This window comes from Citromicrobium sp. JLT1363, assembly GCF_000186705.1.
Classification (GTDB): Bacteria; Pseudomonadota; Alphaproteobacteria; order Sphingomonadales; family Sphingomonadaceae; genus Alteriqipengyuania.
In genome coordinates, this window is the sequence record NZ_AEUE01000008.1 from 1 (window position 1) to 57,671 (window position 57,671).

Here is a 57,671-nt window from a genome sequence, read left to right on the forward strand (position 1 = left end):
GGCACGACCCGGAGCTACACGGTCGCTGTAACGCGCGCTGCCTCGAGCGATGCGCAGCTCGCTGCCCTGTCGGTGAGCGAGGGGTCGCTGAGTCCGGCGTTTGACCCCGCGCAGTCGAGCTACACGGTGTCGGTGGGCAACGACGTCGACGCGATCACGCTGACCCCGACGGCGAGCGATGCCGACGCCGCGGTCACGGTCGCTGGCAATGCGGTCGCCTCGGGCAGCGCGAGCGCTCCGTTGGCGCTGCCGGTTGGGACCACACGATAGAAGTGGTCGTGACCGCCGCCGACGGCACGACGCAGCAATATACCGTGGCGGTCACCCGCGCTGCCTCGAGCGATGCGGCGCTTGCTGCTCTGTCGGTGAGCGAGGGGACGCTGAGCCCGGCATTCGATCCTGCTCAGTCGAGCTACACTGTGTCGGTCGGCAACGAGGTCGACACGATCACGCTGACCCCGACCGCGAGCGATGCCGCCGCCACGATCACGGTCGCTGGCAACGCGGTCGCCTCGGGCGGCGCGAGCGCTCCGGTGGCACTGGCGGTCGGGACCACGACGATAGAAGTGGCCGTGACCGCGCCCGACGGCACGACCCAACAATACATCGTGGCGGTCACCCGCGCCGAGCTTGTCCGGCCGGATCCGTCTGCGGACGGTGAGGTCACCGGACTGATCAATGCGAGGGCTGATGCGGCCAGGCGGTTCGCCGAGAATCAGCAACGCAACTTCGGGCGTCGTCTCGAGCAATTGCACGACGAGGGCGAACGGCGCGCGTCCAGCATGGATGTGAGGATGGCCTATCAGCAATCGGCGCCGCGCGGTCGACCAGGGGATCTATTCGGCCAAGTGCGATCGGGTAACCTCGCCAGCGAAGTCGACTACGGACAGATGTTCCCTTCGTCCTTCGCTTTCGAGGATCGGCAGTCCTCGGTGGCCAGCGCCCATGCCCAAGGATCTGGTCCGTCAGCCTACGAGGGCTCACAGGCAAGTCCCTATGCCATCTGGTCGAACGGGTTCGTGAACTTCGCTGAAGACAGCGGCGGCATGGTTGACCTGGACTCCACCATGGTCGGCGTCAGCACCGGGATCGACTACCGGTTCTCGAACAGCTTTGTCGGCGGCGTGGGTGTCGGATATGGACGCGACCGAACCGAGGTCGGGGCGAACGGCAGCCTTAGCCGTGCAGATGCCTACAGCATGGCGCTTTATGGCAGCTATACGCCGGCGGCGGACCTCTTCATCGACGGTGTGCTGGGCGGCAGCATACTGGAATTCGATTCGGTTCGCTTCGTGAAGCCGACAGGGCTCATCGCGACCGGAGACGTGGGTGGTACTCAGATCTTCGGCTCGTTTACCTTTGCTTACGAGCGGCGTGACCATGGCTGGATGGTTTCTCCCTACGGACGGGTCGAATTCTCGCGTTCGCGCATCGAGGGTTTCAGAGAGTTCGATGCGGGTGTTTACAGCCTTGCCTATGGAGACCAGCGGGTGGACAGTCTTTCGGCGAGTTTGGGCCTGCGCGCGTACGAGACCATCGAACTCCCCAATGGCCTTCTGCGGCCCGAGCTGCGCGGGGAATACGGCTATGATTTCGCAGACCGGTCGAGCCTGATGCTCGGGTATGCGGATCTGAGTTCGCTGACCTATTCCACGGTGCCCGGCCGGAACGCGCGACATCATCTCGATCTCAGCTTGCTGCTCGACCTGCGAATGGCACAAGGCTGGGGCATCGGCACAGGATACCGCACCAGAATCGGGTCGGGTTCGCGGATGAGCCATACTGTGGACGTACGTATCGAAGTGCAGTTTTAGACCGAGATCAATGACCGTGCGGTAGACAGATGCCGCCGATGCTTATGGACTTGGGGCCACGACCAAGCGGAGCAGGCAGGGTAATCGGGGCGACCTTGCGGTGGCGAAGGTGCCGCAGAACCCAGCCTTTTCGGCTGGAGGAGGGCTCCCCATTCTTCTTAGGTCGCGGCGGCTTGCTTCGCTGGTGCGCGCAGATCGGCCCATACGGGCAGATGATCGGACGCGCGCGAGGCGAGGGGGCTGTGGTGGACGCCGAAGTCCACTGCCTCAAGCGAGGGACCGTGCATGATCCGGTCGAGCCGCCCGAGCGGGCGCTGGCTGTGAAAGCTGCGGCCGCAATCGAGCAGCGTGAAGTGGCGTGCGAACTCCTTCAGGCAGCCGCCATTGGGGCGCCATTCGTTGAGGTCGCCCGCCAGCAGGGTCGGCCTCTCCCGCTGCGCCGCCTGCGCCAGTTCGGCGATCGCCCGCGCCTGTCGCACGCGCCAGAGGCCGGAGAGGTCCAGATGCATACCGAACACCGAAAGTTCGGCTCCGCCAGGCAGTCGCAAGGTCGCGGTGACGACGCCGCGCGGTTCCAGGTACGGGATGTGGAGAACATCGTGATCGATGACGGAAATATCGCGCCTGACCATGATCGAGTTGCCGTGCCAGCCCATCGAATCGTGCTGCACGTCGAAGGGAACCGGCACATAGTCGCTATGCTGCTCCACCAGAAAATCGGGCAACGTGCGGTCGCGCGTGCCGAAGCGCCGGTCCGCTTCCTGCAGCACCACGATATCCGCATCGACCTCCGCCAGCACCTTCAGGATGCGCAGCGGATCGCGCTGCCGATCCGTGCCGACGGCCTTGTGGATGTTGTAGCTGGCAAGCTTGAAGGTGGGGGCTGGCGCGGAATCGTTCATCGGTTCAGATTAGGTCGCTCATCATGCGCGCTGCGTTTTCCAGCACCTTTTGCGTAAGGGACCGGCTCTCCCACTTCTCGCGCGAGAGGCTGGTGGAGCGTTCGAGGTACCCCTTTTCCAGATGTTCGAGCTTCTCGGTCAGTTCCCGGTCGTAGCATAGCAGATCGATCTCGGCGTTCAGTTCGAAAGAGCGCACGTCCATGTTGCTCGATCCCAGGATCGCGACCTCGTGGTCCACGCGGCAATGCTTGGCATGCAGGAACTCGGGGCCGAACAGGTGGATCTGCGCGCCGACCGAAAGCAGTTCTTCGTAATAGCTGCGCTGCGCCAGCCCGGCGAGAAACTGGTCGCTGTTGGCCGCCGTGATCAGGCTTACCCGCACCCCGCGCAGTACCGCGCCGCGAATGGCTGTCAGCAGTGAATCGTTCGGCACGAAATAAGGCGTGACGATCACGATCTCCGCCGCCGCGTTGTGCATTGCCTGGGTTACGATCAGGTCCATGCCGCCCACCGGATTGTCCGGCCCCGTGGCGATTATCTGCGCGGCCAGTCCAGGGCTCGCCTCCATGGGAGGAAACAGCGACGTATCGACCAGGTCCTCGAGCGTTTCGAGATACCAGTCGCACACGAAGATCGCCTGCAGCTGGACGACGATCGGCCCCGTGACCCGGACCGTCAGTTCGCGGTTCGCCGCCCGCCCGTGATCCGCTGGTTCCCAGACATTCTGCGAGCCGGTGTAGCCGATCCGCCCATCCACCACGACGATCTTGCGGTGATTGCGCAGGTCCACCCGCGAACTCGTAAGTCGGCGGCGCAGCGGGAGAATGTCGTGTACCTCCACGCCAGCCGCTTGCAGCCGCCGCTTGATCGCCGCCACAGAGCCGTAGGAGCCAAGCGCATCGATCAGCAGGCGGCAGGTCACGCCGCGCGCGCTCGCCCGTTCGAGCGCCGCCATCAGCCGTTCGCCCACCCGGTCGTTCCGGAAGATGTAGAATTCGACGCTTACGTGGTGCCGGGCGGCGTCGATATCCGCGATGATCCGGTCGTAGGTGGTGCCGTAGTCGCTCAAGGTCTCGATCCGGTTGCCGTCAACCGCCGGGAACTGTCCCAGTCCACTCGCCAGGTTTGCGACCGATAGATTGTCCTCGCACAGGCTGGGTGCGAATTCTGCCCTTTCGATCCCCGTTTCCGTCAGGATTCGCTCAAGAATTCGCGGCAGGTCCTCGTAACGCTGCTGGCGCAGCTTCGCATATTGCGGGCGGCCGATCATCCAGTAGATGAACACGGCCACCCAGGGCAGGGCGAAGAACAGCAGCAGCCAGTTGCGGGCCTCTGCCGGCGGACGGCGGAAGGGCACCACGACGAAGGCGATCAGGGCAATGATCCAGCCTGCGAGCGTCAGCTTGTTACCCCACAGCCAGGCAAGAGCGCCATCGATCACGCTGGCGTAATCGATCATCGCGCCTGGCTCGCTGGTTTCGCAGTCAATTCTGGCATCTGGCACCCGGTCATTAGCGCTAGTAGCCGCCAAGATCGCGCGCGATCAATGTTTCTCGGTTCCGTTGTGGCTTTCGCGGGTCTCCGGCGCCAGACACCGGACGTGCGCCCCGGCCCGAATGCCGGTTGGGGCTTCGTGCAGCGAGGCGAAGCCTCTGGCCCGTTCGTAACTAGTCCTCGATCAGGGCGAAGGGCCCCCAGACGGAGGGCTCGTCAGCGCCGGGAAGCCCGCTATCGGTCCGCAGGGCGATCAGCGCCTCGCGCAGGGCACGCGCCTTGTCCCCATGTTCGCGCCAGTTGCGCAGCGTCTCGCGCGATACGAAGGCGGCCACGTCGTCGCGCACCTGCCAGTGCGTCACCAGCAGGGCCCCCGCGCCGGCGGACCGGAAGGCCTGGGCGAGGCCCGAAAAGGCGGGCTGCCCGCCGCGCATCCCGGCAGCGCTGTCGCAGGCCGACAGGATGACCCATTCGGCTGCAAGATCCAGTTCGGCCACCTCGCTGGCGGTAAGCACGCCATCCTCGCCCCCGCCACCGGCAGGCGCGGCGAGCACCAGCGCGGGTTCGGCCACCCCCTCGATCTCGCCTGCAACCAGACCGTGGGTGGCGAACAGGATGACGTCCGCTTCGCGCACGCTGGCCTGTGCCAGCGCTTCCTCGCGAGCTTCCGCGCCCACCAGGATGGTCGAGCTTGCAGGGGCGAAGAACCGGGCAACATCGCGTACTTCTGCCAGCGTGGCTTCCAGTCGTGGCAGACGTGCCAGGACCGACGTATCCGGGCCATCGCGGTCGAAATAGCTCGATATGCCGCGCGTGGGCTCGGCAGGCTGGGGAGTGGTCGCGTCACCGAAGGGTGCCGGATCGGCAAACCCCACGAAGCGCGCCAGCCGCCTGTCCTTCGGCTCCGCCGGGCGAACCGCCTGGAAACCGCTGCGATTGGAGATGGCGAACCGGTCGACCAGCTTCTGCTGCGTTGCCCCGCGCTCCTCCGGCCAGTCGAGCAGCGAGAAGGGTAGCGACGCGAGCGCGCCACCGGCAATGATCCTGAGCGATGACTTGTCCGAAAGCCGGTCACGCACGTTCCGTGTGAAAATCGCCCGGGACAGGGCCTGTGCTGCCCGATCGACACCGTTTCCCGTCACCGCGTCGCCCCGAAGATCGCGCGCAAGCGAGAGAATCCCTGCCCTCCCGCCTGCGGTCGCGGAGACCAGAGCGCCGTCGCGATCGACCAGAAGCTGATAGGTCCCGGCATAGGCCGGCATCACGGCAAGAATGGCCTCGCCTTCGGCCAGCGAGGCGCGCAGGTCGTCGAGGCCCGGATTGCGTCTGTCGGCATCGGTGGACGACCATGCGGGAAATTCGGCGGCCAGGTGTGATCGCGCCGCCTCATGCCGTGCCATCGCCTCGGCATGGGCCGCGCGCGCCTCCTCGGTCTGCCGGCCTTTCAGCAGCGCTGCCAGAACCGCCCCGTCGGCACGCTCCACCGCATCGTTGGCGTCCTGCAGCGCGCGGATGGCATCGGCAAGCCGAGGGTCAGCTTCCTGCCTCCGGGCATCGCGCCGCAGCGTAGCGGCCGAGATCTCCGACCCGCCGAGCAATTGCATTGCCGACAGCATCAGATCCGCATCATCGGCGATCGCCGCGATTTCCATCGCCAGGTCGAGCGCACCGCGGATCTCTGCCGAGCTGCTGCCGTACATCCGTGCGGCCCCTCTGCGAGACAGCAGTTCGAGGATGGCATTCGCCTGCGCGACGGCTTCGTCCGTCGCATCCGCATCGTTCACAGCCCTCGATCTTGCGATGAGCGTGTTGGCGATCCGCAGAAACAGTGCGTCGGGCTGATCCGATTCAAGCAGGCGCGCCCGGAAAGAGGTGGCCACCGCCAGTGCGCGGTCGGGCGCGCCCGTGGCGATGAGTGCGCGGACATATTCCGGCGCGATCCGGCGCCGCAGGTCGATATCGGTGCTTTCTTCGCCGAGCCGCGCTTCCAGGGCTTCAAACCTGCCGACGGCCTCTTCCGGGCGCCCTTCCACGAAATCGATCTGCGCTGCATAGGCGAGCGAGCCCACCGCATATGGGCTGCCTTCGCCCTGCTTTTCGCGGAACAGGGCCTCTGCTTCCACGAACAGCGGCGCGGCCGCCGCGTAGTTTTCCCGCTGCAGCAGGATCGTGCCCAGGTTGTGTATGCCATAGGCGAAGATCAGGTTGTCCGGCCCTTCGTGCACCCGCTTGAGTTCCAGCGCGCGGATCAGATAGTCGGTCGCCTCCACCGGGCGCCCGCTGCGGGAAAGAACGATGCCCAGCATTTCCAGCGAACGCGCATAGGTGGGGTGCGAGGGTTCGATGTGTGCCACCGCCCTTTCCACCGCGGTCCGGGCCATTTTCTCGGCCTCGTCCATCCTGCCGGCACGGCGCAGGGAGCCGGCATAGCTGTAGTAGCTCGCAATCGTGTCCGGGTCGTCGGGGCCTAGCGCGTCTTCCCGCGTGTCGAGGCTGGCCTTCTGGTAGACGAGCGATTCCGCCGCGCGGCCCGTGCGCGAGGCAATCTCGGCAAGCGCGAACTCGAGGTTCGATTTCGCCATCGCCGGGCCGTTGAGGCTGTCCGGCGTAATTTCGACGGGGCCGATGGCCAGATATTGCTCGTACCCTTCGCGCACGAATTCCCATGCCGCGTCGGCATCGCCGTCCTGCGTCATCAGCACTCCGAGCAGCGCGAGCCCCTCGGCCCATTTCGCCGGATAATAGGCGCGATAGGGACGCAGACCTTCGATCGCGGTCTCCAGCTCGGCGCGGGCCTCGGCATTTTCGCCCAGCGTGTAGAGCTGCGAAGCGGCGGAGATTCCGGCAGCGTGCGTCAGGGGGTGCGGTACGCCGCCGTCGACCAGCGTGGTGCTCGCCGCATCCTGCAGGGCCCGCCAGGCCACGATGATTTCCGTGCGAGCCTCGGCATCCTTCTGCGGACGAGACATCAGGCCGACGGCGCGATCTTCCAGCTCGGCAAGCTCGGCGAATTCGGGGCGTTCGGTATCGTAGGGATTGCCCGGCTGCGCTGCCGCCGGAACGGTAATCGAGGCAAGCGCCAGGGCAGTGACATACCGCCCGGCCGATGCACCCATATCGCGCCTGAAGCCCATCCCGTGTGCCCTATTCGAAGCTTATGAAGTACCGGACGGCGGCACGCCTGGGATTGTCGATCCGGATGACGTGCCGCTGGGTGTAAGGCGGCGTCCAGCGGCACGCCATGCGCTCCCCGGACTTCGCGCAAAGCCGTTTTGCGCGCCCGTCGAAGACCTTCAGCGCCAGGGGGTGGCCGCCATGAGTGCGCAGGGCGATGCTGGCACCCTGCCCGGCGAGGAAGGTCTGTTCGAGCTCCACCATGCTTCCCGCGGCCAGCTCGCCGGAGCGAAAGGCCGGGCCGAGCGCCCGCCCGCGTGAAGGCGCAGGCGCGTCCGGCGCGGCGCTTTCCCACTTTTGGAGCAGGGTGGCGCTCGCCGGGTCATCCGGCTGCACCCCCAGGGCATCGAGTGCGTGCATGGCCCGGGCGAGACGGTCCGTATCGCCATTCGCAAAAGCCGCTTGCGCCGCAGCGAGAGCGTCCACCGTGCGCGACGCCGCATCCTCCTGCACCGGAGCGGCCCCGGCAGCGATCATATCGGGTGCGCCGGCGGGCGCCTGGCAGGCCGTGGCGAGAACTGCCGCAATCACGAGAACTGGCAAGGACTTCATGCCGACCCCCTCCCGACCCTGAAGCAGGCTCCCTTATCGGCAGGTTGAAGGGTGATCGTCAATCCATGACGCTCTGCAATGGCCTGTGCGAGCGCGAGGCCGAGGCCGCTTCCGGTCGGCCCGGCGCTGCTGCTTCCGCCGCGGTAGAAGCGTTCGAATATGCGCTCGGCCTGGTCGGGCGCGATCCCCGGGCCATCGTCGCTCACGGTCAGGGTGGGGCCGGGCTCCAGCGTCAGGGTGATGTCGCAGCCGGCCGGCACGTACTTGAACGCATTGTCCAGCAGGTTGGTCATCAGCCGGGTGAGCTGCGATTCCTCGCCGTCGATCCAGACGTCGGGCGCGATTTCCCACGAAAATCCGTGGTCCGATTCCTCGGCACTGTCGGCGTAGAGATTGCAGATGCGATCCGCGATCTCGCTCAGATTGACGGGGCTCAGGCCATGCAGATTGCCCCTGCGCGCCTTGCTCGACGCGATGTCGAGCAGGGATTCGAGCATGGCGACGAGCCGGCGGATTTCCATGCGCGCTTCGATCAGCTTCTCCGCGACGCTGTCGGGCAGGGGTTCGGCCAGAGCCTTCACCAGCCGCTGGTCCAGATGCATCAGGGGCGTGCGGATCTCGTGCGCGACCTGATCGGAGGCCTCGCGGTGAGCTTCCAGCAGGCGGCGCACACGCTCCAGCGCCCGCGCGCTATGATCGGCAAGTTCGTCGATCTCGTCGCCCCGCCGCGCGTGGCCGGGCGTGGCGACCGTGCGCACCGTATCGGGCGTGCGGAAGGCGGCGTTGATCTGCTCGATGCGCGATTGCAGGCCTCTGGCGGCATGGCGCCCGAACAGGCCGACCAGCAGGACGAACAGCGCGCCGCCGATCAGGAACACCAGTGCAACGCGCCGCAGGACAGGACCGGCCTGATCGCTCTCGTAAGCAACGACCAGTCGCAGGTCGGGCCCCAGCTGCGTCGCACGCGCCAGCACCGGCACGCCATCGAGCACGCTGACCGCGCCGCGTTCGGATACCTTCGGGTCCAGATCCGGCCAGCGATCCAGATCGCCCGTGATCGGGTTTCCGTCTCCATCGGTCAGCAGGTAGTGCGGCTGGCTCCGCCCGGCGGGCGTGATGGCGAGGCGATCCTCTATCCGCTGTTCCAGCTCCGGCTGGCCGCCGCTGGCGTAGATATCGACCAGACCTGCCAGATCGACATCCACCGCCTCTTCGGTAGAGGTGCGCGCCGCATCGCGGATGGTGCGATCGGTCGTCGCCCAGAGCGCGAAGATCAGGACGAGCGAAAGCGCGATCGCGAGCCAGACGATCCGGGAGAATATTGAGCTGCGTGCGATCGCCCTAGCTCCCGTCCAGGAGACGGTAGCCCGAACCCCAGATCGTCTCCAGCGCCGGACTGTCGAAGCCTTCTTCCAGCTTGCGGCGCAGGCGACCTATGTTCACGTCGACCACATTGGTTTGCGGATCGAAGGTCATCCCCCACACATCGCGCAGCAGCATGTCCCGCGTGACGGTTTCGCCCGCGTTTTCCATGAAATAGCGGAACAGCTCGAACTCGCGCGGGCTGAGCGCGAGGTGCCGGTTCTGGCGGAAGGCCGTGCGCGCCTTCACGTGGCATTCGAACGCGCCGTACAGGATCACCGCGCTGTGTTGCTGCCCCGCCGACCTGCGGTGCAGGGCCTTGATCCGTGCAAACAGCTCGCCCGCTTCGAACGGCTTGGCCAGATAATCGTCCGCCCCCGCATCCAGCCCTTCGGCCCGGTCGCTCGTCCGCCCGAGGGCGGAAAGCATCAGGATCGGCGTGCCGACCCCGCTTTCGCGCAGCCGCTGGATGATCGTGACACCGTCGATATCGCCGAGCATGCGATCGAGGATGATGACGTCGAACGCCTCCATTCCAGCGCGCAGCAGACCGGCGGAGCCGCTCTGCTCGCACACGATCCGCGCCCCGCGCGCCAGCGCCAGTTCCTGCACCTGTGCGATCGATCTCGCATCGTCCTCCACGTAGAGGAGGCGCAGATTTTCGAGTTCAGCGCCCATGCATCCTCCGGCAGCGCCCTGCGATGGCATCATGGGTGCCACCGCCGGGCCGTCCGGACAAGCGCCTGCTGCGTCAGCCAAGGTCTTCAACCGACACCCAGCCTTTGGTGCCGTAATTGTCCTCGACCTCGATAAACAGGCCGTCGCGGGTTCCGGTCGGCGTCAGTTCGGTGCCTGCGCGCAGCGAACGGACTTCCTGCGCGGTGGCGCTGGGGGCGGAGCGCAGGATCGTGTCGATCGCGGTGACGGCGGCGGGCTGTGCCGGCGCGGCGGCGACGGCGGGCTGCATCTTAGGCACCGACCGGATCGTCTCGCCCTGCGCGACGACCTCGTTGAAGGCGATGACGAAAGCCTCGACCAGCATCTGCCCCTTCTTGCTGTCGCCATAGCCCGCTGCGGCGGCACCTGCGGTCCAGCCGCCCGCTCCGCCGAAGCTGATCGAGGATTTCTTCACCTCGCCGCTGCCGGTCACGATGGTGAGGCCGGACGCGGGGCTGAGCAACTTGATGCCTGCGGCCACCCGCTTCTTCTTGCCGCCGAAGCCACCGAACATGCCCAGCACTGCGCCTGCGACCGGCACCTTGGACAGCACGGCGGACGCCGCGCCGGAGCGGACGAGGCCTTCCATCGCGGCGGACTTCGCCATCTCGATGGACTGGTCCACTTCCTCGCTGTTGCCCGCCACGACGTTCAGCAGAAAGTCGGCAGGGACGCCGCCAGCGGCGGTGTGCGGCGTGAAGCAGCCGGACTCCACGGCCAGCGAATTGATCAGTTCGCGCGGAGAGCCGAGGCCGTATTCCGACCAGCCCTGCGTATCGCCGTCGACCACCGCGATGGTGCCCATGCTTTCCGCGCAGGTCGCCAGCGTGAGGTCTTCCTGCTTCTTCTTCGCCATCGCCGGAGCAGGCGCGGCCATGGCAAGGGCCACCGCCGAGGCGGTCAGGATGGATGCGTTCTTCATTGCGAACTCCCTTGTTGCAATCGCGCCCGACCATGCGGCGTCCGCGTCTCGCAGCCCACTGACCAAGCCTGTGAGAGAGATGACAATGTCCGTTAGATCGGATCGGGATCGTGCCGTGAGCCTCTTCCGGCGGCGGATTGCCGGGCGCGGCACTGGCCGCATGCCTGCGGGCGATCTATCGACCAGCCACCGTCACGGATCGACCTACGGCAATGGACCTGTTTGACTGACCTGTTAGCTTCGGGCCCATCTTCAGGGGAATTCCAACAATGCTCGAACTGGCCAATGTCACCCATGTGTATCCCAACGGCGTACGCGCGCTGGATGACGTGAGTCTGTCGATTCCCAAGGGCATGTTCGGGCTTCTGGGACCCAATGGTGCGGGCAAGTCGACTCTGATGCGTACCGTGGCCACGCTGCAGACGCCCACTTCGGGCAGCATCCGGTTCGGCGAGATCGACGTGCTCGAAAATCCTGAGGAACTGCGCAAGCAGCTTGGCTACCTGCCGCAGGATTTCGGCGTCTATCCGCGCGTTTCCGCTTACGATATGCTCGATCACATGGCTGTCCTGAAGGGCGTGTCCTCTGCCTCGGACCGCAAGGATACGGTCGAGACCCTGCTCAACCAGGTGAACCTGTGGAACGTGCGCAAGAAGGCCATCGCGGGCTTTTCCGGCGGCATGCGCCAGCGCTTCGGCATCGCGCAGGCGCTGATCGGCAATCCGAACCTGATCATCGTGGACGAACCCACCGCCGGGCTCGACCCGGAAGAGCGCAACCGCTTCCTGAACCTGCTGGCCGAGATCGGCGAGAACGTGGTGGTGATCCTGTCGACCCATATCGTGGAGGACGTGGCGGACCTGTGCCCGCGCATGGCGGTTCTGATCGATGGGAAGATCAGCCTGCAGGGTGCGCCCAGGGACCTGATCGAGAAAGCGCGCGGCACGGTGTGGGCGAAAGCCATCGAGCGTTCGGAACTCGACGCAATGCGCCAGAGCCACGAGGTCATTTCCACCCGATTGTTCGCGGGGCAGACGATCGTTCACGTGCTGGCCGAGAGCGCGCCGGGCGCCGGGTTCGAGCCGGTCGATGGCGGGCTGGAGGATGTCTATTTCTCCACCCTTGCCACCGCGCGCCGCACCACCACCGACATCGCAGCGTAAGGGGCGGTCAGAATGTTCGGCAAGATTGCTCTGTTCGAGCTGCGCTATCAGCTGCGCAACCCGGTGTTCTGGGTTGCCGCGGTCATCTTCTTCCTGCTGACCTACGGCGCGATGGCGAGCGACGACATCACCATCGGCGGCGGCGGCAACGTCAACCTCAACAGCCCCGTCGCCATCGTCACGACGCATCTGGTGCTGACGATTTTCTTCATGTTCGTGACCACCGCCTTCGTCGCCAATGTGATCGTGCGCGACGAGGAAAGCGGCTTCGGGCCGCTGATCCGGTCCACCCAGGTCAGCAAGTTCAGCTATCTTCTCGGGCGGTTTGCCGGGGCCTTCATGGCCGCCGCGCTCGCCTTTCTGGTGGTACCGCTGGGTATCTGGCTCGGCTCGCTGATGCCCTGGCTCGATCCCGAAACGATCGGTCCCAACCGTTTCGCCTACTATGCGGTCGCCTATTTCGTGTTCGCCCTGCCGTCGGTGTTCATGGTCAGCGCGCTGTTCTTCGCGGTCGCCACCATGACCCGGTCCATGATGTACACCTATGTGGCCGTGGTCGGCTTCCTGGTGCTGTACATCGTGCTCAACGCGATCATGGGCAGCCAGCCCGAATACCGCGATCTTGCAAGCTATGTCGAACCCTTCGGGATTGCCGCGTTCGGTAATGCCACCCGCTACTGGACGGCGGCGGAATCCAATTCGATGATCCCGCCTGTCGACAGCGTCCTGCTGGTCAACCGGGCAATCTGGCTCGGCTTTGCGGTGCTGATGCTGGCGCTCGCCTTCTGGCGCTTCCGCTTTGCCAGCAAGGCGATCTCCGCGCGCAAGGCACGCAAGGCGGCGAAGAAGGAAGCGAAGCTCGCCCGCAAGGAGCCTGCCGTAGTCGAAACCTTGCCCGAACCAACGCCCGACAAGGCCGGGTGGGCGCGGCTCGTCGCGCGCACGAAGTTCGAGATGGGGCAGGTGCTGCGCAGCCCGGCCTTCTTCATCCTGCTGCTGATGGGCCTGTTCAATGCCTTCGGTTCATTGTGGTTCGGGAACGAGATCTACGGCACGCCCGCGCGCCCGATCACCTTCTCCATGATCGAGCCGCTGATGGGCAGCTTCACCATCATCCCGATCATCATCGCGATCTACTACGGCGGTGAGCTGGTCTGGCGGGACCGGGACCGCAAGTTCCACGAGATCGTGGATTCCACCTCGGTCCCCGGCTGGTCCTACATGGTGCCGAAGACCGTCGCGGTCGCTTTCGTCCTGATCGCCACCCTGCTGATCTCCGTGGTCGCCGCGATCCTGATCCAGGCGGGGCGCGGCTATACCGATTTCGAGATCGGCAAATACCTTGGCTGGTACGTCCTGCCTCTGTCGGTCGACATGCTGCTGATCGCGATCCTGTCGATTTTCGTCCAGGCGCTCAGCCCCAACAAGTACGTCGGCTGGGGCATCATGGTGCTCTATACCGTTGCCACCATCGTGCTGGCGACGATGGGCTTTGACCATCCGCTCTATCTCTACGGCAGCACCGGCCAGATGCGTGTGTCGGACATCAACGGTGCGGATGTCGGCTGGGCGACCGGCTGGTGGCTGCGGCTTTACTGGGGGGCGATCGCGCTGGCATTGGCGGTGCTTGCCCATATGCTGTGGCGCCGTGGGGCGGATGCCGCCCTGCTGCCGCGCCTCAGGCAGATGCCGCGTCGCCTGGCCTCGCCCGCGGGCGGCATCCTTGCCGCATCCCTGCTGGTCGCTGCCCTCAGCGGCGGGTTTCTCTACTACCAGATGAACGTGCTGAACGAGTACCGCACGCAGGACGATGTCGAAGCCGCGCTGGCAGCGTACGAGAAAAAGTACCTCAAGTACGAAACGCTGCCTCAGCCCACCGCGACCGATGTGCGGCTGGCGGTCGACCTGTACCCCGAGGAAACGCGGATGCAGGCGCGCGGGCGGATCGCCTTCGCCAACAACACCGACGCGCCGATCAAGCAGCTGCACCTTCGCCTGCCCGATCCGAATGCGGAAATACTCTCGCTGGACGTCGCCGGGGCCACTCTGGCCATGAACGACGAAGAGAATCTCTACCGCATCTATCGCTTCGAGGAACCGCTGGCACCTGGCGCGACCGGGGAGTTCACCTTCACCACCCGCCGCTGGCAGCAGGGGCTGCGCGCGCAGGGTGACGATACGCGGCTGGTGCGCAACGGCACTTTCCTCAACAACAGCGAGTTCATGCCGCAGATCGGGATGGACCGTTCGGGGCTGCTGCAGGATCGTGCGACCCGCCGCAAATACGGCCTGCCGTCGGAACTGCGCCAAGCGAAGCTGGAAGACGAAAGTGCGCGCAACCGCAACTATGTCGGCAATGCGCCGTGGGTCACGTCCGATATTACCGTTTCGACGGTGGCCGGCCAGACGCCGATCGCGCCGGGCGATCGCGTTGCGGACGAGGTTGAGGGCGACCGGCGCGTGGCGCGCTTCGTGGCGGAGCAGCCGATCCTCGGCTTCTTCTCCATCCAGTCGGCAGACTACGAAGTCGCGCGGCGCGAACACAACGGGACGACGCTGGAAATCTATCACCACCCGACCCACGACTTCAACGTGGAGCGGATGCTCGACGCGATGGAATCGAGCCTGGACTACTACGAAGCCAATTTCGGCCCGTACCAGTTCGATTACGCCCGCATCATCGAATTCCCGGGCTATGCCAGCTTTGCGCAGGCCTTTGCCGGGACGATCCCGTTTTCCGAAAGGATCGGCTTCATCGCCGATAATGGCGATGCGGAAGCGATCGACTACGTCACCTATGTCACCGCGCACGAGCTGGGCCACCAGTACTGGGCGCACCAGCTGATCAGCGCGGACCAGCAGGGCGGCACCATGCTGGTGGAAACCATGGCCCAGTATTCCGCGCTGATGGTGATGAAGGACCTGTATGGCGAGGATAACATCCGCCGCTTCCTCAAGTATGAACTGGACAATTACCTGAGCGCCCGCGGCAGCGAGGCGATCGAGGAACTGCCGCTGGAGCGGGTCGAGAACCAGGGCTACATCCATTACCGCAAGGGCGCGGTGGCGATGTATCTGCTGCAGGATCGGCTGGGCGAGGATCGCGTCAATGCGATGCTTTCGGACTTGCTGGAGCGCTACAGGTTCAAGGGTGCGCCCTTCGCCAATTCGCGCGATCTGGTCGGCGGGTTCGCCTCGCTCGCCCGCAACGAGCGAGAGCGCGACCTGGTGGAGGATCTGCTGCGCCGGATCACGCTCTACGATCTGAAGGCCGAAGAAGCGGTCGTCCGCGAACTGGACGATGGCCGGTTCGAAACCGAGATCGAGATCGAGGCCGACAAGTTCTACGCCGACGGCAAGGGTGAAGAGCGCAAGGCCATGCTCGACGACGTAATCGAAATCGGCCTGTTCACCGAAAAGCCGGGGCTGGGTGCCTTCGATGCAGACGACGTCATCCAGCTGCGCCGCTATCCCGTACGGTCGGGCGCGCAGACCATTCGCATCGTCACCGAGAGGCGGCCCGCTTTCGCCGGGATCGATCCCTACAACAAATATATCGACCGCGATTCGGACGATAATATCGTTGCGACTGAGTAGCCTGGCCGCATTCGTGCGGCCCGGTTCCCATTGCACGGCGCTATCGGGTTATTGACGCGGGACCTTCGCACTTGCGAGATCGTTCCTGTTTCGAAAACCAGGGAGTGAACGTGAGCGCCAAAGCCAATCTGACGAGTCTAGACGGTCTTACCGAGCGGTTGCAGGCGCTGCACCGCCGAACGCAGGAGACCCCGCTGTTCAATCCCGTGTTCCAGCTCTCCCACGAGCTGTCGCGCGGGCTGGAGAGTGGTGAGCTGACGCTGGAAGGGCTTTCCGGTCTGGTCGACGAGCTGGTCGACCGCTCGCTGGGGTCACGCGCCGCGCGCCTGCGGCGCTTGCTGGAGCCCGAGACGCATCGTGCGCGGCTGACCGCGCTGGCCAGCGATCCGGACGGCGATTTCGAGGCATTCCGCGAGGCATGGTCGCACCCCCGCATGCACGCGGTGTTTACCGCTCACCCCACCTTCCTGCTGACCCCCGCGCAATCGGATGCGGTCGCGCAAGGCGCGCTGACCGGCGACACGCCCGCGCCCGACAAGGAGGCAGCGGCTCCCGAGATCACGCTGCGTTACGAGCACGAGCGGGCGATGGCTGCGATGGCCAATGCGCAGGATGCGCGCGACACCATCGTGGCGGCGGTTCTGCGCACCGCGCAGGACAGGTGGCCCGATCGCTGGCAGGAGCTCGATCCGCTGCCCTTCCGCTTCGCCACCTGGGTCGGCTACGACATGGACGGGCGTACGGACATTACCTGGTACACGTCCATTGCGTTCAGGCTGGCGGAAAAGGCGCAGCGGCTGGGGCGGTATGCCGCTTTGCTCGAACGGATCGACGCGAGCCACGAACTGCTCGGCACTCTGCGCGCGGCGCAGGAGCATACGCAGGACATTTCCGATGCCTTCGCAGGCGATCTTTCCGACCCCGCCGCCCTGACCCAGGCGGCCGACCGGCTGACGCAGGAGCATGACGCGCGATTGCTCTCTCTTGCGCCTCTCATCGAACGGCTGGAAGGCGATGCCCGCGATGCCGAGCCGGAAAAGGCAGTGGCGCTCCGCACTCTGACAGCGGCGATGCGCGCGGACGGCCTCGGCATGGGGTGGATACATTTCCGCGTGAACGCCAAGCAGTTGCACAACGCGATCCGCCGCGAACTCGACGATCCCGAGATCGACCTGTCCAGCCGCGGCGCCATGGCGGCGCTGCGCGACCTGCTGGACAATGCGCAGCCGCAGCGCGCCAACTTCGCCAGCCTGGCCGTCGAGAGCAGCACCGCCGTGCGCCAGTTCCTGGCGATGACGCAGATCCTGAAGCATATCGATGGCGATGCGCCGATCCGCATGCTGGTGGCCGAGTGCGAACAGCCCGCGACCGTGCTCGCCGCGCTCTATTTCGCGCGGCTGTTCGGTATCGAGGACCGGATCGATGTCTCGCCCCTGTTCGAGACCGAGAGCGCGCTGGAACATGGCGGACGCTTTCTCGACTCGCTTCTCGCCGAGGAGAGCTACCGCACCTACGCCCGCAAGCGTGGACGGATCGCCATCCAGACCGGCTTTTCCGATGCAGGCCGCTTCGTCGGCCAGGTTCCCGCCAGCCTGGCGATCGAGCGGCTGCAGGGCCGCATGGCCGAGGCGATGGCCGCCAATGATCTGACCGATGTGGCGGCGCTGGTGTTCGACACGCATGGCGAGGGGATGGGACGCGGCGCGCACCCGTCCAGCTTCGCGGACCGGCTCGAATGGCCGCTCAGCCCGTGGGCGCGGCGCCGCTTCGCGCGGGCCGGGATCAGGCTGGAGGCCGAAGCGAGTTTCCAGGGCGGGGACGGCTACCTGTTCTTCGCCGGGCCGGAACTGGCGCTGTCCACCCTCACGCAGATCGCGGCGCTGACGCCCAAGCTTGCGGACGCGGACGTGCCGGTCGATCCCTTCTACCGCCGCACGGACCTGAGCCTCGATTTCTACCGCGCGATCAAGGAGCATCAGCGCGACCACCTGGAAAGCCGCACCTATTCGCGCGCGATCACCAGCTTCGGTCTGGGCCTGCTCAGCCAGACCGGTAGCCGCAAGTCGCGCCGCCAGTCCGACATCAATGCCGAACGCGAGATGAGCCTGCGGCAGATCCGTGCGATCCCGCACAACGCGATCCTCCAGCAGCTCGGCTATCCGGTGAACATCATCGCCGGGATCGGGAGCGCGTCCGACGGCACCTACGAAGATATCGCCGCGCTGCTGGCGGAAAGCCCGCGCGGGCGACAAATCATGCGGCTGGCCCGCGCATCCGACGCGCTTGCCAGCATCAAGACGGTCGCGGCGCATGGCGAGCTGTTCAATTCGGCCTACTGGGCAAGCCGCACCTATCGCGGGGCGGAGAGCCACCTGGCGCGATCGTGCGAGGCTTTGGCCGAATACCTGATCGGTGACGACCGGACGGGCGTGTTCCGCCGGCTTGCCTCGCGCCTGCGGGTCGATGCGCTCAAGTTCCATCGCCTGCTGGACCTGATGGAAGAGGAAGCGACCGACGCCGATGACCGGACCGAGCGAGAGAGTGTCCGCCGCACTATCGGCGCGCTGCAGGCGCTGCGCCTCGCGCTGTTGCAGCACATGTTCCTGAAGGTCGTCTCAGTCCCGGCGTTCAGCCGCGCGAACGACATCAGCCGGACCGACGTGCTGGAAATGGTCTTTTCGCTGCGGGTGGACGATGCGCTGGCGCAGCTGCGCCGCGCCTATCCTACGGAGATCGCACGCAAGAGCGACTTCCCCGTGGCCGAGGCGGGCGACTACCCGCAAGGGGAAGGGGATGGCTATGCGGCGATCCGGCGCGAGTACATCGAACCGATCGAACAGGCCTACGATCTGTGTCTTCGCATCTCGACCGCTATCGCCAACCAGTTCGGCGCGCATGGCTGAACACGCCTGCGCCGGGCTTCATGTCTGGCACTTGGTGGAGCGGGAGGTGTAGCCGTCGAACCGGAAAATGGCGTGCGTATCGTCTATCCGTTCGACCTGCACTTCGCGCACAATCGGCGGATCGAGCCGGATGCTGCCCGGCTCGCCCATCTCGAACTGTTCGGTGATGCTTTCTGTCACCGTGGTGCCCGACGCCTCCCAAGTGCCCGATTCGCTGTCGGTGTGCATGGCGCCGTCGGCGGCATAAACCGACACGAAATCGGAGGCGCAGCTTCCATCGTGGGACCACGTGCCGACGAGCCACTTGCTCAGGCCCTGCTCGGCGGGTTCGGCGGTCTGGCACGAGCGACTGATCGAAAGCCGGTACGGCGTCGTCGCGCGCTCCGTCCTTCTCCTGCTCGGAACATCCCGCCAGGACGAGGCCCATGGCGATCACGGTACAAGTGGCAAGACGCATGATCCATTCCCCGATAAGACCGATGGATTGCGCTGCGATCCTGCAGCCGAATTCGCGCAGCGTCTACCCCGCAATTCTTCGCCCCCTGATCGGCCGCCTCAGGAAGCTCCGAAGCCGCCGCCGCCCGGGGTCAGGATGACGAAGCTGTCGCCCGGCTCCATGTCGGCTGATGCGGCCGCGGCCAGATCCTCGCGCGATCCGTCGCTGCGTTCGACCCAGTTCCGGCCAGGCAGCGCATCCTCGCCCCCCCGAATGCCGCGCGGCGGGACCGCACGGCGGTTGGCAAGGATGTTGGCCCGCATCGGCTCGAGAAACGTGATCCGCCGCTCTACTCCATCGCCGCCGCGATGCGCTCCTGCGCCGCCCGACCCGTGGCGGATCGCGAAGCTTTCCAGCCGGACGGGCAGGCGGGTTTCCAGCACCTCCGGGTCCGTCAGGCGTGAATTGGTCATGTGCGTCTGTACGGCGCTGGTGCCGTCATGGTCCGGCCCCGCACCCGATCCGCCGGCGATCGTCTCGTAATACTGGTGCGCCTCGTTCCCGAAGGTGAAGTTGTTCATCGTGCCCTGTGATGGCGCAAGGCGACCGGTCGCGGCAAACAGGCAATCAGTGACGACCTGGCTCGTCTCCACATTGCCTGCGACCACCGCCGCGCCCGGCATCGGATTGAGCATCGAGCCTTCCGGCACGATCAGTTCGACCGGGCGCAGGCAGCCATCGTTCATCGGGATAGGATCGTCGATCAGCGTGCGCAGCACGTAGAGCGCGGCTGCGCGCGTGATGGAGCGGGGCGCGTTGAAATTGTTGGGCTGCTGCTGGCTCGTCCCGGTGAAGTCGAACACGGCGGAGCGGCTGGCATCGTCGATCCGGATGCTCACCGTGATCTGCGCGCCGTTGTCCATGGGATAGGTGAAGCTGCCGTCTTCGAGCTGACCCAGCAGGGCGCGCACGCTTGCTTCCGCATTGGCGAGAACGTGACCCATATAGGCGGTGACCATCTCCGCCCCGCGCTCGCCCGCTGCCTGGTGCAGCAGTTCGCTGCCGCGCGTGCACGCGGCCAGCTGGGCGCGCAGGTCGGACAGGTTGCGGTCGGGATTGCGGGCCGGATACCTGGCATCGGCCAGCACCTGCCGCACCGCGTCCTCGCAAAACGTGCCCTCGTCGACCAGCAGGAGATTGTCGATCAGGACGCCCTCCTGCTCGATCGTCGTGCTCTCCGGCGGCATGGAGCCGGGGGCGATCCCCCCGATATCGGCATGATGGCCACGCGCCGCGACGAACGCGTCGGGCTTGCTCGCGCCATCATCGTAGAACACGGGCACGATCACGGTGATATCGGGCAGGTGCGTGCCGCCCCGGAAGGGATCGTTGACCGCATAGGCATCGCCGCGCCGCAGCCCGCGCCCGTCGCGCGGCTTTCCATCCTCGCCCGGGCCACGCACTTCGAGCACGCGCGCGACACTGTCGCCCATGCTGCCAAGGTGCACGGGGATGTGCGGTGCATTGGCGATCAGCGCGCCGGTCGCATCGAACAGCGCGCAGGAGAAATCCAGCCGTTCCTTGATGTTTACCGAGGTGGCGGTGTTCTGCAGCACCACGCCCATTTCCTCGGCAATGGCCATGAACAGATTGTTGAAGATCTCCAGCCTGACCGGATCGACCTCGGCGTCTTCGGGCGTGCCGGCCGCGTGCGTGCGCTCCAGCGGCGTGGCGCGTGACAGCAGGAGGCTGCCTTCCTCGGCCAGTCTTGCCTCCCACCCTTCGTCAACCACCGTGGTCGAACCCGGATCGATGATAAGGGCGGGGCCCGCCACGGCTTCCCCCGGCTGCAGCGCGCTGCGCGCGTGCGTGGGCCAGTCGCCCGAAGCCTCGCCCTGTGTCTCGACCGGATCGACACGTGCATGGCCCAGCCCGCCCGAGATGCCGCTGGCTTCCACGCTGAGAGCTTCGACCATAATCTGCGCTTCGGCATCGGAATAGCCGTAACGCTGGCGGTGCTGGACGCGGAAGGCGGCATCCATGGCGTCTTCCTGTGCGCACTCGACGGTGAGAAGCGAATCGCTTCCGCGGAAGCGCAACCGCGCGCGGCGCGCCAGCGTGATGTCGCCCGGTGCAATGCCTTGGCTGGAGAGCGCCGCCTGCGCTTCTTCCTCCAGCGCGGCAAGCGCATCGGCAAAGCCATCGTGCAGCGGGCGAACCAGGCTGACCTCGTGGATCGCTTTCACCGGGGCGAGGCCGATCCCGTAGGCGGAGAGGATGCCTGCCAGCGGATGCACCAGCACCGTCTCGATCCCCAGTTCGTCCGCCACCTTGCAGGCATGCTGCCCGCCCGCGCCGCCAAAGCAGGCGAGCGCATATTCGGTCACGTCGTGGCCGCGTGCCACCGAAATCTTGCGGATCGCGTTGGCCATGTTGTCGACCGCGATGGACAGGAACCCGCGCGCGATCTCTTCGAGCGGCCTGGCTTCGGGCAGGGCGGAGGCGATCTCTTCCAGTCGCGCCTCGGAGGCAGCCGGGTCGAGCGGTTCGTCCCCCTTCGGGCCGAACACGCTGGGAAAGAAGGCAGGGTCGATCCGGCCAAGGTACAGGTTGCAGTCGGTTACGGTCAGCGGCCCGCCCTTGCGGTAGCAGGCAGGGCCGGGGTTCGCGCCCGCGCTTTCCGGACCGACGCGGAAACGCGCACCATCGTAGCTGCAGACCGAGCCTCCGCCCGCCGCGACGGTGTGGATCTGCATCATCGGCGCGGCCACCCGAACGCCCGCGACCACGTTCTCTGCCGCCAGCTCCAGCTCGCCCGCATAATGCGCGACATCGGTGCTGGTCCCGCCCATGTCGAACCCGATCAGCTTGTGATGGCCAAGCGCTTCACCCGCCTTGACCATGCCGACGACGCCACCCGCCGGGCCCGAAAGGATCGCGTCCTTGCCCCGGAACGCGCCGACCTCGGCCAGCCCGCCATTGGACTGCATGAAGCGCAGCCGCTCCACCGGCGGCAGGTCCCGCTGAAGGCCATCGGTGTAGCGCTGCAGTACCGGTGAAAGGTAGGAATCGACCACGGTGGTATCGCCGCGCGGGATCAGCTTGATGAGCGGCGCGACCTCGTGGCTGACGCTGACCTGCGCGAACCCGATCTCACGCGCCACGGTGGCCAGTTGCGCCTCGTGCTCGCGGTATTTCCAGCCGTGCATCAGCACGATGGCGATGGCATCGAAGCCTTCCTCGCGCAGGGCCGCGAGGCTGGCACGCGCCGCGTCCTTGTCCAGCGGCGCAAGCACCGTGCCGTCCGCACCGATCCGCTCGTCGATCTCGAGAACCTTGGCAGGCAGCTGCTCGGGCAGGATGATGTGCCGGGCGAAAATCTCAGGCCGGGCCTGGGTGCCGATCCGCAGTGCATCGCCGAGGCCGCGCGTGGTCACCAGGGCCAGGCGCTCCCCCTTGCGTTCGAGCAGCGCGTTGGTGGCCACCGTGGTCCCGATCCGCAGTTCGGCGATGGGCGCGTCACCATGCCGAGCCATCAGGCGACGCACCGCTTCGGTTGCGGCGTCATCGTAGTGGCCCGGATTCTCGGACAGCAGCTTGTCGGTCACCAGCCGGCCGTCGGGCGTGGTTGCGACGACATCGGTGAAGGTTCCGCCGCGATCGACCGCGAAGCGCCATGCACGGGATGTATCGGTCAAAATCTATCGCTCGCCTTGCCGAAAGGGAAATCGCAGGCACCTTCTAGGCGCACGCGACCACATGTCCAATCGGGGAGGCCGGCGGGTAGGTGAGCGGCGGTGCCCCACCGCGACCCTGGCGACGCGGAATCCCGGTCAGCCGCACAGTCTCAGGACATATTCGTCATCGCTGACCGCCAGCGGGACGATACGCTTCATCCCCATCGTCTTGCCACCGACCGATGCGGTGTCCCCGTTGATATCCCTGACGTTGGTGTACGGGCCTATATCGTCGCCGATATTGAGCCAGTAGTTGAAGACCGAGTCCGTATAGACCCGGCCATAACCGGTATAGACCAGTTCCCTCGACGCATTGGGGGCGAACGTCCAATATCCGTCGAACCCGTTATAGGTGCCGTTTTCCTGGATGTTGAACACCGCGTTCACGGTCTTCCCGCAATCGTTGACGATACGGAACCAGCGCCGCGGCCCGCGCCCGCCTTCGCCGCCCAGATCGTCCCATTCGACATAACCGACAGGCAGGCCGTCGATCAGGGCTTCCGCGAACCCTCCTCCTACCGACCCGGCGATCGTCACCTTGGTCGGGAAAGGCAGTTCCTCGACCACCTGGGAGTAGCGGTTGGGAGAGGAATAGACGGAGGTCTGGCGGATTACGTAAAAGTCGTCGGCCGTGCTCGTATCGAGGTCGGGCGGTCGATCCGTCGAGACCGTGCTGGCCTTGATGAAGCGCCCGGCGAAAGGCCCGCGGGTAATCTGGAGCCACTCCGAATTGCTGCTTGCGGTAACGGCGTTGAACTCCATGCCTCGGGGCATGGTGCCTTCGCTCGCCCCTTCCGGCGCATTGCGATAGTTCGCCTGGGTCTTGGCGTAGTACGTCGTGCCGAGCGGAAGGGCGGGCTCGGCTGAATCTTCCATCATTTCGGAGGCGTCCTCGGCGTAATAGTCCGTGCTGTCGTAGTCGGACTCTTCCCCCGAAAGGCTGATGATCCAGCCGACGAAGACAACCGCGAGCAACGCCAGTCCCGCAAACACGACCTTGCGGTTTCCTCCATCGTCCGGGCTGCCCGCATTGCCAGTCCGCGCAGGGGCGGCGGGACGGCCCCCCTCGGTGCCCGCGGCGGCGTGGTGCGAGGGAGGCGTCTGTGAGGTGGTATTCACGGCGGCGGGGCCTGCCTCTGCCGATTGCGGCGCCTTTTCCGCTGCGGTCAGCCCGAAGGCATCCGAGTAGTCGAGACTGGGTTTGTCCGGTTCCGTGGGCGGCGGAGCATCTTCCTGCGACTGCTCAGCCTCGTCCTCTGCCACCGGTTCGGGCACCGGCTCCGGTTCGGGGCCCAGGATTTCGTCCAGCAACGGGACCAGCGCGGGGCAATCGCGGGCGGGCATCTCGGTGATGTGGCCCGGCGCGTCCTCGTACTCGATCAGCGTGTCACGATCGATCGATCGATCGTGAATTGCGGCGCGCCACTGGCGATCCTGCGACAGTCGCCTGCGGCGCCCGCCTACTTGTGCCGTGACGACGGGATATCCTTCGTAATCGCTCATCGCGTACCGCTCAGCCTGCCTTTTTCAACGAGTGCCCACGATCCATCGCTCCGACGTTTCATGCGCGCCGGGGCGATCACGCGCAGGTCCTCGCCGGACTCCATGTCGAAATGATGGGCAAAAGGGTGATCGAGCGTTTTCTCCCGCAGACGGGGCCAGATCTTCTTGCTGGCTATCCCCGGGATGAGCGCAGCGCGGGCCCGATCCCTGGGGTCCACGATCAGCCAGAAGCGGTCCGCCGCACTCTCGAACAGTTTGGCGATATCGCTCTGGCGATCGTTCGCACAACCTTGGGCGTTCCACCGCTCCTTAAGCGCTTCGAGGTCCGCGGTGCTGGACAACGCGTTGAACGGCTCCAGCAAATCCCGCTCGAGGTTATCGAAATCGGGCGGAGGCGGCGGAGGCGGCGGAGGCGGAGGCGTCCGTGCCGGTCGGGGCGTCGGCGCTGCGCCTGATGACGCTTTCGCAGGGCTGTCGAAGTTCGGCTCCCACCGGCCCGATTCTCCCGAGGTGGCAGGTGCATCGCCTTCGCCTGCCTCATCCTGCAGCAAGGCATCGAAGTCGCCGTCGGGTGCCAGCGACGCGATCTGATCCTTTAAAAGATCCATGAAGTCGTAAGCCTGGTTGAGCAGATCCTGCAACTCGACCACGCTGCGGGCCAGTGGTTGCAGCGCATTCGCTGCGTCGGGGGCGGACTGCACCGCGTCAGTATCGCCCCGTGGTGGCGCGGATGGCTCGGCAGCGGAGGGCGCAGGGGCGGGCGCATGGGTATGGGCAGGATCGGGCGCTGCGGGCGAGGCGGGCCGCCCAGCGCTGCCGCCTGCGCCGGGGCCGGGCCCCTGTTCGGTTGCTACGGGTGACTCTCCGGAAGACTGCATCGGCTGCCGATCTGTCTTTTCGGCCGAATGGAAGAAGCGCTTGAGCGGCGCGTAGTTACCGGCGAGCGACCTGAATTGAGAGCCCCCGTTCTCATCGACTTCGATAGGTGTGTCTTCGCTCAGCGTTCCGTTCCTGACGGCATCGGCCAGTTGCCTGGCGGAGGACAGCCGCCGTTTCCGATCGGTCTCGATACTGATTGCGAAGTCGAGGTTGTCCGGCTCCATGGTCAAATCCGGTCCTACTTGAGGCCTGAAATCTCGCCCTTTTCGTACAGGTCCCAGTCGCCCGAAGACGTGCGTTGCAAGATGGCGGGCTTGTTGATGACCAGACGCTCTCCGCCCGATCTCAGATCGAAATGATAGGCGAAGACGTGGTCGGTCGTCTTCTCGCGCATACGGTTCCAGCCCGCCTCCGAAGCGAACCCGGGGATCAGGACCGCCTCGTTCGGGTTGGCCGGATTTGCGATCAGCCAGAACCTGTCGCTGTTGTCCTCGAAGATTTTAGACAGGTCGCGGGTGCGATCATTGCTATAGGGCCGCGCGTGATATTCCTGCCGCAGCGCATCGTAATCGCGGCGCTTTTCGGCTTCGTTGAAGCGGCGAACCAGATCCCTGATCTCGGCACTGTCCCTGAAGGCGAAGGCGCTGGTTCCTGCGTGGCCACGGGGAGCTTCGGACTGCTCCGAACGGGGGGCGCCTGATCCCAGAGTCTTGATGCCAGCGTTGGCAGAAGGTGGGGCCCTGTTGTCGGGCTCACGTCCTGCACCGAGTTTGTCTACTGCAAGCTGCAGGGCAGTAATCGTCTTCGCCTGTTGATCGCGTTCCGTTTTCAGGGTGTCGTAAACTTCTTTCGGCACGAACGCGTCTGCGCTCCTGTCATCGTTCGCCTCGTCCTCGTCACCCGAAGGGCGCGCGCGTCGCTTGCGCAAAACGCCGCTCAGGTATGCGGCCAGGATGCCAAGCCCCAGTCCAAAGATACCGGCCAGCAGATGGGTGGACCACGGCGCCAGTAAGGGCGCTTTGTTGCGGGTATTCCCAGCCGCAGGCTCGGGGGGATCGGGTTGCGTCGCGGCCTGTTCGACCTGAGCGGGGGTCGCCTCGCTTTCCGGGGCGGTTCCGGCTTCGTCTGAGGGTTCAGCGCCATCGGGTGCGGAATCCTCGGCAGCAGGAGCTTCGGGCGCCGCCGCCGGGCTTGCACCTTCGGTCGGCGCGTTTTCGGCCCCGTCGGGCTCGGGTGCGGCATCGCCGGCGCGGGCGGCCTGCTCGCTCTCGTTGCCTTCGGCAGGCGCCGCTTCCTGCGGCGCCTCCGCTGTATCCGGATCGGGCACGCTCGCGTTGCCCTCGTCTTCGGCGGGCGCATCGGTATCGAGACCGGCAGGCGCATTCGCAGGCGGTTGCGGCGCGTCGCTTATGGCCGCGCGGTCCTCCATCTCCTGCGCGCTGGGGGCGTCATCGCCAGCATCCAGGAAGTCGCAGCCCGAGGTGACAGCCAGGGCGACGAGGATTGCTACGCCGCGAAGCAGCTTGCTGGCGGGCGCGCTCATCTCGGCGCCTCGGTCCGCACGACAACCTCTTCCTTACGCGCGGCCACATTCTGCGCCAGCATATGTACGAGACAGCGCAGTTTGGAGATGAAGGGAGGCTCGATTTCCAGCGTCTCGTCGTCATCCTCGCTTTCTTCATAGTTTTCGAGCGCATCCAGATTGCCCGAGAAAGCGTATTTGACCGTGTTGTTGATCTGCGAACGCGCTTCGCCGCCCTTGGAATCGATGTTGATCTTCAGGCCGACCCGCTGGCGCAACAGTTCAAGGAAGCGGTCGAATTCGTCCTCGCCGATATCGATCAGGCGGGCGCCCGGCGGCAACTCGCTGATGTTATGCAAGGCCGAAAGCGACAGCTCTTCACCGTCTGCCAGCAGTTCCACGCTTTCGCCCAGCGGGATGGCTTCATCCATCGCCTTCTTCCGGCCAGCGGCGTCCCCGCACAGCATGCCGTAGGCGACCTCGTGCTTGGGCAGTTCGGAAAAACTCTCGTTCACCCGCGGATTGGTGAAGGTCCAGGTTTCCGGGTTTTCCTGCGCCTTCTCCTCCTCTCCCGCCAGAACCACATCGGTCATCATCCGCACCGCGCGCCCCAACGGGCTCTCGTCATTGCGCATTTCGCCGAGGAACTTGAAGAAGCTGGAGCCGCGGCCGGCAAAGGCGACCGTAAATTCGTCCATGCTCTTCGCGCGAAGCTGGCGACGTTCGATCAGGGAGCGAACGACCAGACCCGAATAATAGAAATAGCCCGCGATCATCACCAGCGCGGCGTTGCGCAGACCCAGGCCTTCCGCCTCCTCGCTGAACATGGGATAGCTTTCCCCGAAGCTCTCGTTGAAGCCGTCCTGGCTGATGTAGAGTTCGACGAAGTGCCGCGTGGATTCGTTGCCGCCAAACTCCTTCAGCACGCGCTCGAACTCGGACGTGTCGCCCGCGACATCATCCTTGAATTGTTCGAAAATCTTCGTGTTGTTCGACAGGAAGCGGGTGAAGAAGTCTCCGCCTGCCAGCTTGAAGGAGCCGCGCCACACGTTCTTCTCGAGATCGTAGATCGCGATTTCGGTGGAGCCGCCGCCGATGTCCAGCATCAGCACGCGCTGCCCGGTCTTGCCGGCCGATGGCCCCTTGATGAAGTAGCGGAGCGCCGCAGCGCCTTCGGTCTCGAACCGGATGTGGTCCAGCGCCTTTGCGCTCTTGCCCAGAACCGGATGCAGGATTTCTTCCCAGGCCTGCGTCACCGCCTTCTGGAAATTCGAGACCTGCGTGTGGTCCCACGCCTGCGGATAGGAGAAATGCCACTCGATGTTCTGCGGCTGGATATTGCGGCTCATCGCCTCGACCGTGCTCATCAGCACGATCTGTCGCAGGAACCGGCGGACCATCCGCTTCTGCTTCGAATCGGTCCCCCACTTCAGATCGAATTCGAGCTGCTCCTTGGCCTCACGTTCCGCTGCGTAGGCGATTCTGCTCGGCACGTTGGGCATGAAGAAGATGTTGTCGGCGATGCCGTGGTAGCCCGATGCGGCGCCGTCCTTCAGCGCCTCCGATCCGCCGAGATCGAACACGCGCTTGTGCATCACGGTCGGGAACGGGGATGGCACGTCCCTGGCGGGGAGGAATTCCACGCAGTCGTAGGCGAACTGGTCTTCCTCCGCCAGTTTGCTCCACAAGGGGCGGAAAACCCGCTCTTCGAACACCATGGCTTCGGGCGAACCGGAAGAGCCGGTAGAATAGTAGACCACCGTATTGGTGGTACCGAAATCGACTGCGATCCGCATGCTGCCCTGATTGAGCGACGCCGGCTTCTTGGGCAGCATGAGACATCCGGCCGGCGATGGATAATCGTCGTCGCCCAGCTTGCCGGAGAAGAAGATCGTCTCGCTTCCCTTGCCCAGAATGTGCTGTTCGCCGATCGCGTCGGATACGTTGCGGAATCGCACCCGGTGCAGGATCAGGTCGCCATTGGCGGACTTGAGCTCGGCCATGTCGCCGTTGAAGACGGGGTGGATACGTTCGAACACCAGGTCTCCCTGATCGCCGAGCGCCTGCAGCGCGGAAAGGGTCTTCGCGGTATCGCCCTTGGCCATCGCCGTGACCATGGCGGAAAGGCTGCCCCGGGAGGCGGCGAACCGCGGCGCCATTTCGTAGCGGCTGTCGTAGCTGAAGCGCATGAAGTTCCACGGCCAGCCCGCGAAGGACTTGTTCGGCCACAGCACGATATCGTCCGGCACTGCCTGTTCGTCGGTATCGGCCTTCTTGTCGTAGCTTTTCACGACCTGGTGAGAGCCCGGACGCGCGAGGTCTTCTCCGCCCTTGAGGCCGATCGTGAGCCCGACTTCGAACCGGTCGCCTCGGTCGTTCAGCTCGAGGCTGTCGACGATCTTGTCCTTGCCCGTCAGCAGAAGACCGAGGGGGCTGAGCGGCAGCAGCAGGTTTTCCCACTTCGGCCCGTGCGCTTCGACCTTGCCGTCATTGAGCAGCCGGACAAGCTTGGCGGTCAGGAGGTCTTCCGGCGTGACGACCAGATAGCCTTCACCCAGCGCTTCCTTGCGGATCGCGTCGAGATCTTCCTTTCGGGCCGCGGCCTGCAGCGAATATCCCTTCCACGCCTTCACGTCCTGTATCGGCCGGTTCAGCGTACGCGCGATGGCAGGATCGATCAGGATGATCCCCTTGATCCCCCCAGCCACCGACAGCAGATCGCTTTCTGCCGGGACCAGCACCTCGCAATCGGTCAGCCTGTCGTCTTCGGGTTGCAGGGGCGGATCCAGCAGCACTTCGTACAGCGAGGAGGGTACTTCGTCCTTGGCGCTGGCATATCTGGCTTCGGGCGCGTTGCCGACCCCGGCGTCGGCCAGCTTCTCTCGGCAGCCCGCCATGAACGTATCGACTTCGTTGCGAATGGCATCGACGCCGGCACTCTTGACGATATCCGGTTGCTTCAATCGCACTTTGATGCGGCCGAGATAGTCGTACAGGGCGGCCCATTGCGCGGCGGGCATGGCGTCCTGATCCAGAGGGTCGCCAAGCCCGTTGGCCAGCCATGGCACGGAGGGCACTTTCAGGTAGCTGGTGCTCTTGGCCGGGGCGACGATGCAATTGGGTACCAGCAACCCGATCGCGGTATGTTCGCCAACGTCGAAGCGGTCCTCTCCCTTAGGCTGAAGAGTCAGCACACCGAATTTGTCCCACGAGGCCTGGCTGGTAATCGTCTCGGTCGGCTTGAGCTGGCGCAGCACCTTGCGGAACTGCGGGTTGCCCGTGCTCTCGTCCGCCAGATCGATGTTGATCAGGCCGATCACGTATTTGTTCGCGTAGAAATTGCTCAGGCCAAGGAGCGCGAGAAGGCCGCGCCACTGCCGGATCGCAGCCTTGCGCGCGATATGGTCCTTGTTGGTCAGCGCATGGCCGAAGAGGAGGGGGCGGGCCCACACATCGGGCAGGGATTTGAGCCGGTCGATCTCCGCTTCCGAGCGCGGCACATCGAGCGATGTAGCCAGATCGCCCAGTGGGCCGGACTGCGCCCAGCGCCCGGTGGCATCCGGATCGCGGTACTTGCCGGAGATAAGCGGCGAGAGATTGAAGGTCGGTTCCATATCAGCGCCTCTTTGTCCTCACTGCTCGTCTTCGGGATCGAAATCGCCGAAGTGGTAGAGCGCCGCAATAAAGCGGCCCATCAGCTCGTGCTGGCCGGTCAACTCGTAGTCGGTGAGATTGTCGGCCAGCTCCCCTATGTGCGACATGCTGTCGTCCGAAGCGGCGTATTTCCCGGCAATGCTCTCATAACTTCTGCGGTAGTCCTGATCGTCGAGCCGATCCTTCACCGACGGGTCCTTGTTGGGACGTTTCTCGTCGATCGGATCGACCAGCGCCTTGGCGATATGCCAAAGCTCGAACTTCACGTCCTGATCATGACGGGCGTAGGTTTCCATTGCCGCGAACCAGCGCAGGGCATGGTCGATAGAGGCTTCCATGTAGTTCAGCGCCTGCGACGGACTGGCCTCGTCCCAGTCGACATCGTCCAGCCCCTGCGCGACATACCATTCCTCGGATCGCTTCATCTCGCGGCGTTCCTGGGAATTGCCGATCTGCGGTTTCCAGTATTTGAAGGCGACTGCGAAGCGCAGGAAGCGCGCGACATATTCGTGCAGCACGCGCTGCATTTCGCCCGATCCGCTCGTCAGGGCGGGTACGTCCGGCCAGCCGAACTGGTTCTTGTCGCGGCGGGCGGAAACCATGATTGCCTGCAGGCCTTCCTCTTCCGGCAACCTTTCGCTGAGGAAGAAGCGGCTGGCTGCGCTGCCCGCCACGAATTCGGGGAGCAGGGCGGGATTGCGCTGATCGCCCGAACCTTTCTCGTGATATTCCAGCCGGATCAGCGGATTCCAGCCGACCATGTAGAGCTGGTCGAAAATATGTTCGCCACCCAGCATGTCCTCGTAGTGACGCAGGGCGCCGCGCGATTGCATCAGCTGTTCGTCTGCCAGCGCGACGTTCTGGTCCTGGTCCTCGTTGGGATTGGGATAGCCGAAATAGGGCAGCATCAGGATGCCCCCGATATCGACTCCGCGGGTGATCCCTTCATCTTTCAGACGGTTGCGGATCAGGCGCGCGATCGTGGGGAAACCTGCCGCCCCCGTGCCACCGAAGACCGATCCGGCCAGCAGGATGCGCACGGCACCGCCCGATCCGGCGCTCTTGATCGTTTCCGTCACGCTGTCCCAGAAGGCGCTGCGCTGCTCGGCGCGATCGGTAATCACCGCCGCGCCGATATGCGGACGCCCCTGGAAACCATCGTCCAGCGTCAGCTGCTGTTCCTCCGCGGTCTTGTCGTCGCCGGTGTGGAACAGCGCGTCGAACAGGTACTGATCCTCGCCCATCGGTCCGAACACGCTGGCCAGCGTCGTGCCTGCACCGTCGTCTGGGATCCACAGGCCATCCTGCTCGCCGAGCGGTTCGATGTCGGTCTTGAAGAGCGGGCATTCCTCTGCCCCGCCGAGCCGGTGGACCGCATCATCACCGCGCCATGCTGCGCGGGTGCTGCGGTAGCTTTCGAAGACCTGCAGCGCGCGGTTGAGATTGCCGTTGGACCGATCCTGGTCGACGAAGCCGACCCGCAGGCTGTTGGGGCCCACACCCATCGCGGCGAAATGGAGTACCGACTCGACCACTTTCGCTCCGGTTCCGCCAACTCCGATGATGATGTTCACAAACCCATCCCCTCAAGCATTCGAATATTGCCGCGACCGCGACGCGCTTCGCCTCCAACCCGGATCAGAACGGGATCGACGGTTGCATTTTGTGCGGTGTCGCCAGTTTGGTGCCGATGATGTAGGTCGCCGCCCAGACGACTGTCAGCAGCGACAGGTCCGCCCAGCGTCGCATGGGCGCCAGCTCGGGTGCCCAGGCGCCGAACAGGCCGCCGTGGGCGAAAACCCCGGCGATGATCGCGAGCACGCCGACAAGCGCGAGATAGAGGAACCAGTCCTGCCGGAGGGACCGGAATTCGGAACGCGTGCCAGCCGTTTTCGCGCGCGCGATGATCTTGCTCATGAAGATGCCGCCGATGATCAGCACGCCCAGCGAAGCGACGCCGAACCAGGTCATCAGATCGGAGGCTGCATCGTCCGCGTCACGTTGCAGCGCCGCTTCGACACCCTCCACGCAATCCTGCTGCGTCGATCCGGAGAAGGTCCCTTCGGCCGCTTCGCACTGCTCGAGCCTCAGCGATTCGTTCGCCGGGTTCAGCGTGGACGGATCGCCATGCGTGAATGCCAGCGCGAGCCCGGCCAGTACCGTGGCCGCAAACCAGACTGCAAAGAATTTGAGCATGCCGTTCATGGATCAACCCTGTCTGCCTATTCGGTCCTGATGACGAACTGAGCGGAGGACCGCTCGATCTCTTCGCGGCCGGGGATCAGCAACTCGGCCAGCAAGATGTTGCGCAGCGGCTGCAATCCCGGAACGCCAAGGCCGCGCGTCGTCGCGGATTGCCGAAGCCTGGATGTGAGCCGATCGTTGGTGTCGGACCATTCCCCCATCCACTCGACCGCCTCATGCTCGCGCACCAGCCCCCGCTGGCCCGCAATCATCTGCACGAGATATGTGCCTTTGCGATCCATCCCCGCCGCTTCCATTTCGTCCAGGCCCAGCGAATAGACCGCCCGTTGCCCTTTGCTCAGGGCGCCATCGGGGCCAAGGCGGGCATAGTTGGTCCAGACCTGCTGAGGGTTGCAGGCTGCCGGATCGAATGCCGCCTCGTCGAGCTGCCAGACGAAGCCGACGCTCACGGGTTCGTCACCGATGACCTCGTAGCTTTCCTTGTTCGCCCCCGCATCCAGCTGGACGCGCAGACGGGCTTCGGAATCCTCGTCCGCCGCGCCGGGCCTGAAGGAGAATTTCTTCAGATCCTGTGTCCCCGGTACGTCCAGCGAGAACGAGCGCGAGGAAAAGCCGGAACCCGTCCCGCTGAGCTGCGGTGCTGCTTCGGCGATGGCGCTCGCTTCCAGCCCGAACAGCGCGAACCGACGGTTGGTAAGCGCCGTATCGGACGAAAACGGCGCAATCTCGGAGGTGTCGAGATAGTCGTAGAAGGCGCGAACCTGGAAAGGGTCTCCGATCATCAGGATGATGAGCGGGCGATCCGGCACGGCTGCTCTCAGGGTCGTATCGCCGACGAAGACATTTCCGTTGAACGGCACGCGAACCGCCAGGAGGCCGACCGAGAGCTTTTCGTCGATCATCAGGTTGCGCAGCACTCCGCCGACGGATGCCTCGAAGGCGTCGACTGCCTCGCGGTCGTCGAGCATCAGATCGGTCACGACAATCGACAATGGGTCGGCTCCATCGCCTGCCTTGTCGTGGCGATGCTCGATCCACCGGAGGACATCGGCGAGCCGGGTGTTCTCCTCGTTGAAGGCTGCGGGCCGGGCCAGTTGCTCGGCCGTTTCGACAAGAGCCGGAGCTTCAGGCGATTTCGCATCGAACCGGTAGTCGCCGAAGCGGAAAAACCGCGTGGTTCCCGGGGCCGAGGGGGCGTAGTTGCTGCTCTTCGTGAAATTGAGCGACAGGCTCATCAGGTTGCCAAGGGCGTTGGGATTACCCGCAGCAGCATACCCCCGCATGCCTCCCGACGCGTCGACATAGACGTTCAGGTCGCCAGGTGGCCGAGTAGACGCCAAGTTGGCGGTTTCGGCATCCCTGACCGACGCAGGAAGACAGTCCGCTACCGGTCCCGCCTGATCTGTACGTGTATTTGGCGTCAGCAGGAAATAGGCGGCCGCGGCGATGGCGATTACTGCGGCAACGGCAATGATGATTATGGGCAGGGGTTCTACCCCCGAACTGGCTCTCTTTTTAACCAAGTCCGCCCCCTACGCCCATTTGCGTACTCCCCCATTTACAATGACATGGGCTGCCCGATTCGCAAAGGCTTTCTAGAAAACTTGCCGAATTTTCATACAGAGCGTCTGGCTTGTCAGCGATGGGACAAGGAAAAAGGTAAACTATTCCTGTAATTACGCCGAATGACTGGCCTGGCGATCGGTGTCAGTCGGCTGGCATGGCAGCCAGCACCCTGTCCGGGGTCATCGGATAATCGAAAATGCGCGCGCCGCTTGCGTCGAAGATCGCGTTTCCAATGGCCGCCGCACCTCCGCACATGCCCAGTTCGCCGATACCCTTGGCCTGGATCGGGCTGGCCGCCGGGTCGCGTTCTTCGACCATCAGGACCTCGAGATCGGGCACGTCGCGATTAACGGGCACATGATATTCGGCGAGGTCGCAGTTCACGAGGTGCCCGTCGCGCGGATCGAACTCCAGCGCTTCGGTCAGTGCCGCGCCGATGCTCCAGGTGATTCCGCCGATACATTGGGATCGGGCGGTCTTGTGGTTGAGCACGCGGCCGAAGCCGAAAGCGCCGAGCATCCGGTCGACCCGGGTTTCGCCGGTGAAGCGGTTCACGCGGACCTGGGCGAAGAACGCCCCAAAGCCCGATGCGGTAAAATCAGAGGCGATATCGCCGGGTTCGTAGTGCCCTTCGCGTGCCATGTCCTGACCGTCCAGAAGCTGGCTCAAGGTCTGTCCGGCCTGCGTCCTGCCGTTCGACAGGTCGAGCTCGTCTTCGGCGATGCCCGCCCGCCGGGCCAGTTCCTCGCGCAGCGCGGTGCAGGCGACGTAGACTGCGGAGCCGACCGAAGCCGCGCCCCAGCTGCCGCCCGAACCGGACCCTCTGGGGTGGCGCGTGTCGCCCAGGTCGACCAGCACCTTGCCGGGATCGAGGCCGAGCATTTCCCCGGCGATCTGCGCCAGGATCGTGTAGGTACCGGTGCCGATATCGGTCATGTCGGTTTCGACCAGCGCCGTGCCATCCGCTTTGAGCGTGACGCGCGCCCTTGCTTCGCCGACGTTGTGCACCCGTGCCGCGCTCGCCATGCCGGTGCCGACCCACCATTCGCCCTCGCGCGTGTGGCGCGGTTTGCGCGGGCCGTGGTCCCATCCGAAAGCCTCGGCGCCCTGGCGCAGGCACTCGGCGAGCTTGTGGGAGGAGAAGGGCAGGCCTTCTTCGGGATTGTCTTCCGGGATATTGCGCAGGCGCAGCTCGACCGGGTCGATCCCGATCTCGTGTGCAAGCACATCCATCGCGCCTTCGAGCGCGGGCATGCCCACCGCCTCGCCGGGCGCGCGCACCGATCCGGCGGTCATCCGGTGGATGCGCGCGAGCTTGAGCATCAGCTCGCGGTTCTGCCCCGCGTAGAGGAAGTGCGAGGATTGCAGCACCGGCTCCGCAAAGGACTCGCCCGGCAGGTTGGAGACCAGCGCTTCGTGCCCGAAGCCGGTCAGCCTGCCATTCTCGTCTGCGGCCAGCCGGATGCGCTGGGTGGTTTCGGACCGGCGCATGATGCACTGGAGCACCTGCTGGCGCGACAATACGACCCGCACCGGACGGCAAAGCTGCATTGCGGCAAGCGAGGCGGAAACCACATCTTCGCTGATGCCCAGCTTCGATCCGAACCCGCCACCCACGAAGCGCGAGATCAGGCGAACCTTGCTTTCGTCCAGCCCCACTGCATCGGCGAGCTCGGTGATATTGTAGTTCAGCATCTGCAGCGAGGCATGGACCGTCAGGCGTTCTCCATCCCATTGCGCGATCGCGGCATGCGGCTCCATCGCTGCCGAGGAGTGCCCCTCGGTCGTGAAGGTGACGTCCACGCTGTGCGCGGCCTGCGCCATAGCATGCGCCAGATCGCCCTGATGGACAGTCTCGCCCTCCTGCTCTTCGGGTTCGACCGCGTCGGGTGAAAGCGGTGCGCCGGCCTCCTCACGGTATTCGACCTTCAGGTGCTTGGCCGCATCGCGCGCGTCTTCGAAGGTTTCGGCCACAACCAGCGCGATCGGCTGGCCCCAGTAGGAAACGCTTTTCGGTTTCTGCTGCGGGGCTTCGTTGGCCGTTCCCTGCGCGGGGCGGGTAATCAGGCGCTCGTCATCGATCACCGCGATCACGCCGGGCATGGAAAGGACGCTGTCCTTGTCGATCCGCGTCACTTCGCCGCGCGTAATAGTGGAAGTGACGAGCACGCCTTCGGCGCAATTCTCCATGAGGTATTCGGCTGCGTAAGGCGCCGTGCCGGTGACCTTCGCCATGCCTTCGACGCGCGGCAGCGGCGCGCCGATCACACCCTGCTTCATGTCGTCGAGGCGGTTGGAGGTATCGGGCTTGTCCTGCTTGAGATGCACACTCATGCCGCGTCCTCCGATGCCTGTTCCAGCACCGCGTGCAGCGTGCGCCGGGCCAGCGGTATCTTGAAATCGTTCTCGCCGTGGCCCTGTGCATCCTCCAGCAGGATGTCCGCAGCCCGGTCGAAAAGCTCAGCCGACGGCGCATTGCCGACCAGCGCCTGCGCAATGCGCGGATCGTGCCACGGCTTGTGGGCAAGCCCGCCGAAGGCGAGGTCGGCGCGGGTGAAGACACCGTCCTCCATCTCGACAATCGCCGCGATGGAGACGAGCGCGAAGGCATAGGAGGATCGCTCGCGCACCTTGCGGTAGAGCTGTGTTCCGCCGACCGGCGCGGGCAGCGTTACCGCGGTGATGATCTCGCCGGGCTCCAGCACATTGTCGCGCCACGGCGTATCGCCGGGGAGGCAATGAAAATCGCGCACCGGGACGGTGCGTTCCGTACCGTCGCTGCCGTTGATTTCCACGCTGGCGTCCAGCGCGCTCAGCGCCACGGCCATGTCGCCGGGATAGGTGGCGATGCATTCACCGCTCGCGCCCAGCACGGCGTGTAGCTTGGCGATACCGTCCAGCGCGCCGCAGCCGCTGCCCGGTTCGCGTTTGTTGCAGGGCTGGTCGATATTCATGAAGTAGAAGCAGCGCGTGCGCTGGCACAGGTTGCCGCCGGTCGTCGCCTTGTTGCGTAATTGCTGTGTCGCCCCGGCGAGGATCGCGCGGGAGAGCACGGGGTAATCCGCACGCACGCGGGGGTGAACGGCGGTCGCCGTATTGGTGGCCAGCGCGCCGATGCGCAGGCCGCCATCGTCGGTGTCCGCAATCTCGCCGAGCCCCACGCGGTTGATGTCGGCCAGCTCGCGCGGCGTTTCCACCTGCAGCTTCATCAGATCGAGCAGGTTGGTGCCTCCGGCGATGGCCATCGCATCCTCGCCCTGCATGATCTGCGCGGCGTCGGTCAGGGTGCGGGCGCGGTCATACTGGAACGGCCTCATGCGCTTTCCTCCGCAGCGACGTCCCGGATGGCGGCGACGATGTTTGCGTAGGCACCGCAGCGGCACAGGTTGCCGCTCATCCGCTCGCGAATCTCGTCGCCAGTCGCTTCGATATCGCCGTCGAGCGTTTCGCTCGCATCGCTTGGCCAGCCGTTGGCGATCTCGCCCAGCATCGCTGTGGCGGAGCATATCTGCCCCGGCGTGCAATAGCCGCACTGGTAGCCATCGTTTTCAAGGAACGCCCGCTGCATGGGGGAGGGGGCGTCCGGCGTGCCGAGGCCTTCGATGGTGGTCACCTCGTCGCCTTCGTGCATCGCGGCCAGCGTAAGGCAGCTGTTGATGCGCATGCCGTTGACGATCACCGTGCAGGCCCCGCACTGGCCGTGATCGCAACCCTTCTTGGTGCCGGTCAGCCGCAGATCGTGCCGCAGGAAATCGAGCAGGGTGATCCGCGGATCTTCGGGGATCGGATGGGCGGTTCCGTTGATGGAGATCGTTTCGGCCAAGGGTGCCTCCTTTGACCGACCAATTCACGGGCGCATCAAAAAGGTCCGCAGTTCGCCTATTGTTAAGGCCGCGAACCTTCGAGCGGCCCCGTAAGGCCCATGGATATGAGAGTTTTGGTGCGGTCGAGAAGACTCGAACTTCCACGGCCTTGCGGCCACAACGACCTCAACGTTGCGCGTCTACCAGTTCCGCCACGACCGCACACATGGCCCGCTTTTCAGGGCCTGCATTCAGGGCGTTCCGCTTGGGACGCCCCGTGAGGAAGCGGCGCCCTAGCAGGGGTGCACGCACCTCGCAAGCGCATTTGCGCAGGGTTTTACACGCCGCCCGGCAGAGTGCTCAGGACGGGCTCCAGCCGATCTCCGCGAATTTCGCGGATTTGGGCAGATCGGTGATCGCTTCGTTGATGCTCAGCGTCTCGCCCGGCTGCAACCGGCCCTGACGCGGAAGGATTTCCCAGTTGTACACCTTGCGGTTGCGCTCGTCGTACAGGACGATCAGCACCGGCGGCACCGCCTTGGTTTCGCGTCCGACATTCTTGATCTCGCCCGCGACGCCGAAATACTCGCTGCCATCGGGCAGCGTGCGCCGGTCCTGCTGGCTGGCCGGGAATTCGAGCACCAGATCGGGCTCGTTCATGGCAAAGGTCGGCCGGCTGACGGGCACCCAGTCGGGCAGGCCGGCATAGCTGACCGCCGCGATCGTCCCCACGGAAATCACCGCGAACAGGCTTGCCGCCATGCTCCACATCTTCACCGGATTGCGCCGCGGCTTGAACGGCGGCTCGGCCGAGAACTGCGAGCGGTCGTCGCGCGATACCGCATCGCGCTCGTCGGAATTGCCGATCGGCGGGACATCGTGCCACGGCTGGGGTTCGCGCGGGGCAGCTTCGGTCTTCGCCGTGCCTTCCCTTTCCAGCGTTTCCAGGTCCAGCTCGCTGCCTTCCTGGAACCAGCTGTGCCGGCAACGCGCGCAGCGCACGGTGCGGCCATCCGCGCCGATGGCGCTGTCGGGCACGGCGTAGCGCGTGTCGCAGGCTGGGCAGACGAGGATCATAGTGACAAAGCCATTACGCCCGGCAAGCATTGCTAGGCAAGCGCCCCGTCAGTGGACGGGCAGGTTTTGCGCCTTTTGTCCACACTCGATGCACCCTATATCCCGCTACGTGTTAACCACGGGACGGGTCGGACAAGCATGAGGCAGCACCATGTCGGGAGGTGACGGGGAAGTCGCGTTCTTCGACAATGTCGGCCTGCGTTACGGCACCGGCAAGGAAATCCTGACGGACGTCAGCTTCTCGCTGTGGCCGGGAAGCTTCTACTTCCTGACCGGCGCCAGCGGTGCCGGCAAGACCAGCCTGCTCAAGCTGCTCTACCTCTCTCAGCGCCCCTCACGCGGGATCATCCGCATGTTCGGCAGCGATGTGATCACCCTGCCGCGTTCCCGCCTGCCGGGTTTCCGGCGGCGGCTGGGGGTGGTGTTCCAGGACTTCCGCCTGGTCGAGCATCTCTCCGCATTCGACAATGTGGCCTTGCCGCTCCGGATCGCGGGCGTGGACGAAAGCGAACTGGTTCAGCCCGTGTCCGACATGCTCGAATGGGTGGGGCTGGCCCATCGCGCCGAAGCGAAGCCGGAAACGCTGTCGGGGGGCGAGAAGCAGCGCGTCGCCATCGCGCGCGCGGTGATCGGGCGGCCGGACATGCTGCTGGCGGACGAGCCGACCGGCAATGTCGACCCGGAAATGGCGCTGAAGCTGATGCGGCTGTTCGAATCGCTCAACCGGCTGGGAACCACCGTGATCGTGGCGACCCACGACGTGCATCTGCTGCAGAACGTGCGCAGTTCCACGATCATGCGGCTCGACAAGGGGCGCCTGGCGGACCCGACCGGCGCGCTGCGCTATCCGCCGCGCAGGCCCGTCCACGCGGGGGGCACGCGATGAGCACGCCGCCCGTCACCGACGCCGCGCGCAGCGGCCAGCATAGCTTCGAAGGTGCCAAGGCGCAGGCGCTGATCCCGCAGGCGCGGCTGGCCGGGCCGATGCCGTGGGTGCTCGCCATCATGGTCGCGCTTACCGTGCTTGCTGCGGGGGCGGGGCTCTCGCTCGGCAATCTGGCGGGCGATGCGCGGTCCGAACTGTCGGGCGGGGCGACGGTCCAGATCCTCCAGGCGGACCCCGCCACCCGTGCGGAGCAGGCCCAGGCAGCGCAGGAAGCCCTGCAGGCCATGCCGATGATGGAACAAAGCCGCCAGATTCCGCAGGACGAACTCGATGCCTTGCTGGAACCCTGGCTCGGCGAATCGGGCGATGCGGAAACCGTGCCCGTGCCCGCGCTGATCGACGTGCGGCTGGAAGGGCGCGCGGACGATGCGGCGATCGAACGCCTGCGCCAGCGGATCCTCCAGGTGGCCCCGGATGCGCGGGTCGATGCGCAGTCGGACTGGTTGCAACCCGTCTTCAGTGCGCTGACCTCGCTGCAATACGTGGCGCTGGCGCTGGTCCTGCTGCTGGCGGTGACGAGTGCTGCGGCGGTGTTCCTCGCGGCGCGCAGCGCGCTGGGCAATAATCGCGAGACGATCGAGATCGTCCACCTGCTCGGCGGGACGGACGGCCAGATCGCCCAGCTGTTTCAGCGCGCAATTTTGCGCGATTCGGTGATCGGCGGCGGTGTGGGGCTGCTGCTGGGCCTCGCCGCCGTGCTCGGCCTCGGCTATCAGTTCGCCGCGCTCGACAGCGGCATGATCGGCGGCGGCGGGCTCGACTGGCTCGACTGGATCCTGATCGCGCTGATCCCCGTTCTGGGCGTGGTGCTCGCGGTGGCAACCGCGCGCTTTACCGTCCTTTCCGCCGTCAGGAGAATGCTGTGATCTGGCGTACCGGTCTTCTTGTCGTAGTGGCGTGGCTGCTCGGCTTCATCTGGTTTTCCGGCTGGCTGCCCGGCCCGGCGCCCATGGAGCGGACCGATGCTGTCACCGTGCCCACGGGCTTTGCCGGCCGGATCGGCCGCGGGCTCGAGGTCGTGCAGTCCGACAGCGCGGATAGGCTGCTCGTCACCGGGGTCGATCCGGAAGTGACCCCGGCGGAGTTCGCGGCTGAGTTCGAAGTGCCCGACGATGTGATGGCGTGCTGCGTCACGCTGGGTTTCGCGGCCACCGATACGCGCGGCAATGCCGAGGAAACGACCGAGTGGGCGCTGGAAAACAATTTCAAGAGCCTGCGCCTCGTCACCAGCGACTGGCACATGCGCCGCGCCGCGGTGGAACTGCGCCGCGAACTGCCGTCCGATGTGAGGCTGGTGGAGGATGCGGTGCGCAGCGAACCGAGCCTGTGGCTGCTGTTCGTCGAATACCACAAGTGGCTGGTGAGCCGCACGGTCGGGCCCCTCTTTACCTGAGCCGGTCGCTGACATGAACATGCTCCGCAGCCTTGCCTTCTATGCCCTGTTCTATGCCGGCACCCTGGTGCTGCTGGTTCTGGTTCCCTTCCAGCGAGGACCGGCGATGCGCCGCCTCGCCAACGCATGGAGTGCGTGGCATCGCTGGTGCGTGCGGCATCTGCTGCGCATCCGGGTGATCCAGGAAGGCGCGCCGATCCACGGCCCGGCGCTCTACGCCATGCGGCACGAGAGCTTCTTCGAAGCGATCGACGCACCCTGCGTATTTGGCGAACCGGTGATCTTCGCCAAGCAGGAGCTGCTGGCGCTGCCGCTATGGGGTTCGGCGGCGAAGAATTACGGCATCATCCCGGTGGCCCGAAGCGAAGGCGCCAAGGCGCTGCGCGATCTGATGCGCGCGGCGAAGGCAGCGAAGGAAGAGGGCAGACCGTTCCTGATCTTCCCTGAAGGCACGCGCACGCCGCACGGGCAGGAGGGTGCCATCGTGTCCGGCTTCGCGGGCCTCTACAAGCTGCTGGACCTGCCGGTGGTGCCGGTCGCGGTGAACAGCGGGCCGCTCTATCGCGGGTCGATCAAGCGGCGCGGGCAGATCACCTACCGGTTCGGCAATGCCATACCGCCCGGGCTCGACCGCGCTGAAGTGGAACGCCGCGTGCGCGAAGGGATCAACGCGATCAACGGGTGATCGGTTTTTCGGAGGGCCCCAGCCGCCTGCGCAGCCTACTGCAGCAGCGCTGCCTCGATGGCCTTGCCCACCTCGTCCATCTGGTCCTCACGCCCGATGGTGATCCGCAGCGCCTCGCCCAGGCCCTGCCCGGGCAGGTGGCGCACGGCATAGCCGGCGTCGGCGATGGCATCGCGCACGCGTTCCGCCGTGGGCTGGTCGCGGAACCGCACGAGCACGAAGTTCGCCTCGCTCGGCACCGTCGAGACGCCGCGATTGCCGAGCTTGGCCAGCCGCTCCACGAACATCTGCCGCACGCGCCGGTTCTCCTCGCGCGAGCGGGTCACGAAATCCCTGTCGCCCAGCGCCGCCAGCGCCGCAGCCTGCGATGCGCCGGCCACGTTGAACGGCCCGCGAATGCGGTTGAGTGCATCGATCAGCGTTGGCGCACCCGTCGCCCAGCCGACGCGGGTCGAGGCAAGGCCGAAGATCTTGGAAAAGGTCCGCGTCACCAGAAGGTTGTGCGCTGCGCCCGCCAGCGCGAGGCCCGGCGCGCCTTCGTCTGGCAGGTATTCGGCATAGGCCTGGTCGAGAACCAGCAGCACGTCACCTGGCAAGCCTTCATGCAGGCGCGCGATCTCGGCGTGCGGCAGGTAGGTGCCCGTCGGATTGTTGGGATTGGCGATGAACACAACCCGCGTCCGCTCGGTCACGGCGGCCAGCAGCGCATCCACGTCCGCGCCGAAGTCTGCCGTCTCCGCCTCTACCGGTGTCGCGCCCACCCGCCGCGCCGCGATCGGATAGACGGAAAAGGAGAAGCGCGGCATCAGCACCTCGTCTCCCGCGCCCGCAAAGGCCTGCGCGGCGAGGTTGAGCAATTCGTCTGAACCCGTGCCGCACACGATCCGCGCCGGGTCTATCGCGTGCAACTCGCCCAGCGCGGCGCGCAGCGCGGTGCTGTCCGGATCTGGATAGGTGGCCATATCGTGCGCCTCGCCAAGCGCGGCCCGCGCCGACTCGCTGGTGCCGAGCGGATTCTCGTTGGCGGAGAGCTTCACCAGCGCGCGCCCATCGGCGCTTTTCGACTTGCCGGGCACATAGGGCGCGATGTCGAGGATGTAGGGTTTGGGCTGGGGGACGGTCGATTTCATGGGCGGGTTCGCAGACTGGGAATCCGTGCTTCGCCTGGCTCGGCACGGGCAGATTACAGGAGAAATTCCCCTAACCGTTAGCCTTGAGGTTGTCGAAGGACTGTTTTTGCTCTTTCAGGCAGGTCGAGATGCAAGACCCCGCGACCGCCCTCACGCTGCCCGATCCGCTGCCGCTGGATAGCGGTGCGGTGCTCTCGCCCGTCACCATTGCTTACCAGGAATACGGGAAGCGGGCGGCGGACGGCAGCAATGTCGTGGTGATCTTCCATGCGCTGACCGGCGACCAGTTCGCCGCGAGCCCGCACCCCGGCACCGGTCGTCCCGGCTGGTGGGACCGGATGGTCGGCCCCGGAAAGCCGATCGACACGGACCGGCTGTGCGTCATCTGTGCCAACGTGATCGGCGGGTGCCTGGGGTCGACCGGCCCGGCCAGCGAGAGGCCCGATGGCACGCGCTACGCGCAGAGCTTCCCGGTCGTGACGATCCACGACATGGTGCGCGCCTTTGCCCGGATGCTGGACGAATTGGGGATCGATCGGGTTCACGCTGTCGTCGGCGGCTCCATGGGCGGGATGCAGGCGCTGGCCTTCGCATCCGATTTCCCCGACCGCGCCGAACGCGTGCTGGTGCTGGCGAGCGCGGCGCGCCAGTCCGCCCAGAACATCGCCTTCCACGAAGTCGGACGGCAGGCGATCATGGCCGATGCCAACTGGAACGGCGGCGACTATTACGGCGGTGCGCATCCCGATGCAGGCCTCGCCGTGGCGCGGATGGCGGCGCACATCACCTATCTTTCCGAAAAAGGACTGACCGAGAAGTTCGGTCGCCGCCTGCAGGCGAAGGGTGACGGCAAGCCGGGCGAGAAGTCCTTCGGGTTCGACGCGGACTTCCAGGTGGAGAGCTATCTGCGCTACCAAGGCAGTGGCTTCACCCGGCGCTTCGATGCCAATTCCTACCTCTATATCACCCGCGCGATGGACTATTTCGATCTTGCCGAGGAACATGGCGGCCGGCTGGCCGACGCCTTCGCGGGGTCCAGCGCGCGCTTCTGCATCGTCAGTTTCGATACCGACTGGCTCTATCCCACGGCGGAAAGCCAGCATCTGGTGCGCGCGCTCAACGCGGCCGGTGCGCCGGTCAGCTTCGTCGAGCTGTCCTCCCCCTTCGGTCACGACGGCTTCCTGCTGGAGACGCCGGGGCTGGACGAGGTGGTTCGGGGTTTTCTGACATGAAGCCGCACAGCACCGCGCTGGCCGATCTGCGCCCCGATCTTGCCGCCATCGCCTCGGTCATCCCCGAGGGTGCGCGGGTGCTCGATATCGGCTGCGGCGAGGGTACCTTGCTGGCCGCGCTGGCCGCGCACAAGCAGGTCGACGCGCGCGGGCTGGAGATCGATCCGGAGCGGGTGGCAACCTGTGTCGCGCGCGGGCTCTCCGTCGTGCAGGGCGATGCGGAGCGCGATCTCGTCCATTACCCCGACGATGCGTTCGACTACGCGATCCTGGGGCAGACCATCCAGATGGTGGATCGTCCCGCCGAGGTTCTCGACGAGCTTTTGCGCGTCGGCCGGTCCGCCTTCGTCAGCTTCCCGAACTTTGCCCACTGGCGCATGCGGGTTGCCCTGGGGCTGGGCGGACGCATGCCGGTGACGCCCGCCCTGCCTGAAACCTGGCATGCGACGGGCAACATCCGCAATCTGACGGTGGTCGATTTTCGCGCGCTGGTAGCCGAACGCGGGGCCCGGATTGAGCGCGAGTGGCACTTCGCCAAGGGGCACACGATTCGCAAGCGCGGGGCCAACCTGCGGGCCGAATTCGCGCTGTTCCTCGTCGGGCGCTAGGCGGCGGCGACAGGACCTTTGCGCGCTTTCGCCCGCTGGTGACGGGGCGGAAAAGCCGAACTCTTCCGCCCCGTGTCGATCAGCCTTCGTGGATGGTCTTGGCGACCATGCAGTGCATGACGCCTTCGGCCCCGTCCTCACGCCCGAAGCCGGACCATTTCACGCCCCCGAAGGGCGCATCCGGGGCGCTTACATTGGCGCCGTTGATCGCGAGCATTCCCGCTTCCACATCGGCGGCAAGGCGGCTGCGCAGAACCGGATCGTTGGTCCACGCATAGGCGGCGAGGCCATAGGGCAGGCGGTTCGCTTCCTCGATGATCGCGTCCGCGCCCGCCATCGGGTTGATGAGCGCGATGGGACCGAACGGCTCCTCGTTCATGATTTCCGCCTCGGTCGGCACTTCGGAGAGGACGGTAGGCTCGAAGAAGAAACCCTGGTTGCCGATCCGCTCGCCTCCGGTGTCCAGCTTGGCGCCGTGGTTCTTGGCATCGGCGATCTTCTTGGCGAGCCCTTCCGGCCCGCGTTCGTTCGCCATCGGGCCCATGCGGGTGTCCTTGTCGAACCCGTTACCGACCGCGATTGCCTTCGCCCGTTCGACAAAGCCGTCGCGGAAGGCGGGGAACAGGTCTTCCTCCACCAGGAAGCGCGTGGGGCTGACGCAGACCTGCCCGGCATTGCGGTAGGCGGCGCCCACCATCGTATCGAGCACGGTGTCCACATCGCTGTCCTTGAACACCATCACCGGGGCATGGCCGCCCAGTTCCATGGTCGTGACTTTGAGATCGTCCGCCGCGAGCTTCACCAGGTGCTTGCCCACTGCGGTGGAGCCGGTGAAGGTGACCTTGCGGATGACGGGGCTGGCGAGCAGGTGGCGGCTGACCTCGTCCGGCACGCCGAACACGCACTGGCACACATTGCCTGGAACACCGCCATCCAGCAGCGCCTGCACCAGCGCGATGCCCGCAGCAGGCGTTTCCTCGGACGGTTTGACGATGACGGAGCAGCCGGCGGCAATCGCGCCGCCGACCTTGCGCACCACGTTGATCGCGGGGAAGTTCCATGCCGCAAAACCGGCAATCGGGCCGACGGGCACATAGATGACCCGGGCGGCCTGGCCTGCGGGGCGAACCAGTTCGCGGCCATAGGTGCGCTTCGCCTCGCCGGCGTAGAATTCCAGCAGCATCGCGCAGTAAACCACTTCGCCGATCGCTTCGCGCACCGGCTTGCCCTGTTCCTTGGTCAGCAGCTGGCCGATGTCGCTGGCGCGCTCGCGCAGGAGCGCTGCTGCCTTGTTGAGCGCTGCGGCACGCTTGTCCGCGCTGGTCCTGCGCCATTCCTGGAAGCCGCTTTCGGCATTGGCCAGCGCCTGATCCAGATCGTCCTTCGTGGCATGGGGCAGGGCGCCCAGCACTTCGGCCGTGGCGGGGTCGATCACGTCCTGCGTTTCGCGGCCACCGCCGGAAATTGTCTCGCCGCCGATCAGCAGGTGGAGGGAGGTATGGTCAATCATCGGGGCAAGCTCCTGTTATGCAACACTTCGTCCTGTTTCCTGCCGCGCTTCCCAGAAAGGAGGCGCGACACACGCCGCCATCAGGTATAGGCCTTGGCCATGATCGCCAACCTCCTGCCGTTCGTTTTTGTCGCCCTCCAGCCCGCCTCCGGTACTGCCGCACCCGCGGAGCAGGTGAAGGAGGTCGCCCCGCTGCCTGCAAACCAGCAGGGGGCCATCCGCTGTTCGGCGGCCTTCGCGCTGATTGCCGAACGCCAGCGCCTCGGGGACGAGGCGGCGCTGCAATATCCTCCGCTGGGCGAGCGCGGGCGCGAATTCTTCGTCCGGGCCAGCGCGCAGGTCATGGATGAATCCAAGCTCGATCGGGAGGCGATTGCCGCGCAGCTGAACGCACAGGCGGTCAGCATTGTCGAGGAAGGATCGCTGGAGCAGATCATGCCGCCGTGCCTGATGCTGCTGGAGGCGTCCGGCATTTAGGGCGGTCTGCCGAAGCTTTCGTCGCAAGCATCTGGATTTGCGCGAAGCTATGCCCCATCTGCGCTTTGCATGTGGACCCTCCACCAGTTTCCTCTCTGCCCGTTCAGCCGCAAGGTACGCATCCTGCTGCGCGAAAAGGGCGTGCCCTTCGGCCTGCAGCGGCTCGACCCGTGGAAGGCGGACGACGACTTCTTCGACATGAACCACGCAGGCCGCGTGCCCGTGCTGGAAGAAACCGAGAAGGGCATCGTCCTCAATGATTCGACCGCGATCTGCGAATATTTCGAAGAGACGGTCGACAAGGCGCCGATGATCAACGGATCGGCGCTGAACCGGGCGGAAATCCGGCGGCTGGTCGCGCTGTTCGAGGAAAACCTGTTCGGCGATGTGACCATGCCGATGATGCACGAACGCATGAAGAAGCGCCTCGTCACGCGCGAGCCGCCCGATTCGCGGATCCTGCGCGAGGCGATGAAGCTGGCGCACGCGCATCTCGACTATCTCGACTGGCTGCTTGACCACCGCGCCTGGCTTGCCGGGCCGCAGATGAGCCTGGCCGACATTGCGGCTGCCGCGCAGCTTTCGGTCGCCGATTATCTGGGCGGGATCGACTGGAAGGACCATCAGCCCACGCGCGACTGGTATGCCGCGTTCAAGAGCCGCCCCAGCTTCGGCCCGCTGCTGGCGGACAAGATGGACGTGATCCAGCCGCCCGCGCATTACGCCCAGCTCGACGATTGAGTGGATCCTTCGGGCTGGAACCGATCCGCGCGAGGGCCATATCGATTCCATGAAGGAGCCCCTATGACCGATTCCACAACCGACAAGCTCGACCTGACAGAGGACCAATGGCGTGAGCGGCTGAGCCGCGAGCAGTTCCATGTTCTGCGCGAGGGCGGCACCGAACGCGCCTTTACCGGTGCGTACGACAAGCTGAAGGACGACGGCGAGTATCACTGCGCCGCCTGCGGAAACCTGGTTTTCGACAGCGAACAGAAATACGACAGCGGATCGGGCTGGCCGAGCTTTTATGCGCCTGCCGATGGTACCGCGGTCCAGACCAGGGAGGATGTCTCCCACGGCATGACCCGTACCGAAGTCCTCTGCGCCAAGTGCGAGAGCCATCTGGGCCACGTCTTCCCCGATGGTCCGAAGCCCACGGGACTTCGCTACTGCATCAATTCCGTCGCACTCGAATTCGAAGCGGCGGGGCAGTTGCCGGCGGGGAACTGATCGCGAATTAAGGCGAAAAAATGTCGTTCATTCGCCATTGAGCTTGGCCTATGCATAGCGGCACTCTTCAAGGGCGCAGGCATGCGCCGCAGGCCGGGATGAGAGCATTTAGATGGCGAGAATTCGCACCGCGCGCAAGCAACGGGGAAGCCGGTTTCCCGGAGCCGAAACGTGGGAAAAGACACCTCGCTGGCTCCGCCTGACGATCATGTGGGCGGGCGGGCTCGCCGCGCTCGCGGTTCTGTTCCTGCTGCTGGCGGTGGCCTTCGCGGCGCGGTCGCTCCCCTCTTACGAAGAGCTGAAAGCCGCGCAGACCGCGCAGACCATCGTCGTGCGCGCGGCGGATGGCAGCGAAATCGTGGAGCTCGGGCCGAGCTACGGCGAATGGCTGGACAAGGAAGAAATTCCGGCCGTCATGAAGCAGGCGATGATCGCGGTGGAGGATCGCCGTTTCTATTCGCACTTCGGGGTCGATATCTGGCGCACCGGCGGCGCGTTCCTGGAACCGATCATGGGTTCGCGCGCGCGTGTTGCCGGGACCTCGACCATTACGCAGCAATTGGCGCGCAACGTCTTCCTCAACTCCAACCGCACGATCGACCGCAAGCTGCGCGAAGCCGTGCTGGCGCTGGCGCTGGAGGCGAAGTTCGACAAGGAGCAGATCCTCGAACTGTACCTCAACAAGGTCTATTTCGGCGGCGGCGCCTATGGCGTGGACAGCGCAAGCCGCAAGTTCTTCAGCCACCCCGCGACCGAGCTTTCGACTGCCGAGGCCGCGATCATCGCGGGGCTGGTCAAGGCGCCCAGCCGCTACTCCCCCACTGCCGATGTCGACGCCGCCGTGGGCCGCGCGCAGGTGGTGCTGCGGCTGATGCGCGAACAGGGCCGCATCACCGCCGAACAGGCCTCGGTCGATCCGTCGGCGGTGAAGCTGAAGGAAGAGACCGGACAGAACTCTGTCCGCTATTTCACCGACTGGGCCTTGCCCCAGCTCGATATCCTGCTGCCCAACACGCTGGAGCCGATCGAGGTGTGGACCACCATCGATATCGGAATGCAGGGCGCGGCAACCGCTGCGATCAAGTCCAACGCGCCGGAGGGGGCGCAGGGCGCGCTGGTCGCGCTGGACCGGGACGGAGCAATCCGGGCGCTGGTCGGCGGGACGGATTACGTGACCAGCAATTTCAACCGCGCCACGGTGGCGCAGCGCCAGCCGGGATCGGCCTGGAAACTGTTCGTCTACCTTGCCGCGCTGGAATCGGGCTACCGCGTCGATGACACGGTGGTCGATGCGCCGATCACCATCGGCGACTGGAGCCCCCGCAACTACAACGGCCGTTTCGCCGGCGAAATGACGGTGCGGCAGGCCTTCGCCTATTCGGTCAACACCGTGGCCGCACAGCTGGGCAACGAAGTGGGCTTCGGCACGGTCGCTTCGATGGCGCGACGCTTCGGCATTACCTCGGAAATTTCCACCTTCCCCTCGATGGTGCTGGGCAGTTCGACCGTGCGCCTGCTGGACATGACACGCGCCTTTGCTGCCGTGTCGGCAGGCGGAATGGCGGTCGAGCCTTACGGGATCGTCAAGGTGACCACGACCGGGGGCGAAACGCTCTACCAGCACGAACAGTCGCGCGAGGTCCGCCTGGTTCCGGATTACGTCGCCACGCAGATGACCGACCTGCTGCAGGCCGCCGTGCAGACCGGCACGGGCAGCGCCGCGCAGATCGGACGCCCGGTTGCAGGCAAGACCGGCACCACCAGTTCGAACAAGGACGGATACTTCGTCGGCTTCTCATCCGGCATCACCACCGGCGTGTGGATGGGGCGCGACGATAACAAGGCGGTCTCCGGCCTGTCGGGCGGGCGCGCGCCTGCCCAGGCCTTCGCCGCCTTCATGCGCTTTGCGGTGAAGGATCGGCCGGTGGAGCCTTTCAACACCGATACCGACCTGCCCGAATGGCAGATCGAACCGGACGAGGAATTCTACTACGGCGACCCGGACGATTATTACTTCATCGACGAACAGGGCAACCTGATCGAACCGGGCCGCGGCGCGGGCGAAGCTGGCCCGGCGAGCGAAGGCGTGACCGAGCGGCCCCGGCCGCAGCCGGGCGAAGGTGCCGATGGAGAGCCGCAGGCGGTGGACGACGACTTCCTCGACCGTGCAATCGGCGGCGGCAACCAGGGCGGGCAGGGCGCCCGCAACCAGCCGCCCCAGCAGCAACAGCCCCCCCAGCCACGGCCATCGCCGCAACCGGCCCAGCCGGGCCGGGGAGAGGCGCCGGCCCTGCCGCCCCAGCAGCGCGAACAGATCTACTAGCCAGGGCTGGCACCATCCGGCACCGACAAGAAAAAGGCCCCGCCGGATCGCTCCGACGGGGCCTTTTTTCCGATGGGGCCTGGCCGCTTACTGGATGCGCACGGCCACGTAGCCTGCGGGCCCGCGAATGCGCTGGATGCGCAGTACGATCGCCTCGCGGCCTTCCTCTTCCGCCTCGCGCACGATGCTTTCGAGCTGCTCGGTCGAGGTCACGGTCTGGTAGTTGGCGGAAAGGATGATGTCGCGGCGCTGGATGCCCTTGCGCGCGGCGTCCGAATTCGGGTTCACCGCCGCAATCGCAAGACCGCGCGTATCCGCCGAAACGCCCAGCTGGCGGGCAATCGCCGGGTTGATGGCGACCGCGCCAAGGCCGAGCTTCTGCGCGAGGAACTCGTTCCCGTCGAGCGGCGCGTTCATCTGGTCTTCCGCATCGTCCTCGCTGAACATCTGCGATTCGCGCAGCTCTTCCGCGCTGGGCCGGGTGCCGACCGTCACATTGACCGTGCGGCGCTTGCCGTCGCGGATCAGCGTGATGGGAATGGTGGTGCCCGGCTTCACGTTGGCGACGAGGAAGGACAGCGTCTGGTCGGGCGTGACGTCACGCCCGTTGACCGCAACCACGACATCGCCCGGTTCGATACCGGCACGTGCCGCCGCTTCGTCGTCGACGACCGACTGCACCACCTCGCCACGGTTGCGCGGCAGGCCGAGTGCGGCGGCGAAATCGTCCGTCACGGGGCCGATGCCCACGCCCAGATAGCCGCGTTCGATGGTCTCGCCCCGGCGCAGCCGTTCCACGATCGGCGCGGCGGTGTCTGCGGGAATGGCGAAGCCGACGCCCACGCTGCCGCCCGAAGGCGACAGGATGGCGTTGTTGATGCCGATGACGTTGCCCTGCATGTCGAACAGCGGGCCGCCGGAGTTGCCGCGGTTGATCGCGGCGTCGGTCTGGATGAAGCGGTCGTAGGCACCGGCACCGGCGGTGCGCAGCACGGAGGAAATGATCCCGCTGGTCACCGTGCCGCCGAGGCCGAAGGGATTGCCGATCGCAACCACCCAGTCACCCGCGCGCGCCGAAGCGGAATCGCCGAACTTCACGAAGGGGAAGGCCTCGCGGCGGCTGATCTTGAGCACGGCGAGGTCGGAATCGGCATCCTTGCCGACCAGCTCCGCCTCGTATTCCGCGCCGTCGGGCATGGTCACGGTGATCTCTTCAACCGTGCCGTTGCCCTGCGGCGTAACCACGTGATTGTTCGTGACGACATATCCGTCGGCCGAGATGATGAAGCCGGAGCCGAGCGACTGGCCTTCGCGCGTGGTCGGCTGGCCGCCGCCGCCGCGATCGCCGAACAGGCCTTCGAAGGGCGTGCCCGCGAAGGGGTTGGCGCTCTGCACCTCGACCCGCTGGCGGGTGGAGATGTTCACCACCGCCGGGGCGAGCTGTTCGGTCAGGTCGGCGAAGCTGGCAGGTGCCCCGGCGCGCGGCACCGTGGTCTGGATCCGGCTGTCGTCGTTCTGGGCGACCTGCGCGCCAGCGGGCTGGCCGGTCACCAGGGAGATGGTCGCGCCACCGATGAGCAGCGCCGAAGTCAGGCCATAAGCATATCGCACGGGTCTCACGTCCTTCTTGTTCCTCTTCTTGTCTCGGCCCCGCTCGCGCAATCAATGCGCGGAAAGCCGTTCTTTATCCCGCGCCGACTGAAGGGGGCGGGCGCTTAATCGCGATTGAACGAGCCCGGGCCGCTCTGCCGAGTGGCCACAGCGCTCGACGAGCGGGTCTCACCGCCCGCGGAACTGCCGCAGATATTCATTGTCGGGCGACAGGATCACCGAGCTTTCGGCGTTGTCGTTCATGAACGTGGTGCGGTAACTCTGCATCGCGCGGTAGAAATCGTAGAATTCCGGGTCCTTGTTGAAGGCTTCGGCATAGATCTGCGCAGCTTCCGCGTCGGCTTCGGCGCGGATGATCTGTGCATCGCGGCGGCCGCCCGCACGGATCGTCTCGGCTTCTTCCTGTCGGTCCGACTGCATCCGGGTGAAGGCGGCCTGCAGCGGCGTACCCTGCGGCAGGTCGGCGCGCTTGATCCGCACGTCGAGCACCTGCGCCCCGTACTGGCGAGCCTGCCGGTCGAGCGCGTTGCGGATATTGGTCATTGCGTTGCCACGTTCGGGCGTCAGCAGGCTGGCGAAGGTCCGCCGGCCAAGCTCCTGCCGCAGCACGGAGGTGAGGATCGGTTCAAGCTGGTTGCGCAGCTGCTCTTCCGTCCCCGCGGCCTCCACGAACAGGACCGGATCGAAAATCCGCATCCGCGCATAGGCGTTCACTTCCAGACGCTGCTGATCGTTGGAGAGGACGGTTTCGCCCTCCATGTCCAGATCGAGGATGCGCTTGTCGACCAGCTGCACCCGCTCGAGAATCGGGATGCGCAGGATCATGCCGGAGCCGGTCTGGCCATAGCGTTCGTCGGGATCGAAATTGTTCGCCACGCGCACGGGCTCACCCGTGCGGATTACCACGGCCTGATGGGTTTCGGGCACGATCACCACGCTCATCAGCAGGATGACGATCAGCGCCAGCACCGCGATCACGGCGCCCTTGTAGTCGTTCCAGATACGGCTCATTGGCTGCCTCCCGCATTGTCGCCCGAGGGCGCCGTTGCCGGTGCCGGCTGCGCCTGCGCGCGGCGGCGGATTTCGGGCAGCGGCAGATAGGGGGTCACGCCGCTATCGGTTTCGACGATGGTCTTGTCGGTGGTCGACAGCACGCTCTCCATGGTTTCGTAATAGAGCCTGCGCCGCGTCACTTCGGGCGCGAGCCGGTACTGTTCGTAAATCTCGTTGAACTCGGCCGCGCTACCCTGCGCCTGCGCCAGAAGCTGCTGTTCGTAGCGGCGTGCCTCGTTCAGGTTACGCTCCCGGTCCTGCCGGGCGGCGAGCACGTCGTTGAACGCCTCGATCACCTGTTGCGGAGCCTCGGTCCGGGCGATCTCGACACCCTGCACCGCGATCCCGGCACCATAGGCGTCCAGCAGCGTCTGCATCCGCTGGCGCACGCGCGTCTCGACGGTTTCGCGCCCTTCACCCGAAAGGACCGTGTCCAGCTCGGTCTCGGCCACGGCGGCACGCACCGCCGATTCGGCCACCTCGGTCAGCGTTTCTTCCGGCTCGGCGAGCGCGAAGCGGAACTGGACGAGGTCCTTGATGTTCCAGCGCACGAGGTAGGACAGGTCGACCAGGTTCTGGTCGCCGGTCAGGATCAGGTTTTCCCCGCCTTCGCCGATGGCGTTCTGGCGAATTTCGCTGACGTTCTCGATGTCGACGATCTGGATCGGCCACGGCGCGGTGAAGTTGATGCCCGGCTGCAGCGTGCGCGAATATTTGCCGCCCAGCCATGTCACCATGCCCTGCTCGCGCGGGCCGACCTGATGGGTCATGGTGACGGCAAGCCAGATGATCGCGACGATCGCAATGATCACCGGCACCCAGCTCTTGCCACCGGGACGGTCCGGGAAACGGAAATTCGGGCCGCCCGGGCCGCCGCCGCCGGGCCGGCGGCGCGGGCCTTCGGGGCCGCGGTTCTTGAAGATATCCTCTATCGAGGCAGAGCGCCGTTCGCCATCCCCGCGCCGGTCGCCGCCCTGCGGCAGCCATGGGTTGCGCGGGCCGGAGGGCTTGTTGCCCCTGTCTCCGCCCTTGCCTGCGCCCTTGTCGCCCTCGGGACGGTCGGAACCGTCGCCATCGTCCGATGAGCCACCGGATGAACCGCCCCAGGGATTCTTGCCGGCCATGGCCAGCCCAATTTTCGAGTGAAACCCGTCCAAGATTCTCATGCCTGCCGTTATAGGTACCCCGCGCAACGAAAAACAGGGGTTGCCCGCGCATTTTTGCTGTTATTGACGCTCGCGTGACACAGGAAGAAACACTGGACGTTGGCAAGGTGAGGGCGGCGCTGCGCCCCGGCCTTGGGGATCGGGTGGCAGCGGTGCGGGTGCGCGAGGGCGCGATCTCGCTGGTTGTCGAAGGCACCGGGCTGGACGCGGCGGCGCGCGGCGCGGCCGAGGCGGAGCTGAAGGAAGCCCTGAACGACCTCGCCAATGGCAAGACGATCGCGGTCGCCTTCATGGGCGAGCGCGTGAAGCGGCGAATCGTTGCCATCGGTTCTGGCAAGGGCGGCGTGGGCAAGTCCACCGTCACCGCCAATCTCGCGGTTGCGCTGAAACGTGCGGGCGTGAAGGTCGGCGTGATCGACGCCGATATCTACGGCCCCTCGCAGCCGATCCTGCTCAAGAGCGAGGACATGAAGCCCGAGGCCGAGGGCGAGACGCTGCAGCCCGTCGTCGGCGCGGCGGATATTCCGATGCTGTCGATGGGGCACCTGGTGAACAAGGGCCGCGCGCTCGCGTGGCGCGGGCCGATGGCGGGGCGCGCGCTCGCGCAATTGTTCGAGGCGAACTGGGGCGATGCGGAGCTGCTGCTGGTCGATCTGCCGCCGGGCACGGGCGATGTGCAGATCACGATGCTGCAGAAATTCCGCCCCGATGGCGCGGTGATCGTCTCTACCCCGCAGGACCTGGCGCTGGCCGATGCGGCCCGCGCGGGCTCTCTGTTCGACCAGGGCGAGGTGCCGATCCTGGGACTGATCGAGAACATGGCGGGCTACGTCTGCCCGCATTGCGGCGAGGCGAGCGATCCCTTCGGCAGTGGCGGCGTGGAACGTGCGGCCGGGCGGCTCGACCTGCCGTTTCTGGGGCGCATCCCGCTCAGCCTGGCGATCCGCGAGGCGAGCGATGCGGGCACGCCCATCGCACTGGGCGACACGCCCGAAGGGGCGGCCTACCGCGCCATCGCGGACAGAATTTCTGAAGCGCTGAGGACCGGCGCCGCATGAAAATCTCGCGGCGGGGGGTGCTGGCGGGCGCGGCGGCGGGCGGTGGCCTTGCCATTGCCTTCGTCCTCATGCCCCAGCGCTTCGGCGCGCCGCTGGCCCCGACCGAGGGTGAGGCCGGCTTCAACGCCTGGCTGAAGATCGCCGCCGACGGGGTGGTGACGGTCGCGGTGCCGCAATGCGAGATGGGGCAGGGCGTCACCACGCTGCTGCCGCAGATCGTGGCGATGGAGCTCGGCGCGGACTGGCGCCAGATCGCGGTCGAACCGGCCCCGCCCACGGGCGCCTACCCCAATGCGCCGCTCGCCGCCCACTGGGCCCAGCTTTGGATGGCAGGCGGTGCGGACATCGCGGGCAGCGAGGATTCGCTGCTTGCCCGCCGCTTCGCCGAACGCACGCGGTTCAACGCCACCGCCGCCGGAACCACGCTTGCCGCCTACGAAGGCCCGGCGCGCGAGGCGGCGGCCACCGCGCGCGCCATGCTGATCGCGGAAGCCGCCGCGCGCTGGGGCGTCTCCCCGGAGGAATGCAGGGCCGCCGACGGCTTCGTGCTTGCCGGGGAACGCCGCCTGCGCTTCGCGGAGCTGGCCGAAGGCGCGGCCCGGCGCGATCCGCCCGACATTGCGCCGCTCAGCAGCGAACCGCCTGCCGAGCCGCCGCGCGGGGCGGGCACCACCGCCGAGACTGCCTTTCCCCGGGTCGATCTGCCGGCCAAGGTCGATGGCAGCTTCCTGTTTGCTGGCGACGTGCGCCTGCCGGGCCTGGTCCATGTGGCGATCCGCCACGGCCCGGTCGATCGCGCGCGGCTGAAGCGATACGACGCGGCGGCGGCTGCGAAGGTGCGCGGGCTGGTCGGCATCGTGGAGGGCAATCGCTGGCTCGCGGCGGCGGGCGAAACCTGGTGGGCCGCCGAAAAGGCTCTGCAGGCTATGAAACCGGTGTTCGTCACGGGCGCACCGGTCGACAGCGACGGAATTGCAAAGGCGCTCTCCGAAGGTCTCGAGGAGGGCGGGGCCGAGCGGGTCGTGCTGGTCGGCGCGGGCGAAGTGCTGGACGGAGAGCCCACGCTTGCCCGCCGCTACGACATCGCGCCCGCGGTCCACGCCCCGCTGGAAACGGCATCGGCGACCGCCTGGCTCGAGGATGGCAAGCTGACCCTGTGGATGGCGAGCCAGGCGCCCGAGCGTGCGCGGGTCGCGGCGGCGCGGGCGATCGGCATCGGCGTGGAGAATGTCGTCCTCGTGCCCATGGCCGCAGGGGGAAGTTTCGATGCGCGGCTGGATCATACGCACGCGATCGAGGCTGCGGTGATCGCGCGCGAGCTGGGCCGTCCGGTACAGCTGGTCTGGTCGCGCTGGCAGGAAATGGTCGCCAGCCCGCCGCGTGCCCCCGCCGCGGCCGAGCTTTCCGCCCGGCTGGGGCGCGATGGCAGCATCATCGCGTTGACCAGCCGAATCGCGATCCCGCCCTTCATGCGCGAACAGGGCGCCCGCCTGTTCGAAAATCGCACCACCTGGGCCGCGCGCGAGAATACGCGGGGCGAGAGCGATCCGCTTGCAGTCTCCGGTGCGGTCCCACCTTATGCGATCCCCAATCTGGCGGTGGATCACGTGCCGGTTGCAATCGGCCTGCCGGTCGCCCGCATGCGTGGCGGCGGCGATGCGATCACCGCCTTTTTCACCGAATGCTTCATCGACGAACTGGCCGAGGCGCTGGGACGCGAGAAACTCTCGTATCGCATCGCCATGCTGGGGCAGGACCTGCGCATGGTCGAGGTGCTGCAACGCGCCGCGCGGCTTGCCGAGTGGAGTGGCGGAGAGATTGCCAGCGGGCAGGGCCTCGCCTGCCACCGCATGCAGCTGGGCAATCGCACGGGCCGTGTCGCCTGCGTCGCGCAGGCCAGCCGGGGCGAGGGCGGGGTGCGCGTCACCCGGCTGAGCGTGGCCGCCGATATCGGGCGAATCGTCAATCGCGATCTTGCCCGCCAGCAGATCGAGGGCGGGCTGGTATATGGCATGTCGCTCGCGCTCGGTTCGGCCATCGGCTTCCGGCGTGGCCTGCCGACTGCCAGTCGCCTCGCCTCGCTCAACCTGCCCACGCTTGCCGACAGCCCGGAGATCGCGATCGATTTCGTGGGCAGCAGTGCCGATCCGTTCGACCCGGGCGAGCTTGGGACCGTGGTCGCCGCGCCCGCCATTGCCAACGCGCTGGCCTCCGCGACGGGGCAGCGCTCGCGCAGATTGCCGCTCGACGCGGCATCCGGGCAG

At 65.9% G+C, this 57,671-nt stretch carries 42 protein-coding genes and 1 tRNA gene (1 of these 43 running past the window's edge); 17 read left to right on the forward strand and 26 right to left on the reverse strand.

Annotation, left to right across the window (positions count from 1 at the left end):
• On the forward strand, positions 1-270 hold a 270-nt coding region (locus ADAD_RS15965), incomplete at its 5' end, for a cadherin-like beta sandwich domain-containing protein (RefSeq protein WP_010414410.1).
• An 8-nt stretch (positions 271-278) separates the two neighbouring features.
• Positions 279-1,814, forward strand: a complete 1,536-nt coding sequence (locus tag ADAD_RS15970; RefSeq protein ID WP_139020455.1) for an autotransporter domain-containing protein — start codon at positions 279-281, stop codon at positions 1,812-1,814.
• Between the two features lie 158 nt (positions 1,815-1,972).
• Here ADAD_RS15970 and ADAD_RS0112725 read toward each other — a convergent pair whose 3' ends face one another.
• The 7 genes from ADAD_RS0112725 to ADAD_RS0112755 form a co-directional block, all read right to left on the reverse strand.
• Positions 1,973-2,716: an endonuclease/exonuclease/phosphatase family protein gene (locus ADAD_RS0112725; RefSeq protein ID WP_010414418.1), complete on the reverse strand. Its 744-nt coding sequence runs from the start codon at positions 2,714-2,716 to the stop codon at positions 1,973-1,975.
• A 4-nt stretch (positions 2,717-2,720) separates the two neighbouring features.
• A complete protein-coding gene (cls, locus tag ADAD_RS0112730) occupies positions 2,721-4,175 on the reverse strand; it encodes a cardiolipin synthase (RefSeq protein WP_010414421.1) in 1,455 nt (484 codons plus the stop codon).
• A gap of 208 nt (positions 4,176-4,383) precedes the next feature.
• On the reverse strand, positions 4,384-7,326 hold the full coding sequence (locus ADAD_RS0112735) for a CHAT domain-containing tetratricopeptide repeat protein (protein WP_029140122.1): 2,943 nt from the start codon (positions 7,324-7,326) through the stop codon (positions 4,384-4,386).
• 28 nt (positions 7,327-7,354) lie between these two features.
• Positions 7,355-7,936 carry a hypothetical protein gene (locus tag ADAD_RS16425; protein WP_010414426.1) on the reverse strand — a complete coding sequence of 194 codons (582 nt, stop codon included), beginning with the start codon at positions 7,934-7,936 and terminating at the stop codon, positions 7,355-7,357.
• Positions 7,933-9,141, reverse strand: coding sequence for a sensor histidine kinase (locus tag ADAD_RS0112745; protein ID WP_010414430.1), 1,209 nt, complete (start codon positions 9,139-9,141; stop codon positions 7,933-7,935). Before ADAD_RS0112745 ends, ADAD_RS16425 begins: the two co-directional genes overlap by 4 nt.
• Positions 9,142-9,277: 136 nt before the next feature.
• The gene (locus ADAD_RS0112750) at positions 9,278-9,976 is read right to left on the reverse strand and encodes a response regulator transcription factor (RefSeq protein WP_010414432.1); all 699 of its coding nucleotides are present in this window, start codon (positions 9,974-9,976) and stop codon (positions 9,278-9,280) included.
• A gap of 73 nt (positions 9,977-10,049) precedes the next feature.
• Positions 10,050-10,937, reverse strand: a complete 888-nt coding sequence (locus ADAD_RS0112755; protein WP_010414435.1) for an SH3 domain-containing protein — start codon at positions 10,935-10,937, stop codon at positions 10,050-10,052.
• Positions 10,938-11,206: 269 nt separating this feature from the next.
• Here ADAD_RS0112755 and ADAD_RS0112760 point away from each other — a divergent pair, with 269 nt between their 5' ends.
• The 3 genes from ADAD_RS0112760 to ADAD_RS0112770 all read left to right on the forward strand — a co-directional run bounded on the left by ADAD_RS0112760 (position 11,207) and on the right by ADAD_RS0112770 (position 18,600).
• Positions 11,207-12,100 (forward strand): ABC transporter ATP-binding protein, encoded by an 894-nt coding sequence (locus ADAD_RS0112760; RefSeq protein WP_010414438.1) that lies wholly within the window; start codon positions 11,207-11,209, stop codon positions 12,098-12,100.
• A gap of 12 nt (positions 12,101-12,112) precedes the next feature.
• Positions 12,113-15,697: an ABC transporter permease/M1 family aminopeptidase gene (locus tag ADAD_RS0112765; RefSeq protein ID WP_010414441.1), complete on the forward strand. Its 3,585-nt coding sequence runs from the start codon at positions 12,113-12,115 to the stop codon at positions 15,695-15,697.
• 104 nt (positions 15,698-15,801) lie between these two features.
• Entirely contained in the window at positions 15,802-18,600 is a 2,799-nt protein-coding gene (locus ADAD_RS0112770) for a phosphoenolpyruvate carboxylase (protein ID WP_443101003.1), read from the forward strand.
• Between the two features lie 18 nt (positions 18,601-18,618).
• Here the strand turns inward: ADAD_RS0112770 and ADAD_RS0112775 are convergent, their stop codons facing one another.
• From ADAD_RS0112775 to ADAD_RS0112840, 14 genes are all read right to left on the reverse strand, one after another.
• Positions 18,619-18,855 (reverse strand): hypothetical protein, encoded by a 237-nt coding sequence (locus tag ADAD_RS0112775; protein ID WP_010414447.1) that lies wholly within the window; start codon positions 18,853-18,855, stop codon positions 18,619-18,621.
• Positions 18,856-19,155: 300 nt separating this feature from the next.
• Positions 19,156-22,734 (reverse strand): hydantoinase B/oxoprolinase family protein, encoded by a 3,579-nt coding sequence (locus tag ADAD_RS0112780; RefSeq protein ID WP_010414450.1) that lies wholly within the window; start codon positions 22,732-22,734, stop codon positions 19,156-19,158.
• Between the two features lie 135 nt (positions 22,735-22,869).
• Positions 22,870-24,276, reverse strand: coding sequence for a hypothetical protein (locus ADAD_RS0112785; protein WP_010414453.1), 1,407 nt, complete (start codon positions 24,274-24,276; stop codon positions 22,870-22,872).
• Positions 24,273-25,379: a hypothetical protein gene (locus ADAD_RS0112790; RefSeq protein ID WP_010414456.1), complete on the reverse strand. Its 1,107-nt coding sequence runs from the start codon at positions 25,377-25,379 to the stop codon at positions 24,273-24,275. The genes ADAD_RS0112785 and ADAD_RS0112790 overlap by 4 nt, the downstream gene beginning before the upstream one ends.
• 14 nt (positions 25,380-25,393) lie before the next feature.
• The gene (locus ADAD_RS15980; RefSeq protein WP_010414459.1) at positions 25,394-26,698 is read right to left on the reverse strand and encodes a hypothetical protein; all 1,305 of its coding nucleotides are present in this window, start codon (positions 26,696-26,698) and stop codon (positions 25,394-25,396) included.
• Positions 26,695-30,291, reverse strand: a complete 3,597-nt coding sequence (locus tag ADAD_RS0112800) for a hypothetical protein (protein WP_010414460.1) — start codon at positions 30,289-30,291, stop codon at positions 26,695-26,697. The genes ADAD_RS15980 and ADAD_RS0112800 overlap by 4 nt, the downstream gene beginning before the upstream one ends.
• A gap of 18 nt (positions 30,292-30,309) precedes the next feature.
• Complete coding sequence (locus ADAD_RS0112805; protein ID WP_010414462.1) at positions 30,310-31,905, reverse strand: tubulin-like doman-containing protein; 1,596 nt, start codon at positions 31,903-31,905, stop codon at positions 30,310-30,312.
• Between the two features lie 64 nt (positions 31,906-31,969).
• Positions 31,970-32,536, reverse strand: a complete 567-nt coding sequence (locus tag ADAD_RS0112810; protein ID WP_010414464.1) for a hypothetical protein — start codon at positions 32,534-32,536, stop codon at positions 31,970-31,972.
• Between the two features lie 17 nt (positions 32,537-32,553).
• Entirely contained in the window at positions 32,554-33,771 is a 1,218-nt protein-coding gene (locus tag ADAD_RS0112815) for a hypothetical protein (protein WP_010414466.1), read from the reverse strand.
• Positions 33,772-34,243: 472 nt separating this feature from the next.
• On the reverse strand, positions 34,244-36,436 hold the full coding sequence (locus ADAD_RS0112820) for a xanthine dehydrogenase family protein molybdopterin-binding subunit (RefSeq protein ID WP_010414468.1): 2,193 nt from the start codon (positions 36,434-36,436) through the stop codon (positions 34,244-34,246).
• A complete protein-coding gene (locus tag ADAD_RS0112825) occupies positions 36,433-37,419 on the reverse strand; it encodes an FAD binding domain-containing protein (protein WP_010414470.1) in 987 nt (328 codons plus the stop codon). Before ADAD_RS0112825 ends, ADAD_RS0112820 begins: the two co-directional genes overlap by 4 nt.
• Positions 37,416-37,925, reverse strand: a complete 510-nt coding sequence (locus ADAD_RS15985; protein ID WP_010414472.1) for a 2Fe-2S iron-sulfur cluster-binding protein — start codon at positions 37,923-37,925, stop codon at positions 37,416-37,418. The genes ADAD_RS0112825 and ADAD_RS15985 overlap by 4 nt, the downstream gene beginning before the upstream one ends.
• 115 nt (positions 37,926-38,040) lie before the next feature.
• Positions 38,041-38,127: transfer RNA gene (locus tag ADAD_RS0112835), tRNA-Leu, on the reverse strand.
• 138 nt (positions 38,128-38,265) lie between these two features.
• Positions 38,266-38,982: a zinc-ribbon domain-containing protein gene (locus ADAD_RS0112840; RefSeq protein ID WP_010414474.1), complete on the reverse strand. Its 717-nt coding sequence runs from the start codon at positions 38,980-38,982 to the stop codon at positions 38,266-38,268.
• Positions 38,983-39,133: 151 nt separating this feature from the next.
• Between ADAD_RS0112840 and ftsE the strand changes: the two genes are divergently transcribed.
• From ftsE to ADAD_RS0112860, 4 genes are read left to right on the forward strand one after another with little or no spacing between them, the layout of a single operon-like run.
• Positions 39,134-39,868 (forward strand): cell division ATP-binding protein FtsE, encoded by a 735-nt coding sequence (gene ftsE / locus ADAD_RS0112845; RefSeq protein ID WP_010414476.1) that lies wholly within the window; start codon positions 39,134-39,136, stop codon positions 39,866-39,868.
• A complete protein-coding gene (locus ADAD_RS0112850) occupies positions 39,865-40,794 on the forward strand; it encodes a cell division protein FtsX (RefSeq protein WP_010414478.1) in 930 nt (309 codons plus the stop codon). Before ftsE ends, ADAD_RS0112850 begins: the two co-directional genes overlap by 4 nt.
• The gene (locus ADAD_RS0112855) at positions 40,791-41,321 is read left to right on the forward strand and encodes a YdcF family protein (protein ID WP_010414479.1); all 531 of its coding nucleotides are present in this window, start codon (positions 40,791-40,793) and stop codon (positions 41,319-41,321) included. Before ADAD_RS0112850 ends, ADAD_RS0112855 begins: the two co-directional genes overlap by 4 nt.
• Positions 41,322-41,334: 13 nt before the next feature.
• On the forward strand, positions 41,335-42,006 hold the full coding sequence (locus ADAD_RS0112860) for a lysophospholipid acyltransferase family protein (RefSeq protein ID WP_010414481.1): 672 nt from the start codon (positions 41,335-41,337) through the stop codon (positions 42,004-42,006).
• 35 nt (positions 42,007-42,041) lie between these two features.
• Here the strand turns inward: ADAD_RS0112860 and hisC are convergent, their stop codons facing one another.
• Positions 42,042-43,136 carry a histidinol-phosphate transaminase gene (hisC, locus tag ADAD_RS0112865; RefSeq protein WP_010414483.1) on the reverse strand — a complete coding sequence of 365 codons (1,095 nt, stop codon included), beginning with the start codon at positions 43,134-43,136 and terminating at the stop codon, positions 42,042-42,044.
• A gap of 128 nt (positions 43,137-43,264) precedes the next feature.
• On the opposite strand from hisC, the gene metX reads away from it, so the two are divergent.
• Positions 43,265-44,368: a homoserine O-acetyltransferase MetX gene (gene metX, locus ADAD_RS0112870; protein ID WP_010414485.1), complete on the forward strand. Its 1,104-nt coding sequence runs from the start codon at positions 43,265-43,267 to the stop codon at positions 44,366-44,368.
• Complete coding sequence (metW, locus tag ADAD_RS0112875) at positions 44,365-44,976, forward strand: methionine biosynthesis protein MetW (protein ID WP_010414487.1); 612 nt, start codon at positions 44,365-44,367, stop codon at positions 44,974-44,976. Before metX ends, metW begins: the two co-directional genes overlap by 4 nt.
• A 79-nt stretch (positions 44,977-45,055) precedes the next feature.
• Here the strand turns inward: metW and ADAD_RS0112880 are convergent, their stop codons facing one another.
• Positions 45,056-46,486 carry an NAD-dependent succinate-semialdehyde dehydrogenase gene (locus tag ADAD_RS0112880; protein WP_010414489.1) on the reverse strand — a complete coding sequence of 477 codons (1,431 nt, stop codon included), beginning with the start codon at positions 46,484-46,486 and terminating at the stop codon, positions 45,056-45,058.
• A 99-nt stretch (positions 46,487-46,585) separates the two neighbouring features.
• On the opposite strand from ADAD_RS0112880, the gene ADAD_RS0112885 reads away from it, so the two are divergent.
• From ADAD_RS0112885 to ADAD_RS0112900, 4 genes are all read left to right on the forward strand, one after another.
• Positions 46,586-46,963 carry a hypothetical protein gene (locus ADAD_RS0112885; RefSeq protein WP_010414490.1) on the forward strand — a complete coding sequence of 126 codons (378 nt, stop codon included), beginning with the start codon at positions 46,586-46,588 and terminating at the stop codon, positions 46,961-46,963.
• Between the two features lie 69 nt (positions 46,964-47,032).
• Positions 47,033-47,704: a glutathione S-transferase family protein gene (locus tag ADAD_RS0112890; RefSeq protein ID WP_010414493.1), complete on the forward strand. Its 672-nt coding sequence runs from the start codon at positions 47,033-47,035 to the stop codon at positions 47,702-47,704.
• A 63-nt stretch (positions 47,705-47,767) separates the two neighbouring features.
• A complete protein-coding gene (gene msrB, locus ADAD_RS0112895; protein WP_010414496.1) occupies positions 47,768-48,196 on the forward strand; it encodes a peptide-methionine (R)-S-oxide reductase MsrB in 429 nt (142 codons plus the stop codon).
• A 112-nt stretch (positions 48,197-48,308) separates the two neighbouring features.
• Complete coding sequence (locus ADAD_RS0112900; protein WP_010414499.1) at positions 48,309-50,519, forward strand: PBP1A family penicillin-binding protein; 2,211 nt, start codon at positions 48,309-48,311, stop codon at positions 50,517-50,519.
• Positions 50,520-50,606: 87 nt separating this feature from the next.
• On the opposite strand, the gene ADAD_RS0112905 is transcribed toward ADAD_RS0112900, so the two are convergent.
• The 3 genes from ADAD_RS0112905 to hflK form a co-directional block, all read right to left on the reverse strand.
• Complete coding sequence (locus ADAD_RS0112905) at positions 50,607-52,130, reverse strand: Do family serine endopeptidase (protein WP_029140125.1); 1,524 nt, start codon at positions 52,128-52,130, stop codon at positions 50,607-50,609.
• Between the two features lie 168 nt (positions 52,131-52,298).
• On the reverse strand, positions 52,299-53,141 hold the full coding sequence (gene hflC, locus ADAD_RS0112910; RefSeq protein ID WP_010414504.1) for a protease modulator HflC: 843 nt from the start codon (positions 53,139-53,141) through the stop codon (positions 52,299-52,301).
• Positions 53,138-54,307 carry a protease modulator HflK gene (gene hflK / locus ADAD_RS0112915; protein WP_010414507.1) on the reverse strand — a complete coding sequence of 390 codons (1,170 nt, stop codon included), beginning with the start codon at positions 54,305-54,307 and terminating at the stop codon, positions 53,138-53,140. Before hflK ends, hflC begins: the two co-directional genes overlap by 4 nt.
• Positions 54,308-54,423: 116 nt before the next feature.
• On the opposite strand from hflK, the gene ADAD_RS0112920 reads away from it, so the two are divergent.
• Complete coding sequence (locus ADAD_RS0112920; protein ID WP_010414509.1) at positions 54,424-55,407, forward strand: Mrp/NBP35 family ATP-binding protein; 984 nt, start codon at positions 54,424-54,426, stop codon at positions 55,405-55,407.
• On the forward strand, positions 55,404-57,671 hold the 5' portion of the coding sequence (locus tag ADAD_RS0112925; RefSeq protein WP_029140128.1) for a molybdopterin cofactor-binding domain-containing protein. It continues 3 nt past the right edge of the window; the window shows 2,268 of its 2,271 coding nt (coding positions 1-2,268); it begins with the start codon at positions 55,404-55,406; the stop codon falls past the right edge of the window. The genes ADAD_RS0112920 and ADAD_RS0112925 overlap by 4 nt, the downstream gene beginning before the upstream one ends.

Bases quoted from the DNA above. Each gene is read 5' to 3' on its own strand.
- ADAD_RS0112900 (WP_010414499.1), top strand. From the start codon at position 48,309: ATGGCGAGAATTCGCACCGCGCGCAAGCAACGGGGAAGCCGGTTTCCC.
- metX (WP_010414485.1), top strand. From the start codon at position 43,265: ATGCAAGACCCCGCGACCGCCCTCACGCTGCCCGATCCGCTGCCGCTG.
- ADAD_RS0112825 (WP_010414470.1), bottom strand. From the start codon at position 37,419: ATGAGGCCGTTCCAGTATGACCGCGCCCGCACCCTGACCGACGCCGCG.
- ADAD_RS0112760 (WP_010414438.1), top strand. From the start codon at position 11,207: ATGCTCGAACTGGCCAATGTCACCCATGTGTATCCCAACGGCGTACGC.
- ADAD_RS0112815 (WP_010414466.1), bottom strand. From the start codon at position 33,771: ATGAGCCTGTCGCTCAATTTCACGAAGAGCAGCAACTACGCCCCCTCG.
- ADAD_RS0112735 (WP_029140122.1), bottom strand. From the start codon at position 7,326: ATGGGTGCATCGGCCGGGCGGTATGTCACTGCCCTGGCGCTTGCCTCG.
- ADAD_RS0112850 (WP_010414478.1), top strand. From the start codon at position 39,865: ATGAGCACGCCGCCCGTCACCGACGCCGCGCGCAGCGGCCAGCATAGC.
- ADAD_RS0112820 (WP_010414468.1), bottom strand. From the start codon at position 36,436: ATGAGTGTGCATCTCAAGCAGGACAAGCCCGATACCTCCAACCGCCTC.
- ADAD_RS16425 (WP_010414426.1), bottom strand. From the start codon at position 7,936: ATGAAGTCCTTGCCAGTTCTCGTGATTGCGGCAGTTCTCGCCACGGCC.
- ADAD_RS0112765 (WP_010414441.1), top strand. From the start codon at position 12,113: ATGTTCGGCAAGATTGCTCTGTTCGAGCTGCGCTATCAGCTGCGCAAC.
- ADAD_RS0112800 (WP_010414460.1), bottom strand. From the start codon at position 30,291: ATGGAACCGACCTTCAATCTCTCGCCGCTTATCTCCGGCAAGTACCGC.
- ADAD_RS0112810 (WP_010414464.1), bottom strand. From the start codon at position 32,536: ATGAACGGCATGCTCAAATTCTTTGCAGTCTGGTTTGCGGCCACGGTA.
- cls (WP_010414421.1), bottom strand. From the start codon at position 4,175: ATGATCGATTACGCCAGCGTGATCGATGGCGCTCTTGCCTGGCTGTGG.
- hisC (WP_010414483.1), bottom strand. From the start codon at position 43,136: ATGAAATCGACCGTCCCCCAGCCCAAACCCTACATCCTCGACATCGCG.
- metW (WP_010414487.1), top strand. From the start codon at position 44,365: ATGAAGCCGCACAGCACCGCGCTGGCCGATCTGCGCCCCGATCTTGCC.
- ADAD_RS0112785 (WP_010414453.1), bottom strand. From the start codon at position 24,276: ATGAGCGATTACGAAGGATATCCCGTCGTCACGGCACAAGTAGGCGGG.
- msrB (WP_010414496.1), top strand. From the start codon at position 47,768: ATGACCGATTCCACAACCGACAAGCTCGACCTGACAGAGGACCAATGG.
- ADAD_RS0112725 (WP_010414418.1), bottom strand. From the start codon at position 2,716: ATGAACGATTCCGCGCCAGCCCCCACCTTCAAGCTTGCCAGCTACAAC.
- ftsE (WP_010414476.1), top strand. From the start codon at position 39,134: ATGTCGGGAGGTGACGGGGAAGTCGCGTTCTTCGACAATGTCGGCCTG.
- hflC (WP_010414504.1), bottom strand. From the start codon at position 53,141: ATGAGCCGTATCTGGAACGACTACAAGGGCGCCGTGATCGCGGTGCTG.
- hflK (WP_010414507.1), bottom strand. From the start codon at position 54,307: ATGGCCGGCAAGAATCCCTGGGGCGGTTCATCCGGTGGCTCATCGGAC.
- ADAD_RS0112790 (WP_010414456.1), bottom strand. From the start codon at position 25,379: ATGGAGCCGGACAACCTCGACTTCGCAATCAGTATCGAGACCGATCGG.
- ADAD_RS0112860 (WP_010414481.1), top strand. From the start codon at position 41,335: ATGAACATGCTCCGCAGCCTTGCCTTCTATGCCCTGTTCTATGCCGGC.
- ADAD_RS0112890 (WP_010414493.1), top strand. From the start codon at position 47,033: ATGTGGACCCTCCACCAGTTTCCTCTCTGCCCGTTCAGCCGCAAGGTA.
- ADAD_RS0112840 (WP_010414474.1), bottom strand. From the start codon at position 38,982: ATGATCCTCGTCTGCCCAGCCTGCGACACGCGCTACGCCGTGCCCGAC.
- ADAD_RS0112880 (WP_010414489.1), bottom strand. From the start codon at position 46,486: ATGATTGACCATACCTCCCTCCACCTGCTGATCGGCGGCGAGACAATT.
- ADAD_RS15980 (WP_010414459.1), bottom strand. From the start codon at position 26,698: ATGAGCGCGCCCGCCAGCAAGCTGCTTCGCGGCGTAGCAATCCTCGTC.
- ADAD_RS0112755 (WP_010414435.1), bottom strand. From the start codon at position 10,937: ATGAAGAACGCATCCATCCTGACCGCCTCGGCGGTGGCCCTTGCCATG.
- ADAD_RS0112885 (WP_010414490.1), top strand. From the start codon at position 46,586: ATGATCGCCAACCTCCTGCCGTTCGTTTTTGTCGCCCTCCAGCCCGCC.
- ADAD_RS0112750 (WP_010414432.1), bottom strand. From the start codon at position 9,976: ATGGGCGCTGAACTCGAAAATCTGCGCCTCCTCTACGTGGAGGACGAT.